The organism is Solirhodobacter sp., from assembly GCF_964715405.1.
The window spans coordinates 1-56,086 of sequence record NZ_CBAICG010000005.1 but is presented as its reverse complement, the minus strand read 5'-3'; the positions used below and the strand labels follow the sequence as shown (position 1 = coordinate 56,086).

56 protein-coding genes (1 of these 56 cut by a window edge) are annotated in these 56,086 nt (G+C 66.3%); 32 read left to right on the top strand and 24 right to left on the bottom strand.

What is annotated here, in order from left to right; genetic code table 11:
* The 6 genes from AC11WY_RS03305 to AC11WY_RS03280 all read right to left on the bottom strand — a co-directional run.
* A protein-coding gene (locus AC11WY_RS03305; protein ID WP_482922499.1) for a class II D-tagatose-bisphosphate aldolase non-catalytic subunit crosses the window boundary here: on the bottom strand, positions 1-1,057 show its 5' portion. Its footprint begins 164 nt before the window's first position; 1,057 of the gene's 1,221 nt are visible here — the first part of the coding sequence; the start codon lies at positions 1,055-1,057; its stop codon lies beyond the left edge, outside the window.
* Positions 1,054-2,004, bottom strand: coding sequence for a carbohydrate kinase family protein (locus tag AC11WY_RS03300; protein WP_482922497.1), 951 nt, complete (start codon positions 2,002-2,004; stop codon positions 1,054-1,056). Before AC11WY_RS03300 ends, AC11WY_RS03305 begins: the two co-directional genes overlap by 4 nt.
* A gap of 9 nt (positions 2,005-2,013) precedes the next feature.
* Complete coding sequence (locus AC11WY_RS03295; RefSeq protein ID WP_482922495.1) at positions 2,014-2,760, bottom strand: ATP-binding cassette domain-containing protein; 747 nt, start codon at positions 2,758-2,760, stop codon at positions 2,014-2,016.
* On the bottom strand, positions 2,753-3,814 hold the full coding sequence (locus AC11WY_RS03290) for an ABC transporter permease subunit (protein WP_482922493.1): 1,062 nt from the start codon (positions 3,812-3,814) through the stop codon (positions 2,753-2,755). The genes AC11WY_RS03295 and AC11WY_RS03290 overlap by 8 nt, the downstream gene beginning before the upstream one ends.
* A 109-nt stretch (positions 3,815-3,923) precedes the next feature.
* Positions 3,924-4,922: an ABC transporter substrate-binding protein gene (locus tag AC11WY_RS03285; RefSeq protein WP_482922491.1), complete on the bottom strand. Its 999-nt coding sequence runs from the start codon at positions 4,920-4,922 to the stop codon at positions 3,924-3,926.
* A 125-nt stretch (positions 4,923-5,047) separates the two neighbouring features.
* Positions 5,048-5,983, bottom strand: a complete 936-nt coding sequence (locus AC11WY_RS03280; protein ID WP_482922489.1) for a sugar-binding transcriptional regulator — start codon at positions 5,981-5,983, stop codon at positions 5,048-5,050.
* Between the two features lie 193 nt (positions 5,984-6,176).
* Here AC11WY_RS03280 and AC11WY_RS03275 point away from each other — a divergent pair, with 193 nt between their 5' ends.
* From AC11WY_RS03275 to AC11WY_RS03245, 7 genes are all read left to right on the top strand, one after another.
* A complete protein-coding gene (locus AC11WY_RS03275; protein ID WP_482922487.1) occupies positions 6,177-7,082 on the top strand; it encodes a tagatose-bisphosphate aldolase in 906 nt (301 codons plus the stop codon).
* A 1-nt stretch (position 7,083) separates the two neighbouring features.
* Entirely contained in the window at positions 7,084-8,499 is a 1,416-nt protein-coding gene (locus tag AC11WY_RS03270; RefSeq protein ID WP_482922485.1) for an ROK family protein, read from the top strand.
* A 72-nt stretch (positions 8,500-8,571) separates the two neighbouring features.
* Positions 8,572-9,405 carry a class I fructose-bisphosphate aldolase gene (locus AC11WY_RS03265; RefSeq protein WP_482922483.1) on the top strand — a complete coding sequence of 278 codons (834 nt, stop codon included), beginning with the start codon at positions 8,572-8,574 and terminating at the stop codon, positions 9,403-9,405.
* Positions 9,405-10,553 (top strand): Gfo/Idh/MocA family protein, encoded by a 1,149-nt coding sequence (locus AC11WY_RS03260; RefSeq protein WP_482922481.1) that lies wholly within the window; start codon positions 9,405-9,407, stop codon positions 10,551-10,553. Before AC11WY_RS03265 ends, AC11WY_RS03260 begins: the two co-directional genes overlap by 1 nt.
* The gene (locus tag AC11WY_RS03255; protein WP_482922479.1) at positions 10,550-11,212 is read left to right on the top strand and encodes a D-lyxose/D-mannose family sugar isomerase; all 663 of its coding nucleotides are present in this window, start codon (positions 10,550-10,552) and stop codon (positions 11,210-11,212) included. Before AC11WY_RS03260 ends, AC11WY_RS03255 begins: the two co-directional genes overlap by 4 nt.
* The gene (locus tag AC11WY_RS03250) at positions 11,209-12,201 is read left to right on the top strand and encodes a carbohydrate kinase family protein (RefSeq protein WP_482922477.1); all 993 of its coding nucleotides are present in this window, start codon (positions 11,209-11,211) and stop codon (positions 12,199-12,201) included. Before AC11WY_RS03255 ends, AC11WY_RS03250 begins: the two co-directional genes overlap by 4 nt.
* Positions 12,198-13,184: an aldose epimerase family protein gene (locus AC11WY_RS03245; protein ID WP_482922475.1), complete on the top strand. Its 987-nt coding sequence runs from the start codon at positions 12,198-12,200 to the stop codon at positions 13,182-13,184. Before AC11WY_RS03250 ends, AC11WY_RS03245 begins: the two co-directional genes overlap by 4 nt.
* Before the next feature lie 27 nt (positions 13,185-13,211).
* Here the strand turns inward: AC11WY_RS03245 and AC11WY_RS03240 are convergent, their stop codons facing one another.
* From AC11WY_RS03240 to AC11WY_RS03210, 7 genes are all read right to left on the bottom strand, one after another.
* Positions 13,212-14,594: an FGGY-family carbohydrate kinase gene (locus AC11WY_RS03240; protein WP_482922473.1), complete on the bottom strand. Its 1,383-nt coding sequence runs from the start codon at positions 14,592-14,594 to the stop codon at positions 13,212-13,214.
* Positions 14,591-14,905, bottom strand: a complete 315-nt coding sequence (locus AC11WY_RS03235) for an L-rhamnose mutarotase (RefSeq protein WP_482922471.1) — start codon at positions 14,903-14,905, stop codon at positions 14,591-14,593. Before AC11WY_RS03235 ends, AC11WY_RS03240 begins: the two co-directional genes overlap by 4 nt.
* Before the next feature lie 2 nt (positions 14,906-14,907).
* Positions 14,908-15,909, bottom strand: a complete 1,002-nt coding sequence (locus AC11WY_RS03230; protein ID WP_482922469.1) for an ABC transporter permease — start codon at positions 15,907-15,909, stop codon at positions 14,908-14,910.
* The gene (locus AC11WY_RS03225; RefSeq protein WP_482922467.1) at positions 15,906-16,880 is read right to left on the bottom strand and encodes an ABC transporter permease; all 975 of its coding nucleotides are present in this window, start codon (positions 16,878-16,880) and stop codon (positions 15,906-15,908) included. Before AC11WY_RS03225 ends, AC11WY_RS03230 begins: the two co-directional genes overlap by 4 nt.
* Positions 16,877-18,409 (bottom strand): sugar ABC transporter ATP-binding protein, encoded by a 1,533-nt coding sequence (locus tag AC11WY_RS03220; protein ID WP_482922465.1) that lies wholly within the window; start codon positions 18,407-18,409, stop codon positions 16,877-16,879. The genes AC11WY_RS03225 and AC11WY_RS03220 overlap by 4 nt, the downstream gene beginning before the upstream one ends.
* Before the next feature lie 79 nt (positions 18,410-18,488).
* Complete coding sequence (rhaS, locus tag AC11WY_RS03215) at positions 18,489-19,481, bottom strand: rhamnose ABC transporter substrate-binding protein (protein WP_482922463.1); 993 nt, start codon at positions 19,479-19,481, stop codon at positions 18,489-18,491.
* 39 nt (positions 19,482-19,520) lie between these two features.
* Positions 19,521-20,330 (bottom strand): DeoR/GlpR family DNA-binding transcription regulator, encoded by an 810-nt coding sequence (locus AC11WY_RS03210; protein WP_482922461.1) that lies wholly within the window; start codon positions 20,328-20,330, stop codon positions 19,521-19,523.
* Between the two features lie 183 nt (positions 20,331-20,513).
* On the opposite strand from AC11WY_RS03210, the gene AC11WY_RS03205 reads away from it, so the two are divergent.
* The 3 genes from AC11WY_RS03205 (at position 20,514) to AC11WY_RS03195 (ending at position 25,407) form a co-directional block, all read left to right on the top strand.
* Positions 20,514-22,616, top strand: coding sequence for a bifunctional rhamnulose-1-phosphate aldolase/short-chain dehydrogenase (locus AC11WY_RS03205; protein ID WP_482922460.1), 2,103 nt, complete (start codon positions 20,514-20,516; stop codon positions 22,614-22,616).
* A 9-nt stretch (positions 22,617-22,625) separates the two neighbouring features.
* On the top strand, positions 22,626-23,900 hold the full coding sequence (gene rhaI, locus AC11WY_RS03200) for an L-rhamnose catabolism isomerase (RefSeq protein ID WP_482922651.1): 1,275 nt from the start codon (positions 22,626-22,628) through the stop codon (positions 23,898-23,900).
* A 478-nt stretch (positions 23,901-24,378) separates the two neighbouring features.
* Positions 24,379-25,407 (top strand): fatty acid desaturase, encoded by a 1,029-nt coding sequence (locus AC11WY_RS03195; RefSeq protein ID WP_482922459.1) that lies wholly within the window; start codon positions 24,379-24,381, stop codon positions 25,405-25,407.
* 83 nt (positions 25,408-25,490) lie between these two features.
* Here AC11WY_RS03195 and AC11WY_RS03190 read toward each other — a convergent pair whose 3' ends face one another.
* Genes AC11WY_RS03190 through AC11WY_RS03180 form a run of 3 tightly spaced genes read right to left on the bottom strand, consistent with a single transcriptional unit; the run spans position 25,491 to position 29,389 of the window.
* Positions 25,491-26,867, bottom strand: a complete 1,377-nt coding sequence (locus AC11WY_RS03190; protein WP_482922458.1) for an FAD-binding oxidoreductase — start codon at positions 26,865-26,867, stop codon at positions 25,491-25,493.
* A complete protein-coding gene (locus AC11WY_RS03185) occupies positions 26,864-27,778 on the bottom strand; it encodes a dimethylarginine dimethylaminohydrolase family protein (RefSeq protein ID WP_482922457.1) in 915 nt (304 codons plus the stop codon). The genes AC11WY_RS03190 and AC11WY_RS03185 overlap by 4 nt, the downstream gene beginning before the upstream one ends.
* A 24-nt stretch (positions 27,779-27,802) precedes the next feature.
* The gene (locus AC11WY_RS03180) at positions 27,803-29,389 is read right to left on the bottom strand and encodes a zinc-binding metallopeptidase family protein (RefSeq protein ID WP_482922456.1); all 1,587 of its coding nucleotides are present in this window, start codon (positions 29,387-29,389) and stop codon (positions 27,803-27,805) included.
* 145 nt (positions 29,390-29,534) lie between these two features.
* On the opposite strand from AC11WY_RS03180, the gene AC11WY_RS03175 reads away from it, so the two are divergent.
* The 5 genes from AC11WY_RS03175 (at position 29,535) to AC11WY_RS03155 (ending at position 34,498) form a co-directional block, all read left to right on the top strand.
* Entirely contained in the window at positions 29,535-30,458 is a 924-nt protein-coding gene (locus AC11WY_RS03175) for a LysR substrate-binding domain-containing protein (RefSeq protein ID WP_482922455.1), read from the top strand.
* A gap of 92 nt (positions 30,459-30,550) precedes the next feature.
* Positions 30,551-31,615, top strand: a complete 1,065-nt coding sequence (locus AC11WY_RS03170; RefSeq protein ID WP_482922454.1) for an ABC transporter ATP-binding protein — start codon at positions 30,551-30,553, stop codon at positions 31,613-31,615.
* 57 nt (positions 31,616-31,672) lie between these two features.
* Positions 31,673-32,788, top strand: coding sequence for an ABC transporter substrate-binding protein (locus AC11WY_RS03165; protein WP_482922453.1), 1,116 nt, complete (start codon positions 31,673-31,675; stop codon positions 32,786-32,788).
* Between the two features lie 58 nt (positions 32,789-32,846).
* Positions 32,847-33,668, top strand: a complete 822-nt coding sequence (locus AC11WY_RS03160; protein ID WP_482922451.1) for an ABC transporter permease — start codon at positions 32,847-32,849, stop codon at positions 33,666-33,668.
* Positions 33,665-34,498 (top strand): ABC transporter permease, encoded by an 834-nt coding sequence (locus AC11WY_RS03155; protein WP_482922449.1) that lies wholly within the window; start codon positions 33,665-33,667, stop codon positions 34,496-34,498. Before AC11WY_RS03160 ends, AC11WY_RS03155 begins: the two co-directional genes overlap by 4 nt.
* A 36-nt stretch (positions 34,499-34,534) precedes the next feature.
* On the opposite strand, the gene AC11WY_RS03150 is transcribed toward AC11WY_RS03155, so the two are convergent.
* From AC11WY_RS03150 to AC11WY_RS03130, 5 genes are all read right to left on the bottom strand, one after another.
* The gene (locus AC11WY_RS03150; RefSeq protein WP_482922448.1) at positions 34,535-36,397 is read right to left on the bottom strand and encodes a sigma-54-dependent Fis family transcriptional regulator; all 1,863 of its coding nucleotides are present in this window, start codon (positions 36,395-36,397) and stop codon (positions 34,535-34,537) included.
* A gap of 225 nt (positions 36,398-36,622) precedes the next feature.
* Complete coding sequence (locus tag AC11WY_RS03145) at positions 36,623-37,099, bottom strand: hypothetical protein (protein WP_482922446.1); 477 nt, start codon at positions 37,097-37,099, stop codon at positions 36,623-36,625.
* A 151-nt stretch (positions 37,100-37,250) separates the two neighbouring features.
* Positions 37,251-37,469, bottom strand: a complete 219-nt coding sequence (locus tag AC11WY_RS03140) for a hypothetical protein (protein WP_482922445.1) — start codon at positions 37,467-37,469, stop codon at positions 37,251-37,253.
* A 21-nt stretch (positions 37,470-37,490) separates the two neighbouring features.
* The gene (locus AC11WY_RS03135; protein ID WP_482922444.1) at positions 37,491-38,597 is read right to left on the bottom strand and encodes a WD40 repeat domain-containing protein; all 1,107 of its coding nucleotides are present in this window, start codon (positions 38,595-38,597) and stop codon (positions 37,491-37,493) included.
* Between the two features lie 26 nt (positions 38,598-38,623).
* Entirely contained in the window at positions 38,624-38,947 is a 324-nt protein-coding gene (locus AC11WY_RS03130; protein WP_482922443.1) for a hypothetical protein, read from the bottom strand.
* Between the two features lie 358 nt (positions 38,948-39,305).
* Between AC11WY_RS03130 and AC11WY_RS03125 the strand changes: the two genes are divergently transcribed.
* From AC11WY_RS03125 to AC11WY_RS03080, 10 genes are all read left to right on the top strand, one after another.
* Complete coding sequence (locus tag AC11WY_RS03125) at positions 39,306-40,973, top strand: aromatic/alkene/methane monooxygenase hydroxylase/oxygenase subunit alpha (RefSeq protein ID WP_482922441.1); 1,668 nt, start codon at positions 39,306-39,308, stop codon at positions 40,971-40,973.
* A 96-nt stretch (positions 40,974-41,069) separates the two neighbouring features.
* Entirely contained in the window at positions 41,070-42,137 is a 1,068-nt protein-coding gene (locus tag AC11WY_RS03120) for a 2Fe-2S iron-sulfur cluster-binding protein (RefSeq protein ID WP_482922439.1), read from the top strand.
* A gap of 39 nt (positions 42,138-42,176) precedes the next feature.
* Positions 42,177-43,235 (top strand): aromatic/alkene monooxygenase hydroxylase subunit beta, encoded by a 1,059-nt coding sequence (locus tag AC11WY_RS03115; RefSeq protein ID WP_482922438.1) that lies wholly within the window; start codon positions 42,177-42,179, stop codon positions 43,233-43,235.
* Between the two features lie 12 nt (positions 43,236-43,247).
* Complete coding sequence (locus AC11WY_RS03110; protein WP_482922436.1) at positions 43,248-43,616, top strand: MmoB/DmpM family protein; 369 nt, start codon at positions 43,248-43,250, stop codon at positions 43,614-43,616.
* Between the two features lie 60 nt (positions 43,617-43,676).
* Complete coding sequence (locus tag AC11WY_RS03105; protein WP_482922434.1) at positions 43,677-44,702, top strand: amidohydrolase family protein; 1,026 nt, start codon at positions 43,677-43,679, stop codon at positions 44,700-44,702.
* The gene (locus AC11WY_RS03100; RefSeq protein ID WP_482922432.1) at positions 44,702-45,526 is read left to right on the top strand and encodes an iron-sulfur cluster assembly protein; all 825 of its coding nucleotides are present in this window, start codon (positions 44,702-44,704) and stop codon (positions 45,524-45,526) included. The genes AC11WY_RS03105 and AC11WY_RS03100 overlap by 1 nt, the downstream gene beginning before the upstream one ends.
* A 48-nt stretch (positions 45,527-45,574) precedes the next feature.
* On the top strand, positions 45,575-47,206 hold the full coding sequence (gene groEL, locus AC11WY_RS03095) for a chaperonin GroEL (RefSeq protein ID WP_482922430.1): 1,632 nt from the start codon (positions 45,575-45,577) through the stop codon (positions 47,204-47,206).
* A gap of 35 nt (positions 47,207-47,241) precedes the next feature.
* Entirely contained in the window at positions 47,242-48,285 is a 1,044-nt protein-coding gene (locus AC11WY_RS03090; protein WP_482922428.1) for an NAD(P)-dependent alcohol dehydrogenase, read from the top strand.
* 241 nt (positions 48,286-48,526) lie between these two features.
* Positions 48,527-49,042, top strand: coding sequence for a DUF1097 domain-containing protein (locus AC11WY_RS03085; protein WP_482922426.1), 516 nt, complete (start codon positions 48,527-48,529; stop codon positions 49,040-49,042).
* Positions 49,043-49,125: 83 nt separating this feature from the next.
* Complete coding sequence (locus AC11WY_RS03080; protein ID WP_482922424.1) at positions 49,126-49,521, top strand: VOC family protein; 396 nt, start codon at positions 49,126-49,128, stop codon at positions 49,519-49,521.
* Positions 49,522-49,571: 50 nt separating this feature from the next.
* On the opposite strand, the gene AC11WY_RS03075 is transcribed toward AC11WY_RS03080, so the two are convergent.
* The 3 genes from AC11WY_RS03075 to AC11WY_RS03065 form a co-directional block, all read right to left on the bottom strand.
* Positions 49,572-49,694: a hypothetical protein gene (locus AC11WY_RS03075; RefSeq protein ID WP_482922422.1), complete on the bottom strand. Its 123-nt coding sequence runs from the start codon at positions 49,692-49,694 to the stop codon at positions 49,572-49,574.
* On the bottom strand, positions 49,694-50,275 hold the full coding sequence (locus AC11WY_RS03070; RefSeq protein WP_482922420.1) for an RBBP9/YdeN family alpha/beta hydrolase: 582 nt from the start codon (positions 50,273-50,275) through the stop codon (positions 49,694-49,696). Before AC11WY_RS03070 ends, AC11WY_RS03075 begins: the two co-directional genes overlap by 1 nt.
* Before the next feature lie 103 nt (positions 50,276-50,378).
* Positions 50,379-50,852 carry an Lrp/AsnC family transcriptional regulator gene (locus tag AC11WY_RS03065; protein WP_482922418.1) on the bottom strand — a complete coding sequence of 158 codons (474 nt, stop codon included), beginning with the start codon at positions 50,850-50,852 and terminating at the stop codon, positions 50,379-50,381.
* Between the two features lie 217 nt (positions 50,853-51,069).
* On the opposite strand from AC11WY_RS03065, the gene AC11WY_RS03060 reads away from it, so the two are divergent.
* The 7 genes from AC11WY_RS03060 to AC11WY_RS03030 all read left to right on the top strand — a co-directional run.
* A complete protein-coding gene (locus AC11WY_RS03060; protein ID WP_482922416.1) occupies positions 51,070-51,537 on the top strand; it encodes an RrF2 family transcriptional regulator in 468 nt (155 codons plus the stop codon).
* Positions 51,538-51,664: 127 nt separating this feature from the next.
* A complete protein-coding gene (locus tag AC11WY_RS03055) occupies positions 51,665-51,952 on the top strand; it encodes a hypothetical protein (protein WP_482922414.1) in 288 nt (95 codons plus the stop codon).
* 95 nt (positions 51,953-52,047) lie between these two features.
* Positions 52,048-53,220 carry a sulfate ABC transporter substrate-binding protein gene (locus AC11WY_RS03050; protein WP_482922412.1) on the top strand — a complete coding sequence of 391 codons (1,173 nt, stop codon included), beginning with the start codon at positions 52,048-52,050 and terminating at the stop codon, positions 53,218-53,220.
* A gap of 3 nt (positions 53,221-53,223) precedes the next feature.
* Positions 53,224-54,057: a sulfate ABC transporter permease subunit CysT gene (gene cysT / locus AC11WY_RS03045; RefSeq protein WP_482922410.1), complete on the top strand. Its 834-nt coding sequence runs from the start codon at positions 53,224-53,226 to the stop codon at positions 54,055-54,057.
* Complete coding sequence (cysW, locus tag AC11WY_RS03040) at positions 54,050-54,919, top strand: sulfate ABC transporter permease subunit CysW (protein WP_482922408.1); 870 nt, start codon at positions 54,050-54,052, stop codon at positions 54,917-54,919. Before cysT ends, cysW begins: the two co-directional genes overlap by 8 nt.
* A gap of 10 nt (positions 54,920-54,929) precedes the next feature.
* Positions 54,930-55,649, top strand: a complete 720-nt coding sequence (locus AC11WY_RS03035; RefSeq protein ID WP_482922406.1) for a sulfate/molybdate ABC transporter ATP-binding protein — start codon at positions 54,930-54,932, stop codon at positions 55,647-55,649.
* A gap of 249 nt (positions 55,650-55,898) precedes the next feature.
* The coding region (locus AC11WY_RS03030; RefSeq protein WP_482922404.1) for a hypothetical protein at positions 55,899-56,086 on the top strand (188 nt) is incomplete at its 3' end.

Here is a 56,086-nt window from a genome sequence, read left to right as displayed (position 1 = left end):
GATCCCACGCCTTCCGCACCGGGGGCACCGGCCAGTAATAGCGCACGCGGTCCGACAGGCCGTAAAGCATCTCCTCGGCCTCGCGCGGCCCCGGCGCGACATGGCCGCGCCATTGGGCCGGGGCGGCGCGCATCGCGGCCTGCAAGGTGGCGGTGAGGCGGGAGGGGTTCGCCACCTCCAGCGCCGCCTCGATCCGTTCGAGCGCGAAGGCGGCCTGACGAAAGGCGAAGGTGAGTTCCGGCCCGACCTTCAGGATGCGGAAATGGCCCGCGACCAGCACCGCCAGCGCCGGGCCGGTCTGGTAGTCGGTCGAATGCGCCTCGAACGTCGGCAGGCCGGGCAGCAGGGCGGAAAGGTCGGCGGCCTTGGCGGGGTCGAAGGCATAGACGTGATCGTTGCCGAAATCGACGCCGGGCTGGGTGACGACGCCGATCACCCGGTCAAAGGCGGCGGAAAGGCCGCGCGCCACGAAGGCCGCGCGGTGCAGGTCGAGCGTGCGGCGCACCGCCGCGGGGCGGGTCACGGCCAGCGTGTCGAGCCGTTCGGTCTCGCCGCCGGGCACCGGCACCTCGGTGCCGATCACATAGGCCAGCGGTCGGCCCGATGCCTCGGCCACCGCGCACAGGTCGGCGGCGCGGGCGGCCATCACCTCCTCGGCCAGCACACCGTCGTCGGCGCAGGCCATCGAGGCGTCGAGGTGGATCTTCTCGAACCCCGCCGCGACATAGGCCGCCACCATCGCGCGCGCCTTTGCCATCGCCTGCGCGGCGGGTTCGGCCTTCCAGGGGTTCGGGCCAAGGTGGTCGCCGCCCAGGATCAGGCGCGCCGGATCGACCTGAGCATCACCCGCCAAGGCCCTGACAAAGGCCACGAAATCGGCCGGGGTCATGCCGGTGTAGCCGCCGGTCTGGTTGACCTGATTGCAGGTCGCCTCGATCAGGATCGGCGCGTCATCGTCGCGGTAGCGGGCAAGGATCGCGGTCAGCGTGTCGGGGTGCGCGGTGCACCAAGACGGCAGGCCGCCCCCCGCCGCCAGATGGTCCACCAACCGACTCATGTCCGCCCCGCGAGGAAGGCGTCGATTTCGGCGCGGGTGCTGTTGCCCTCCATCGGGCCAAGCTTGCCCACGGCCAGCGCCCCCGCCGCGTTGGCGCGCGTCAGTGCGCCCGCAAGATCGTCGCCCAGCAGCAGGCAGGTCACCAGCGTGGCGCAGAAGCAATCGCCCGCGCCGGTCGGATCGACCACGTCAACCGGGTGGCCGGGGCGCGCGTGCTGGCCGACCGCATCGCGTGCGATGGCCCCGTCGGCGCCGCGCTTCAGCCCCACGACACGGGCGCCACGCGACAGCAACCAGGCCGACCAGTCGCCGAATGCCGCGCCCGGAAACAGCAGTGCCGCGTCGGCATCGCTGGGCAGGACGTAGTCGGCAAGGTCCAGCAGGTCGCGCGCCGCCGTCATGTAGCCCGCATCGGTCATCAGTTCGGTGCGGATGTTGGGGTCGAACGACACCGCCACGCCGCCCGCCTTCAGCGCGCGCACGATCGCCATCACCCGGCCCCGCATCCCCGGATCGCCGAGGGTGGAGCCCGAAACGTGGATCACCTGCGCCCCGGCCGCGCGGAACGCCGCCACCGCCGCGGCGCCGTCGGGGAACTGCGCGGCGGCGGACTGCGCGATGTTGAACACGAATTCGCGGCTGCCATCGGCGTTGTAGCTGACATGGGCGGTGCCGGTGGGCAGGTCCGGCACGGTGCGGATCAGCGTCTCCGACACGCCCGCGCCGGTCAGCCGCTGCCGCAGCACGGTGCCGAAGGCATCCTCCCCCACCGCGCCCGCAAACACCCCGCGCGCGCCGAGCCGGGCGGCCTGGTCGATGAAGATGCCGGGCGCACCGCTGGCGAAGGGGCCGACATAGGGCAAGGGGCGCAGGTTGTGGCCACCCGTTTCGGTGCAGATGAATTCCACCAGCAACTCGCCCAGGGAGGCCACGACCGCACCTGACACGATGCCGCCTCAGCCGCCGATCATCATCTTGATGACCTCGTCCTGGCTGGTCTCGCTGATCCGGCGCTGCCCGGCCTCGATCCCGCGCCGCAGCACCACGATGCGATCGGCCACCGCGAAGATGTCCTGCATGTTGTGCGAGATGAAGATCACGCCCCGGCCCTGCGCCTTGAGTTGCTTGATCAGCGCCAGCACCTTGCGCTGTTCGGGCACGCCAAGGGCGGCGGTCGGCTCGTCCATGATCAGGATCTGCGCGTTCCAGAACACCGCCCGGCCGATCGCCACCGCCTGCCGCTGCCCGCCCGAGAAGTTGCTGACCGGCGCCTCCAGCCGGTTGACGTGGAAATCCAGCAGCGCCATCGTTTCCTGCGCGGCCTTTGCCATCCTGGCGCGGTCGAGCACCGGCAGGAAGCCGAACAGCCGCCGCATCGGCTCGCGGCCCAGGAAGATGTTGCCGCCGATCGACAGGTTGTCGGCCAGCGACAGGTCCTGATAGATCGTCTCGATGCCCTGATCGCGGGCATCCTGCGGCGAGGCGAAGCTGACCGGATGCCCGCGCAGGATGATGTCGCCCGACGAGGGTTTGTAGACGCCCGAGATCGCCTTGATCAGCGTGGTCTTGCCCGCGCCGTTGTCACCCGCGAGCGCCACCACCTCGCCGGGGAAGACCTGCATCGACAGATCGCTGAGCGCCTGCACCGGGCCGAAGTTCTTCGACAGGTGCCGCACTTCCAGCAGGGGCCCTTGGTCACTCACTCTGCCGCCCTCCGCTGAAGCGCCGCTGCGCCTGGTCGATCAGGACCGAGATGATGATGACGATGCCGACGCTGATGAACTGCCAGAACGGCTCGACGTTGATGAAGACAAGGCCGTACTGGATCACGGCGATCACGAAGGCCCCCGCGACGGTGCCCAGGATGGTGCCCGAGCCGCCAAAGAGGCTGGCGCCGCCGATCACCACCGCGGCGACCGAGTCGAGCAGCAGGGGTTCGCCCGCCTGCGCCGCCCCGGCGCTGAACCGCGCGGAATAGAGCACACCCGCCAGCCCGGCGCAGGCCGCCGACAGGATGTAAAGCTTCAGCACATGGCCCTTGATGTCGATCCCCGCCCGCCGCGCCGCCTGTTCATTGGCGCCGATGGCGTAGTTGTGCTGGCCAAAGCGGGTCTGGCTGAGCAGGTAGTGCATGATCAGCACGAACACGGCGGTGATCAGCACCACATAGGGAATGCCCCAGATGCGGCCGTTGCCGATGGTGGCGAAGACCTCGTTGCCCACCGGCACCGTGGTGCCGCCCGCCACCAGGAAGGCCGCGCCGCGCGCCACGCCGTACATCCCCAGCGTGCCGATGAACGGCGGCACCCGCAGCCGCGACACCAGCAGGCCGTTCACCATCCCCGGCACCATCGCGATCGCCACCGCCACCAGCGTGCCGAACAGCGCGGCCCAGACCAGCCCCATCGAGCCGCCCGCCCAGTTGGTGACATGCGCCGCGACGACCGCCGCCAGCCCCATGATGAAGCCCATCGACAGGTCGATTCCGCCCGAGATGATGACGAAGGTCTGCCCCGTTGCCAGCAGCAGCGGCGCCACCGCGAAGATCGCGATCGACTGCACGTTGTAGGGGTTGGCGATGAAACTGCCGCCAAAGCTGAGCCGCGACCAGACCTCGAACCCGAGGATCAGCGCCGCGAGGAAGAGCCAGGCACGCAACTCGGCGATGCGCTGGGCGATGCTCAGCGGGCGCTCGGCATGGTCAGCCGGGGGCGCGACGGCGCTGGCCGTGCTGCCGGGGGGCTGGGAAGATGTCATTGAAGGCCCTCGAAACCGGGAATGTCTTGGCCCCTGGGTGCTTGGCAACCGCAGGGTCAGGCGAAACGGCGGCCCCGGCGTTGCGCCGGAGCCGCCGCTGTCACGCGGATCAGTTCGAGTAGATGTACTTCGCCACGTTCGGGTCGGCGACGTTCGCCTTGTCGATCACGGTGAAGCCGGTGCCGATCGCAACCGGGATCGAGTTGCCGGTCAGGTGGGCATAGGCCGAGACCACGCCGTAATAGCCGATTTCGGCCGGGTGCTGGGCGATCGCCACGTCGACGAGGCCCGAGTTGATGTTGTCGACGATCGAGGTCGGCGCGTCGAAGGCGACGACCCGGATCTTGCCGGTCTGCCCGGCCTGCTTGACGCCGTTCGCGGCGCCGAGCGCCGAGAACAGGTTGGCGCCGAACACGCCCTTGAGGTCGGCGTTGCGCGCCAGCACGCCCTGCAACTGCGAGGCGGCCTTGTTGGCGTCGTCGTCGTTGAACTGGGTCTCAAGCACGGTGATCTTCGGGAACTCGTTCTTCATCGCCTCCTTGAAGCCTTCCTCGCGCTGGTCGGTCGTCGAGATGCCGGGCTTCACGTTCGAGACATAGACCTTGCCCTCGCCGCCGATCGCGTTGGCCAGCGCCCGCGCCGCGATCTCGCCGCCCAGCACGTTGTCGGACGCGATGTAGGACAGCGGGAAGTCGGCATCGCCCGCGCCGGTCTGGTAGTGGCCGGTGCCGATGAAGGTATCGACGGTGATCACCGGAATGCCGGCGTCGGCGGCCTTCTTCAGCGGCTGCACCAGTTGGACCTTGTCGGTCGGCGCGATCAGGATCGCGTCGGGATGGCGCGCGATCACGGCATCAAGCACCGGAACCTGCGTCACCGGGTTGAAGTCGGGCGCGCCCTGGAACACCAGCGTGACGCCCAGCGCATCGGCCGCGGCCTGCGCGCCCTTGCGCATGGTGATGTAGAACGCGTCGGTGGTCAGGCCCGGAATCAGGGCGATGGTGAATTTCTTGGCGTCGGCATGGGCGGGGCTGACAATCGGCCCGATGCTCAGAACGCTCGACAGCGCGACGACCGCGGCTGTCCCGAAAAATATGCGGCGCTTCATCCTAAACTCCTCCCGATGAGGCCCCGCCCGCTCGCTTCGGATCGGTACGGCGGCCTCGGTTTACGTGCGACAACTACACGGCGAGACCGTCGTCGCGTCAAGGAAATTCTTTGCTGAAATAGATTTCAGGCTTCGGGTGCAGGCTTCCACCCGGCGGATTGCCCGTCGAGCAGGTCGAGCATGACCTCGGCGGTGCGCACGTCCGTGACCACCGCATTCACCATCCGGGCGCGGGCCGCGCCGATGATCGAGCCCGCCTTCGCCTCGTCCGCAGCCACCCCGATCGACAGGCGCGCCCGGCGCAACTGGTCGGGCGAGACCGCAATCATGCGGTCCTCGCCCTCCCAATGGATAATCCGTCCGGCCGAGTCGAAATAGTGCCGGATCACGTCGCCCTGCGAGGTGAGCAGCGATTGCTCGCTCGCCGTGGCCACGCTGGCCTCGGGGGGGTTGAGCATGTGTGGCAGCCCGATCCCCACCACCGCGACGTCGATCCGGTCCCACAGCGCGACGGTGTCGCGAATCGCCGGGTCGGCCAGGAAGCTCAGCCGCGCGTCGGCGGCGGGCAGGTAGGGCGCGTGCAGGAAATGCGGCGTGCCCTGCATCTGGTCGGCGGCGATGCGCACGAATTCGTTGATCTGGAAGTGCGGCGCCTGTTGCTGCATCCCCCCCGTCGCGGGCACCACGACGACGCCCGGCAAGGGCGGCAACCCGGCCTCGATCACCGCGCGGATGGTGCGACCCCAGCCGATGGCCAGCACCGAGCCCGGCCCCAGCCCCTCGGCCTTCAGCATCGCCGCCAGGGGATTAACCAAAAGCGCCAGCGCCCCGATCGCGGGCGCATCGACCACCGCCACCCGCCGCAGCCCGAGCCGGTGCGCCAACCGCGCGCCAAGCGCATCCGGCGCCACAGGGTCGCGCACCTCGATGCGCACGATCCCCTCGGCCCGCGCGCGCTGCAACAGCCGCGAGATCGTCGCGGTCGACAGGCCAAGCTGGCGCGCGATCTGCACCTGAGGCAGGTCGGCCTCGTAATGCAGCTTGGCGACGGTGTAGAGCATTGCCCGCGTTTCGCCGACAGCCGAGGCGTCTTGATCAGACAGTTGCAATTCCTTTCTGCAACGTGTTACAGCGATCTTCAGGTGAGGTTATCGCGCAATCGTCCAAATCTGACAACTGCGATCTGTCGGACAGCGGGCGGCAAGCCGGGGCCTTTCCGCCCTGCCCGCATCCGGGCACCCCAGGGAGGGTTCGATGACGCGCATGACCACCGCCGAACGGCGCGGCTATCAGCAGATCTGCGGCGATGACGGGGCGATGATGGTGATCGCCTGCGACCAGCGCGGCGGCATGCGGCAGTTGCTGGCCACCACACCCGAGGCGCAGGTCGCGATCTCCAACGACGTGCTGGGCGACACCAAGATCGACATCGCGCGCGATCTGGCCCGCCATGCCTCCTGCGTGCTGATCGACCCGCTTTGCGCGGTGCCGCGGATCATCGACGGCGGCTTCCTGCACCGCACCACGGCGCTGCTGATCGGGCTGGACGCCTCGGGCTGGGATCTGTCGCCCGAGGGCTACCGGCTGTCGAAGCTGGTCCCCGGCATCACCGCGCGCCGGGTGCGCGAGATGGGCGCGACGGGCGGCAAGATCATGGTCTACCTGCGCTCCGACACCCCCGCCGCCAACACCCACAACATCGCGATCCTGCAGGCCTGCCTCGCCGATTTCGCGGCGGAAGACCTGCTGCTGGTGGTCGAGTTCCTGACCTATGCCCTCGATGGCGAGGCGAAGGAGGATTACGCGGCCAAGGTGCCGTCGCTGATCGAGGGCGGCTCGCGGATCTGCCTCGATCTGGGCTCCAAGGTGCTGAAGATCCCGTTTCCCGGCACCGCCGCAGCCTGCGCCAATGTCACCGCGATGGCGGGGGATGTGCCGTGGGCGGTGCTGTCGGCGGGGGTCGATCACGCGACCTTCCTCGGTCAGGTCGAGATCGCGATGGCCAACGGCGCCTCGGGTGTGATCGCCGGGCGGTCGCTGTGGAAAGACTGCATCTCGCTCGACCGGGCGGTGCAGCGGCAACGGCTGCAAAGCATCGCGGTGCCGCGGCTGCGCGAGATTCAGGCGGTGATCGCCCGCCACCGGCCGACTGCGGCCTGAGATGGCCGCCGCGATCGGCATCGACATCGGCGGCACGCATATCCGCGCGGCGCTGGTGTCGGCGGCGGGCGACATCCTGGCCCGGCAGGCGCTGGCCAGTTCGCGCGACCCCGCCGTGGTGCGCGACCGCTGCCTGGCGCTGATCGCCGCGTTGCGCACGCCCGAGGTGACGGCGCTCGGCATCGGCGTGCCCGGTCAGGTGATCGCCGCCGACCGCCGCATCCTGTCGGGCGGCTATGTCGACCTGTCCGGCACCGATTTCCTCGCTGCGATGGAGGCCGCGACCGGCCTGCCGGTGGTGGTGGAGAATGACGCCACCATGGCCCTGCTGGGCGAGGCCGGGCGCGGTGCCGCGACCGGCGCGCGCAACGTGGTGATGCTGACCATCGGCACCGGCATCGGCGGCGCGATCCTGGACGGCGGCCTTGTGCTGCGCGGCCGCGGCACCGCCGGGCAGCTTGGCCACCTGCCGGTGGAGGCGCCGGGGCGGCCTTGCGTCTGCGGGCGGGCGGGCTGCGTCGAAACCGTCAGTTCCGGCACCGCCTTCGGGGTGCATCTGGCCGAGGCGGGGCTGCCCCCCGGCACCAGGGCGCAAGACCTGCTGACCCGCCCGGATGACCCCGTGGCGCGCGCCGTGATCCTCGCCTGGGCCGCACCCTTGCGGCGCGCCATCGACGCGCTGATCGCCACCTGCGCGCCCGATCTGGTGGTGCTGGGCGGTGGCGCCGGGGCGGCGGCGGTCGCCGCGCTGGCCACCGTGCCGCCGCGCGCCTCGTGGTTCGACGCGCCGGTGGTGGCGGCCCGCCTCGGCGATGACGCGGGCATGATCGGCGCCGCGCTGGCCGCCCTGCCCCGGCCGCGGCCCAAGCGCGCGGTGCTGGTGAACGGCGTGCCCGCCAGCGGCAAGAGCACCGTCACCGCCGCGCTCGCCCGCGCCACCGGCTGGCCGGTGCTGACGCTCGACACGATCAAGGACCCGTTTCTGGCCGAACTGCCGCCCGGCGACCGGCTGTTCAACCGCAGCCTCGGCCGCGCGAGCTACGCCGCGATGTTCGATCTGATGCGCGACGCGGCGCCGGGGGCGAGTTTCATCCTCGACGCCTGGTTCGGCTTTCAGCCGCCCGAGGTGCTGGCGGCGGGCCTCGCCCGCGCCGGGATCACCGAGACGCTGGAGCTTTGGTGCACCGCCCCGCCGGAAACCATCGGCGCGCGCTACGCCGCCCGCGTCGATAGCCGCGCGCCGGGGCATCCGGGGCACGACTATGTGCCCGAACTGATCGCGCTGGCCGCCCGTGCGCGCCCCACCGGGCGCGGCCCGGTGCTGGAGATCGACACCACCCACCCGCCCGACGCGGCCCGCGTGATCGGCTGGATCGCCGCGCACTGGCCCGATGCCTTGCTGCGGGCGCAAAATTGACCGCGGCGCGGCGAGGGCTTACGCAGGGCTGAGGCTTACGCAGAGCTGACCGCCCGAACCGCAGGAGTAGCCATGAAGACCGCCCGCCTGAACCGCCTCTTTGCACCGTCGGGCAACTGTTTCGACGTGGCGATCGACCACGGCATGTTCAACGAGGGCGGCTTTCTGGGCGGCATCGAGAACATGCGCGCCGCCATCGCCACCATCGCCGCCGCCGCGCCCGACGCGATCCAGTTGCCGCCCGGCACCGCGCCGATGCTGCAGGCGATCCCCGGCAAGGCGCGCCCCGCGCTGGTGCTTCGCACCGATGTCGCCAACGTCTACGGCACGCCCTTTCCGCGGGCGCTGTTCTCGGAGGTGATCGACCGCCCGGTGGAACAGGGGCTGGTGCTCGATGCCGCCTGCGTGGTGGTGAACCTTCTGCTGCTGCCCGGCCAGCCCGAAATTCACCGCGACTGCATCCGCAACATCAACAAGCTGAAACGCGAGTGTGAAATCTACGGCATGCCGCTGATGGTGGAGCCGCTGGTGATGCAGGACAACGCCAAGGGCGGCTACATGGTGGATGGCAACCTGTCGCTGATCCTGCCGCTGGTGCGGCAGGCGGCGGAACTGGGCGCCGACATCATCAAGGCCGACCCCTGCGACGAGGTGGCCGAATACCACCGCGTGATCGAGATCGCGCAGGGGTTGCCCGTGCTGGTGCGCGGCGGCGGGCGGGTCAGCGACGCCGAAATCCTCGCCCGCACCGCCGCGCTGATGGCGCAGGGGGCGCGCGGCATCGTCTATGGCCGCAACGTGATCCAGCACCCCAACCCGGCGGGGATGACCCGCGCGCTGATGGCCGTGGTGCACGAGGGCGCCAGCCCCGAGGCGGCGCTGGCCCTGCTGACGGGGGCCGCGTGATGCGCGAGATCGGCTTCGGCATCATCGGTTGTGGCCTCATGGGCCGCGAATTCGCCAGCGCCGCCGCGCGCTGGATGCACCTGAACGCGCCGCGCGCGAAGCCGAAGATCGTCGCCGTCTGCGATACCAACCCCGCGCTGATGGACTGGTTCACCGGCCACCTTGGCGATGTTCAGGCGGTGACGGATTACCGTGCGCTGCTGGCCAACCCGGCCGTCGAGGCGGTCTATTGCGCCGTCCCGCATGTGCTGCACGCCGAGATCTATCCGGCCATCCTCGCCGCCGGAAAGCACCTGCTGGGCGAAAAGCCGTTCGGGATGGACCGCGCGCAGAACGCCACCATCAGCGCCGCCATCGCCGCGCATCCCGGCCTGCTGGTGCGCTGTTCGTCGGAAATGCCGTTCTACCCCGGCGCGCAGAAGGTGCTGGCGTTTGTCCGCTCGGGCGCCATTGGCGACATCATCGAGGTGGAGGCGGCGTTTCTGCATTCGTCCGACATCAACCCGGAAAAGCCGCTGAACTGGAAGCGCATGGCTTCCGTCAACGGCGCCTATGGCTGCATGGGCGATCTGGGCATGCATGTGCTGCATGTGCCGCTGCGACTGGGCTGGCGACCGACCTCGGTGCAGGCGAGCCTCGTCAAGCGCGTCACCACGCGGCCAGACGGCAAGGGCGGCTCGGTCCCTTGCGACACCTGGGACAACGCCACCCTCAACGCGACGGCTCCGGCGCCGGGCGGGGCCTTCCCGCTGGTGCTGAAGACCTGGCGCATCGCGCCCGGCGAGGCGAACACCTGGTCGATCCGTGTGCTGGGCATGTCGGGCAGCGCCAGCTTCACCACCAAGTCGCCGCGCCAATGGCAGTTCATGACCTACCGCCCCGGTGGCACCCAGGCCTGGCAGGTGGAAGACCTCGGCTACACCCCGATCTTCCCCACCATTACCGGCGGGATTTTCGAGTTCGGCTTCACCGACGCGATCCAGCAGATGTGGGCGGCCTATGTCGATGAACTGGCGGGCGGCGATGCGCGCGGCTTTCCCTGCGTGACGCCGCAGGAGGCCGCCGACCACCACGCCATCCTGACCGCCGCGCTGACGGCGGGCACCGAAAACCGCATCGTCACCGTCGATTATGAGGCCCGCCCATGAAACGATCCCGCATCAACCGCGCCATCGCCGAGGCGCGGGCGCTGGCCGCCGCCTACCGCTTTGCCCTGCCCGACTGGGCGACGTGGACGCTGGCCGACCACCGCGCCAACGCCGGGCAATCGGCGTTCCTCGCCCACCGCCAGATCGGCTGGGACGTGACCGACTTCGGCGCGGGCCGCTTCGAGTCGCGCGGCCTGACGCTGTTGTGCATCCGCAACGGCCTTCAGGGCGTGGCGGCCGAGCGGCCCTATGCCGAAAAGCTGCTGATCGTCGGCGAGGATCAGGAAACCCCGTTCCACTGCCACAAGGTCAAGCTGGAAGACATCATCGTGCGCGGCGGCGGCAACCTGATGGTGGAGTTCACCCGCGAGGGCAGCCTGATGGACCTTGCGGGCGAGGCGCGGGTGGACGGCCGCCTGGTGGACCCGTTCGGCGGGGCGATCCGGCTGACGGCGGGGCAAAGCATCACCATTCCGCGCGGGCTGCAGCACCGGTTCTGGGGCGAGGCGGGCACCGGCACCGTGTTTGGCGCCGAGGTCAGCCAGTGCAACGACGACCTGCATGACAACTTCTTCCTCGAACCCCTTGGCCGGTTTGCCGAAATCGACGAGGACGAAGACGCTACCCTGCCGCTGTGGAACGAGGTGCCAAGGGGATGAGCGGCGTCGTCTGCGCGGGCAACTGGATCGTGGACATCGTTCACACCATCGACGCCTGGCCGGGCAAGAGCGAGCTGGCAATCATCCGCGACGAGACGACCGGGGTCGGCGGTGGCGCGGCCAACGTGGCGCTCGACCTTGCCGCCTTCGCGACCGGGCTGGCGATCCACCCGGTCGGGCTGCTGGGCACCGATCTGCACGGCCAGACGGTGCGCACGGCCTGCGCGGCGGCGGGGCTGGACACGCGCTGGTTGGCGCAGACCGACGCGGCACCGACTGCCCATACCCATGTGATGAACGTCCCCAGCGACAGCCGCACCTTCTTTTATCATCCGGGCACCAATGACCTGCTGGCCGAAGCTCATGTTCCGCTCGAGGCGCTGGCGGCGACCGGCGCGCGGATCTTCTACCTGGGCTATCTGAACCTGATGGGCGGGCTGGACCGGGTGGACGATGCCAGGGGCACCGGCGCGGCGCGGCTGCTGGCGCGCGCGCGGGCGGCCGGGATGGTGACCTGCGTGGACCTGGTATCCGCCAACACGGCCGCGTTCCGCCAGACGGTGGCGGCAGCGCTGCCGCACATCGACCACCTGTTCCTGAACGAGATCGAGGCCGCGCGCGCCTCGGGCCTGCCCGTTGCCGGCGCCGACGACCGCGCCGGGCTGCTGGCCGCCGCGCAGGCGCTGCGGGCGGGCGGCGCGGGCACGGTGGTGCTGCACACGGCAGGGTTTTCGCTCTGGCTCGGGGCGGATGGGCCGCACTGGGCCGAGGCGACGCCGATCGACCCGGCGCGGTTCGTCAGCGCGCTGGGGGCGGGCGACGCGTTCTGCGCGGGAGTGATCTTCGGGCTGCACCACGGCTGGGGCGTGGCCGATTGCCTGCGTCTGGGCCACCGCGCCGCCGCCGCCTGCCTGACCGGCGCGACGGCGACCGAGGGGCTGCGCCCGCTGGCGGAGCTGATGCCCGATCATCCGCCGCTGCGCCGATGACCGCGCGCACCCTGACATGGGACGGCGGCGCGGCAACGATGGAGCCGCTTGGCGGCATGGTCGCGCCCTTGCGGCTGCGCCTGCCCGATGGGCGGTGGGTGGAGCCGCTGTCGATCGCGCCCTGGGCGGGCGAGGCGCTGCCGCCCGACGCGCCAGGCATCCTGCGCGGTCTGCGCGGTGATTTCCCCTGCGTGCCGTTTGGCACTGGCGATGCGGGGCCGCTGGCGCCGCGCTGGGCCGGGGTTCCCCACGCCCCCGAGGGCCCGCCGCACGGCGCGGCGGCGAATGGCAACTGGCAGGTCACCGCGGCGGCGGATCACCTGTCAGCGCGGTTCGAGGGGCCCGGCGACGGGCCGGTGGCGGCGTTGGAACAGGAACTGCGCCCCGCCGGGCCGGGCCGGGTCGCGTTGGAGCTGACGATCCACCCGCGCCGCGATTGCCGCCTGCCGCTGGCGCTGCACCCGATCTTCCGGCTATCGGCGACCCCCGGCGGCACGCGGCTGGACCCCGGCGCGCCGGGGCCGGTCTGGACCCACCCGACCGAGGCGGGCGAAGACCCCTGCCCGCTGGCGCCCGACTCGGTCGCGCCCGATCTGGCGCACCTGCCCGGCCGGGACGGGGGCACGCTGGACTTCAGCCACCTGCCGCTGTCCCAGCCTGCCGAATCGCGGCTGCTGATCCCGCACGCCTCCGGGCGGTTCACGCTGCACCACGCGCCCGAGGGCTGGTCGGTCACGCTGGAATGGGACCGGGCGATCCTGCCCTCGGTGATGCTCTGGGTGTCGAACCGGGGGCGCACGGCGCCGCCGTGGAACGGTCGCCACCTCGCGCTGGGGGTCGAGCCCTGCGCGGCGGCCTTCGACCTTGGCACCGCCGCCTCGGTTGGGCAAACGCCGCTGTCGCGGGCGGGGGTGGCCACGGCAGTGGCGCTGACGGCGGGCCAGCCGCTGGTGATCCGCCATACGATCGCCGTTGCCGCCTGACCGCAGCGCCCGGCACAGGGTCGCGGTTCAGACCTTCCGCGCCGCGACCGCCGCGCGCCAGGAGCTTGCGTAGGCCCGCATGCCCTCACGCTGCGCGTTTGGCCCGGACGCGGGCTCGGGTTCGGCAACGCCGGTCGGGCCGTCGAACAGCATCGACGCGCCGATGCTGGTTCCGGTGCGCGAGGCGGATGCCGCCACCGGTCGGCCGACGGCAGCCGCCAGCATCCGGAGAAACGCGGGGTTCGCGGCAAAGGGCCCCTCGACCAGGATCGGGCCGTCGGCGCCGGTGATCGACAGGCATTCCGCCGTCATCAGCGCGAGGTAGAAGGACAGCGCGGCGGCGCGAACCGCCTCGCCGATTTCGGTGTCTGGCGTCCAGGCCATGCGGTGGCCACGGAACGGGCCCGAGCCGGGCTCGACGGCGGGCAACAGCATGACGCCGCGCGCCAGCGCCTCGGCCACGCCCGCAGCACCGGGCGGCGCGTCTCGGCCCGCGCGGATGATCTCGTATTCGCGCCCGCCCATGAAGCGGGCCGAGGGCACCGGGTCGCCGAGGGCGTTCACGTTGATCAGCGTGTCGCGGCGTTCGTCAAGCGTGACCGGCAGGCCACCCACGGCCATCGTGACGACCCAGGTGCCGGTCGACACCACGGAAAATGGTGGTCTGCGGCCGAGAAGATGCGGCACCAGCGAGGCATTGGAATCGTGGATGCCGCAGACCACCGGTGTTGCCGGGTCCAGCCCGGTGCGCGCCGCGATCTGCGGCAGGATCGGGCCGAGGATGTCACCCGGTCGCCGCGGCGGCGCGATCCGCCCGGTCAGGCCAAGCCGATCGACGAGGGTCGAAAAGCCCCCGGCGGCCGGGTTCCACAGATCGGTGTGGCACCCCAGCGAAGTGACATCGGTCGCGGCGACGCCGGTCAGCCGGTGGCCCCAGTATTGCGGCCAAGTGACCACCGCCGCCACCCGGTCGCGCAGGCCCGGATCGACGGCGAACTGCCAGTGCAGTTGCGCGCCGAGGTTCAGCCCCAGCGCCAGCCGCGGCGAGCCGGTTTCCGCGAAAGCCGGGCGGATCGCGTCGTAGGCGGCGCGGGTCTCATCGGGCCCCGGATGTTCGTAATCCAGCACCGGCGCGGCCAGCGTCCCGTCGGCGGCCAGCAGCGCCGCGCAGGCGCCGTGGGTGGTGATGGAAATGGCATCCACCCGGTGCCGGGCGTGAAACTCAGCCAGCGCGCCCAGCAGGAACGCCCAGATCGCCTCGGTGTCGAACTGCGGCCAGGGCGGGCCGGGCAGCACCCGGTTCGGCTGCGTCACCACGGCAATCTCGCGCAAGCTCGCGCGATCCACCAGCGCGAGCTTGGCGTTGGTCTTGCCGATGTCGATGACGGCGATGTGGTGCGGCGCGGTCATGGCATGTGGAACATCGGGATCAGCGGCACCGCCACCGGTTCAGTGTCGGGCTTCACCTCCATCAGGTCGGCCATCTGCGCCCACCAGCGGCGCATCACCGGATGCGCGGGCAGCGTGTCCATGCCGTGATCCGCCCGCCGCCAGAGCACGCCGAACAGCAGGTTCGTCTCGCGGTCCAGATGGATCGAGTAATCGCTGACCCCCGCCGCTTGCAGCAGCGCGACCAGTTCGGGCCAGATCGCATCGTGGCGGCGGCGATACTCATCCTCCATCCCCGGATTCAAACGCATCCGGAAGGCGTATTTCTCCATCGTCATCTCCGCGGCCTGAGCTTGGCCCAAAGCCGGGGCAGCGCGATCACCCCGATCAGCAAGAGCCCGATGAAGATCGACATCACGATCCCCGGCACGTTCAAGAGGCCGAAACCGAAGGTGACCAGCCCCATCACCAGCGCCGCCAGCACCACCCCCGGAATGGTGCCTGATCCGCCCAGAATGTTGATGCCGCCCAGCACGACCATCGTCACCACCTCCAGTTCCGTGCCCAATCCGATCGAGGGGCGGGTGGAGCCCAGCCGCGAGGTCAGGCAGATCGCGGCGATGCCCGACATCACGCCGGTCAGCAGGAACAGGATGAACTTCACCCGCCCGACCCGGATGCCGGAAAACATCGCCGCCACCGGGTTGTTGCCGATCGCATAGATCGCGCGGCCGAAGTTGGTGCGGTGCAGAAGGATGCCAAAGCCCAGCGCCGCCACCGCGAACAGCGCCAGTTCGAACGAGAACACCCACCAGACATAGCCCTGCCCGAAGAAGGCAAAGCTGGCCGGGTAGCCGTTATAGGCCTTGTCGCCCAGCACGATGTAGCTGATGCCGCGAAACAGGCTCATCGTGCCGATCGTCACCACGATCGAGGGCAGCCCCATCCCCGCCACCAGCATGCCGTTGAACGCGCCGCAGGCGAGCCCGACGACGATGCCGATCGCCACCAGTTCCGGCGTTCCGGCGCCCAGCGTCACCGCGAAGCCCATCGCCGTCGAGGCGAGCGCCATGATCGAGGCGACCGACAGGTCGATCTCGCCCGCGATGATCAGCAGGGCCATCGCGAAGGCGATCATCGCCTTTTCGGTGAAGTTGTAGGTGGCGTCGCTCAAGCTCCAGGGATCGAGGAAATAGGGCGAGGCGAAGCTGTTGACGGCGAAAATCGCCGCCGCGACCAGAAACAGCAGCACCTCCCAGCGTTTCAGCGCGCGCGACAGCGGGCTGGTCAGGCGGTCCGGGATGTGTCGGCCGTGCGGGGTTTCGGACAGGCTCATGCCACATGCTCCGCCGATTTGAGGATGACGCGGCCCTTGGTGCGGCCCTGACTGGCATTGACCGCGATCGCCAGGATGATCGCCGTGCCCGAAATGGCCATCTGCCAGAACGGCGAGATGCCGATCACCGGCAGCGCGTTCTTGATGACGCCCAGGAACAGCGCCCCCAGCACCGCGCCGCCTACCGACCCGGCGCCGCCCGCGATCGAGATGCCGCCGATCACGCAGGCGGCCACCACGTCCAGTTCGAACCCGCCCGCGATATCGACATAGGCCACCGCATAGCGCGCGACCCAGAGATAGCCCGTCAGCCCGGCCAGCGCGCCCGAGATCACGAAGGCCAGGAACCTCGTGCGCCCGACGTTGATGCCGGTGTAGACGGCGGCATGCGGGTTGCCGCCCACCGCAAAGAAGCTGCGCCCCAGTGGCGTGCGCCCGATCAGCACGGCAAAGACCGCCACCACCACGATCGCAATCCACGACAGCACCGGCAGACCGAGGACATCGGCGCGCGGGAAGGATTTGAACGCCGCGCTCATTTCCTGATCGTTGATCCATTTGCCGCCGGAAATCAGGAAGATGACGCCGCGATAGATCGTCATCGTGCCCAGCGTCACCACGATCGGCGGAATGTCGAGCCTCCAGACCAGCAGGCCGTTCACCGCGCCCAGCCCGGCGCCGAGCAGGATCACCAGCGGGATGATCGCCGCCAGCGGCACCCCGGCGACATTCAGCATCGCCGCCACCATGCCACAGAGCGCGAGCGTGGCGGCGATTGACAGGTCGATGCACTTGGTCAGGATCACCGCCATCTGCGCCAGTGCGAGGATGATCAGCGCCGAGGTGTCGTTGAACACATTGGCCAGATTGGCGGACGCCACGAAGGCCGGAAACCGCACCGCGATCAGCGCGATCATCACGAGGATCGCCAGCGCCAGTTGCGCCTCGCGCGAGGTCGTCAGGCGGCTCATGCGGCCACCCCGGTGGCGTCGGCAAGCCCGGCCGCGGCGCGCACCAGCCGTTCGGGCGTCATGCGGTCCTTGCCGAACTCGGCCACCATCCGCCCTTCGCGCATCACGATCACCCGGTCCGACATGCCCAGCACCTCGGGGATCTCCGAACTGACCATGATCACCGCCAGCCCCTGTGCCGCCAGTTCCGCCATGAACACATGCACCGCCGCTTTTGACCCGATGTCGATCCCCTTGGTCGGCTCGTCGAGGATGATCACGCGCGGCTTCATCGCCAGCCATTTCGCGATCACCACCTTCTGCTGGTTGCCGCCCGACAGCAGCGCCACATCCTGATCGAGCGACGCGGCGCGCAGGTCCAGCCGTTCAGTGTACTCGCGAGTCAGTGCAAACTCCCGCGCCAGCCGCAGGAAGCCGTGGCGCGAGGTGCGGCGCAGCGAGGGCAGCGTCACGTTCTGATAGATCGGCAGGCCCTTGACCGCGCCCTGCCGCCCGCGATCCTCGGGAACATAGACGATGCCCTGCGCGATCGCCTCGGCGGTGGAGCGGATCACCACGACCCGGTCGCCCAGACGGCAGGCGCCCTTCGACGGTCGGGTGATGCCGAACAGGGCTTGCATGAACTCCGACCGCCCCGCGCCGACCAGACCGTAAAAGCCAAGGATTTCGCCTTGGTGCAGGGTGAAGTTGATGTCCTCGAACTCGGTCGGATGGCTATAGCCCGCGACCGTCAGCACCGGCGCGCCAAGGCTGTGATGGCGCTTGGGGAAGATCTGATCGACCGGGCGGCCGACCATCATCTGCACCAGCTGGCCCTCGGTCACATCGCGCATGTGCCCCGCGCCCACCAGTTCGCCATCGCGGAACACCGTCCAGCGGTCGGCGATGCGGAAGATTTCGTTGAACTTGTGGCTGATGAACAGGATCGCCTTGCCCTCGGCCTTCAGCCGGGCGACCAGATCGTAAAGCTCCTCGATCTCCTTGTAGGACAGCGCGGCGGTGGGCTCGTCCATGATCACCACGCGGGCGTCGATCGACAGCGCGCGGGCGATGGCGACGAGGTGCTTGTTGGCGATGCCCAGATCGCGCAGCCGGATCGCCGGGTCCAGATCGGCGCCGATCCGCGCCAGCAGTGCGCGCGCCTCGCGCACCATCGCCGCACGGTCGATCAGGCCGAACCGGGTGCGCGGCGCATGGCCCAGAAAAATGTTCTCGGCCACCGTCAACTCGTCAAACAGCACGGTTTCCTGATGGATCGCGGTCACCCCGGCCTCCGCCGCGGCCGAAGCCGTCGGAAACCGCGTCTCGACGCCATCGACAGCGATCGTGCCGGCGTCGGGCTGATAGATGCCGGTCAGGATCTTCACCATCGTCGATTTCCCGGCCCCGTTCTCGCCCACCAGCGCCGTCACCTCGCCGGCGTGAAGCTCCAGCGACACGCCGGACAGGGCGCGCACACCGGGGAAGGATTTGGAAATGCCCGATAGCCGAAGCACCGGCGGTTCCGGGTGAAGGGAAGGCGCTTGCATGGGGTTGATCCAGCGGGTCAGGGGGGAAGAAGGCGGCCCGGCGCAGCAGAGGTGCGCCGGGCCGGTGGAATGCGCCCGATCAGAAGATCTTGGCGAAATCGTCCACGTTCTTGGCATCATAGAAGAACGGATCGGCCATCGCGCCCTCGGTGTTGGCGTCCAGCGTCACCTTGCCCATGCGGCCCATGTCGAGCACGGCGCCCGGCTTGGCTTCGGCTTTCTTGGTCATCAGGTTGTCGGCGATCATCGTCGCGGCATAGCCGAGGTCGATCGGGTTCCAGATCGCGAAGCCTTTCGAGGCGCCGCTGTGGACGTGGCCCGCCATTTCCGAGGGCAGCCCCAGACCGGTCACGTTGATCTGACCGACCTTCTTGGCGTCTTCGACCGCTTGCGCCGCGGCCTGAATGCCCACCGTCGTGGGCGCGATGATCGCCTTCAGGTTCGGGTATTTCTGCATCAGGGCCTGCGCTTCGCGATAGGACTTGTCGGCCATGTCGTCGCCATAGGCGACTTCGTCCAGCTTGATGTTCGGATAGGCCGACATCGCCGCCTTCATCGCGTCGATCCAGGCGTTCTGGTTGGTGGCCGTGGCCGAGGCCGACAGCACCGCAACTTCACCGCCGTCCGGCATCTGGTCCGCCGCCATCTTGATCAGCATCTTGCCGATCAGTTCGGTCGACGAGGCGTTCAACTGCATCTCGCGCCCGGCGGGGGCGACGCCCGAGTCGAACGAGATCACGGTGATGCCGCGATCCATCGCCTTCTTCAGCACCGGAACCAGCGCATCCTTGTCGTTCGAGGAAATCGCGATCGCATCGACCTTTTGCGCGATCAGCGCGTTGATCACGTCGATCTGGCCCTCGGCCGTGGTCTTGGTCGGCCCGGTGTAGATGATCTGCACGTCGCCAAGCTGCTTGGCGGCCTCTTCCGCGCCTTTGTCGACGGCGTCGAAGAAGCCGATCCCCAGCGCCTTGACCACGACCGCGATCCGCTTGGTATCGGCATGGGCGACGTTGGCAAACAAGGCGGTCGCGATGGCGGCCGAGGTCAGAAGTGTCTTCCAGTTGCTCATTTGGTCCTCCCTTGAGCGTTTCTTGCCGCGCGGGTTTCCTTATCCCTCCTGCGCGGCGCCTTTCCTGTCGGCGGCGCCCACCGGCACCACGATCAGTCGTATCTCCGCCGCCTCCAGCATCTGGGCGTCGCGGTCGGTGATCCCGTCATCGGTGATGACAACGTGGATGCGCGACAGCGGGCACAGGATCAGGCTGGAGCGGTTGCGGAATTTCGAACTGTCGACCAGCACCACCAGTTCGTCGGCCTGGCCGATCAGCTTCTGTTCGGCCTGGATCAGCAGCGGGTCAGCCTCCATCAGCCCGAGCGGGCCAAGGCCCTGCGCCCCCATGAACATCCGCCGCGCATAGAAGTTGCGCGTCACGTCATTCTCGAAGGGCGACAGGATGATGTTCTGCTCGCGGTAGATCGCACCGCCCGACAGCAGGATGGTGTTCTTGGAATGCTTCAGCAGATGCTCGGCGATCGGGAACGAGTTGGTGAACACCTGCATCCGGCGCGCCGACAGCGGGTGAACCATCTGGAACGTGGTCGTGCCGCCGTTGATGATGATCGGCTCGCCGTCCGCGCAGAGTTCGACCGCCGCGCGGGCGATGGCCCGTTTGGCGGCGATGGCGATGGTTTCGTTGACCGAAAACGGACGCCCGGCCAGCCCGACGAATTGCGGCGGCGTGATCGATTCCGCCCCGCCCCGCACCCGGCGCAGACGTTTCTGGACATGCAGCGTGGCGATGTCGCGGCGGATCGTCGCCTCGGACGCGCCGGTCAGCGACACGAGGTCAAGCACGGTCGCGACGGGCCGTTCCTGCACGGCAGACAGAATGATCCGGTGGCGTTCGGTTTCGTGCATCGCGTCCTCCCTGCCCTGAAGCTTCCATTGATTCCGATCAGTGTCAATCATTTTCCATCATATTTGCGTTTCTGCACCTGCACAATGATTGGATATGATTGTTTGTGATTGACATTCCGTCGCAGGCTGGCACATTCGGCGGGAATTCAGCGCGGCCCAAACGTCGCGCACAGGGAGGACAGGATGCCGATCACCGCCACCGCAAACCGGCTTGCAAACCTTTGGGATGACAGCAAAGCCCAGGCCATGACCGAGCCGGAAAAGCTGCTCTACCGGTCCAACCTGCTCGGCTCCGACAAGCGAATCACCAATTACGGCGGCGGCAATACCTCGGCCAAGGTGATGCAGCCCGACCCGCTGACCGGCGGAACGGTCGAGGTGCTGTGGGTCAAGGGCTCGGGCGGCGATGTCGGCTCGATCAAGATGGACGGCTTCGCCACGCTCTACATGGACAAGCTGCGGGCGCTGAAGGGCCTCTATCGCGGCCTCGCCTTCGAGGACGAGATGGTGGGCACCCTGCCCCATTGCACCTTCAACCTGAACAGCCGCGCCGCCAGCATCGACACGCCGCTGCACGCCTATGTGCCGCGCAGGCACGTCGATCACATGCACCCCGACGCGATCATCGCGATCGCGGCGTCGCAGAATTCGCGCGAGTTGACGCAGCGGATTTTCGGCGACGAGATCGGCTGGCTACCGTGGAAGCGGCCGGGGTTCGAACTGGGGCTCTGGCTGGGCAAATATTGCGAAGAGCATCCCGAGGCGAAGGGCGTCGTGCTGGAATCGCACGGGCTGTTCACCTGGGATGACGACGCCAAGCTGTGCTACGAAACCACGTTGCGCATCATCAACCGCGCGATGGACTGGTTCGAGACGGAAACCGCGGGCAAGACGATCTTTGGCGGCGCGAAACATGCAAGCCTTGCTGCGGCCGACCGGCGCGCGGTGGCGGCGGCGCTGATGCCGGCGATCCGCGGCATGATCTCGCGCGATCACCACATGGTCGGGCATTTCGACGACCAGCCTGCGGTGCTGGAGTTCGTGAACGCCGCGGGGATGGCGCCGCTGGCGGCGCTTGGCACCTCGTGCCCCGACCACTTCCTGCGCACCAAGATCCGCCCGCTGGTGGTCGCCTTCGATCCCGCCAAGCCCGATGTTGCCGCAACCCTCGCCGGTCTGACCGACGCGGTCGCGGCCTATCGCGCCGACTACAGCGCCTATTATGCCCGCTGCAAACACGCCGACTCGCCTGCCCTGCGCGACCCCAACGCGGTGGTCTATCTGGTGCCGGGCGTCGGCATGATCACCTTCGCGAAGGACAAGGCCACCGCGCGCATCTCGGCCGAGTTCTATGTCAACGCGATCAATGTGATGCGCGGCGCCTCTACCGTGTCGGAGTATTGCGGCCTGCCCGAACAGGAAGCCTTCGACATCGAATACTGGCTGCTGGAGGAGGCGAAGCTGCAACGGATGCCGAAGCCGAAATCGCTCGCGGGCCATATCGGTTTCGTCACCGGCGGGGCGGGCGGCATCGGGTCGGCCACGGCGGAACGGTTCCTGCGCGAAGGCGCCTGCGTGATGCTGGCCGACATCGACGAGGCGGCACTGGCGGCAACCGCGGCGAACCTGTCGTCGCGCTATGGCCGCGACGTGGTGCGCACGGTGAAGATGGACGTGACCGACGAGGCCGCCGTGATCGCGGCCTATGCCGAGACGGCGGTTGAATTCGGCGGGCTGGACCTGCTGGTCTCGAACGCGGGCATCGCCTCGTCCGCGCCGATCGAGGACACCACGCTCGCGCTGTGGAACAAGAACATGGACATCCTGTCCACCGGCTATTTCCTGGTCAGCCGCGAGGCGTTCAAGGTGCTGAAGACGCAGGGCCTCGGTGGCTCGGTCGTCTTCATCGCCTCGAAGAACGGCCTTGCCGCCAGCCCCAACGCCGCCGCCTATTGCACCGCCAAGGCCGCCGAGATTCACCTTGCCCGCTGTCTGGCGCTGGAAGGCGCGGGCGCGGGCATCCGGGTGAACGTGGTGAACCCCGACGCGGTGCTGCGCGGGTCCAAGATCTGGTCGGGCGACTGGCTGAAGGAACGCGCCGCCGCCTATGGCAAGGATACCGCCGATCTGGAGGAACACTATCGTCAGCGATCCATGCTGAAACTGTCGGTGCTGCCCGAGGATATTGCCGAGGCGACCTATTTCTTCGCCTCCGACCTGTCGGCGAAATCGACCGGCAATATCCTCAACGTCGATGCGGGCAATGTTCAAGCGTTCACGAGGTAAGCCATGACCATGATCGACACCGCCCTTGTTGACGCCGAAAACGCCGCCCGCGCGAAGGCGCTCAAGACCGATTACGACACGCTTGGCGACCGCCTTGCCCGGCGCGGGATCGAGATCGACGCGATAAAGGCCAAGGTGGCGGCCTACCATGTCGCCATCCCGTCCTGGGGCGTGGGCACCGGCGGCACCCGCTTTGCCCGCTTTCCGGGGCCGGGCGAGCCGCGCCACATCTTCGACAAGCTGGAGGATTGCGCCGTCATCCAGCAACTGACGCGGGCCACGCCGACCGTCAGCCTGCACATCCCGTGGGACAAGGCCCCCGCCGCCGACCTGCTGGCCAAGGCGCGGGCGCTGGGCCTTGGCTTCGACGCGATGAACTCCAACACCTTTCAGGACCAGCCGGGACAGGCGCGCAGCTACAAATACGGCTCGCTGAGCCATACCGACGCCGCCACCCGCGCGCAGGCGGTGGAGCATAATCTGGAGTGCATCGAGATCGGCCGCGCGCTCGGCGCGAAGGCGCTGACGGTCTGGGTCGGCGACGGCTCGAACTTCCCCGGCCAGACCGACTTCACCCGCCAGTTCGAGCGGTATCTGGACGCGATGGCGCGCATCTACGCCGCCCTGCCCGACGACTGGCGGGTGTTCAGCGAACACAAGATGTATGAACCCGCGTTCTATTCCACCGTGGTGCAGGATTGGGGCACCAACCTGATGATCGCGCAGACACTGGGGCCGAAGGCCTTCTGTCTGGTGGACCTCGGCCACCACGCGCCCAACGTGAACATCGAGATGATCGTGGCGCGGCTGATCCAGGCGGGCAAGCTCGGCGGCTTTCACTTCAACGACTCGAAATATGGCGACGACGATCTGGATACCGGCTCGGTCGCGCCCTACCGGCTGTTTCTGGTCTTCAACGAACTGGTGGCGGCCGAGGGGAAATCGGGCTTCGCCCCCGCGCACATGCTGGACCAGAGCCACAACGTCACCGACCCGATCGAAAGCCTGATGGCCTCGGCGATGGAAGTGCAGCGGGCCTATGCCGCCGCCCTTCTGGTGGACCGGGCGGCGCTGGACGGACATCAGCAGGGCAATGACGCGCTGATGGCGACAGCGACGCTGAAGGCCGCCTTCCGCACCGACGTAGAGCCGATCCTTGCCATGGCGCGGGCCGAGGCGGGCGGTGCGATCGACCCGGTGGCCGCCTACCGCGCCGCCGGATACCGCGAACGGGTGGCGGCGGTCCGCCCCGCGGTGCAGGGCGCGAGCGGGGGCATCGTCTGACTGCGGCGACCCGACCGGCGGGTGGGGTCAGGCGCCGAGGACGGATCCGGCCCGGCCCGGCAATCGGCACGTCATGCCGGTGCCCGGAGGGGTTGATGGCGACCGGGCCCGAGGCATCCGGACCCTGATCGATCCGGGTCATGACCGGTTTCCCCGGCATCGGGCCTATTGGCGTCAGCGGCGCGCGCCCGACGACCAGAGCCCATGTCGAGGGCTGCAGCGGCGGCCTGCGGACCTGATCTTTCGACGAGGGCAGCTTCGACGGCCGCGCCGACGCGCGCGGAACGCGGGCCCGTGGGCGTGACGACGGCACCCCGTCCGACCACGTTCATCGTTTGGCAATCCGCCTTCGGCAGACTCGCGCCGGACGCAAGAGCAAGCCGAGGGCTTCGGGCGGGGCAGCTGAAGGTCAAACGAAACCGTCATGTCATTCGTCGGCAAAAGGGGTTAAGGGGGCACAAAGAAGGATGCCATCAAGATGACCATGCCTGAAGCGCAACCGTCAGCGCTGGACACCGAGAGTGGACGGTACTGGGTTCGCATCCTTGCCCACTATCGCGAGCCGTCACATGCGCGAAGCATCTTGGAGCTGCTGATGTCGGTGGGGCCGTTCGCCTGCCTGATGGCGCTGTCGTGGTGGTCGCTGTCGGTCAGCACCGCGCTGGCGGCCGCAATCTCGGCCTTGAACGGGGCGTTCCTTGTGCGGATCTTCCTGATCCAGCACGACTGCGGGCACAGCTCGTTCTTCCGGAACAAACTCGCCAATGACTGGATCGGTCGGGCCCTCGGCGTACTGACCCTGACGCCCTACGACGTCTGGCGCCGGACCCATTCGATCCACCATTCCGCCGTCGGCGACCTTGGCAAACGCGGCGTCGGGGATGTGTCCACCCTGACCGTGCGCGAATTTCGCAGCCGGACCGATCTCGGGCGGCTGCTCTACCGGGTCTATCGTCATCCGCTGTTTCTGTTCGGCCTGGCGCCGGCCTACCTGTTCTTCCTGCAAAACCGCCTTCCGGTCGGGCTGATGCGGTCGGGCTGGACATACTGGATCAGCGCCATGGGAACCAATGCCGCCCTCGCGCTGCTGCTGGGGGCCGGGCTCTGGTTCGGCGGCCTCCTTTCGGTCCTGTTGACCGTGCTGCCGACGACGTTGGTCAGCGCTTCGATCGGCGTCTGGCTTTTCTATGTGCAGCACCAGTTCGAGAATACCCACTGGGAACGGGCGCCCGACTGGAATCTTCACGATGCGGCGCTGCGCGGCAGTTCGCACTATGTGCTGCCGCCCGTGCTGCGTTGGTTTACCGCCAACATCGGCGTGCACCACGTTCATCACCTCTACAGCCGGGTTCCGTTCTATCGCCTGTCCGAGGTGCTCAGGGACCATCCCGCACTGGCGGACGCCCAGCGTCTGACCCTGCGGCAAAGCCTGGACTGCGCGCGCCGCCATCTGTGGGACGAGGAGCGCCGCAAGCTGCTGTCCTTCGCCGAGGCCCGCGCGGCGTAGCTTTTCACGTTCCGCCGGACGTGAGGGACGCGGCTGCCCCGCGCCGGCGGCCCGGTGGCCACCGTGGCGCGGTTCACCGCCGCTCAGGCCGGGGGCAGAACCTTGCCGGGGTTCAGGATGCCTGCCGGGTCGAGCGCCCGCTTCAGTCGGCGCATCGTGGCGATCTCGTCCGCGCTGCGCGAATGCCCGAGCCAGGCGCGTTTGAGGGTGCCGATCCCGTGTTCGGCGGAAATCGAGCCGCCGAAGCTGCGCAGGATGTCGTAGGCGATGGCCTCGATCACGTGGGCGTCGCGCCCGTCCGGCGTGGGGGGGCAGATCGACAGATGCAGGTTGCCGTCGCCGACATGGCCGAAGGCATCGACCCGTGCGGTGGCAAAGCGCGACGTGATGGCCTCGGACGCGGCGGTGGCATAGTCGCCCATCCGCCCGATCGAAAGGCTGACGTCGAGGTTCAGCAGGCCGGGCAGCAGCCGGTGCATCTGATGCCCCTCGCGCACCGCCCAGAAGGCCCCCGCCTCTTTCCCCGATTGCGCGATCAACGCGTCGGTGATGTCGCCCGCCTCGAGCGCCGAGGCCAGAACGGCCTCAAAACGGGCCTGCATTGCGGGGTCGGCCTCGGTCTCGACCTCAAGGATCACCGCAAAGGGCGGCGGTTCGGCGAACAGGCGCAGCCCTTCGGCCTCGCTGTTGAGCGCGAAATAGCTGCGCCACATCGCCTCGAAGGCGGAAAGGCCGGACAGATCGCGGCGCGCGAGCGCGAGCAGGCGCAGCACGTCGGCAAAGCTGGTCAGCGCGCAGAGCGCCGTTAGGCGCGCAGCAGGCTCCGGCTGAAGCCGCAGCACGGCGCGGGTGATCACGGCCAGGGTGCCTTCCGACCCGGCGATGAGCTGGCCGAGGGCGTAGCCGGTGTTGTCTTTCCGCACCTTGCCCAGATGCGACAGGATCGTGCCATCGGCCAGCACGGCCTCGAGCCCCAGCAGGTTGTCGCGCATCATGCCGTGCCGGATCACCCTTACGCCGCCCGCGTTGGTGGCGATCATGCCGCCGATGGTGGCGCTGCCGCGCGCGCCCAGATCGACCGGAAACTGCAACCCGGCCCGTGCGGCAGCCTCCTGCGCGGTTTGCAGCACGCAGCCCGCGCCCAGCGTGATCGTGCAGGCCTCGGCGTCGATCTCGTCGATCGCGGCAAGGCGGTCGAGCGAAAGCGCTACATCCTCGGCACGGGGACAGGCGCCACCGGCAAGGCCGCTTCGGCCGCCCTGCGGGACAACGCTCTGGCCGTAGCGCGTGCAGATCGCCAGCGCCGCCGAAACCTCGGCGGTGGAGGCCGGGCGCAAGAGCGCGCGCGGAAGGGCAGTTCCGGTGTCGCTGGCGTCGCTGCGCGCGGCGGCGGGCACCTCAGCGCCGGTCAGCACGGCGCCGGGCGACAGCGCCGCGCGCAGATCGTCGAACAGGCTCACGCGGCCTCGCGTTTCAACGCCTGCGCCATGCAGTGGATGCCGCCGCCGGTCTTGGAGATTTCGCTCATGTCCACCGCCGCCACCTCGAAGCCGCGTGCCTTCAGTTGCGCGATCAGGGTCGTGGAGGAGGTCGGCGCGATCACCCGGTCACGCCCCAGCGACATGAAGTTGCATCCCAGCGCCATCGTATCCTGAAACGGCACGTCGATGATCTCGTGGCCCTTGGCACGCAGCCAGTCGACGATGCCGGGTTCGGTGCAGGCGAGACAAACGGCGGTCAGCTTCGGCGCGATCGGCACCACCATCAGGTCGATGTGCACATAGTATTCGTCGATGAAGGCGATGCGGGTTTCCCAGCCCTCGGCCTCGAACCAGCCCTGCACCTGGCGCGCGCCCTCTTCCTGCGTGCGCGCGCCGCCGCAGCCGATCAGCACGCAGCCCTCCTCGATCACGTTGAAGTCGCCGCCCTCGAAGGTTCCGGCCGTGACCATGTCGTAGATCGGGATGCCCAACTGTTCATAGGTCCGGATCGCGGCGTAATTCTCGCCCCGCCGCCACCAGTTCGCCATCGCGGTGATGATCGCGCCATAGGGCGTCATCACGCTGGAGTCGCGGGCATAGACCTGCATCGGCAGTTCCGGCTGCGGCTTGTGCATGTGCACCTTCACGCCAAAATGCTCGTAGGCCTGCACCAGTTCGGCGTGCTGCGCCTGCGCGATCTGGATGTTGCTGGGCGCCTCGCGCAGGTGCTTGCGCGACAGCGACGAGGTCGAGAGGTGGCGCAGATGCGCGGGCGAGCCGAGCAGCACGTCGGTCAGCGGGTCGGTCTCGTTGCGGAAGCCCCAGGCTTGCAGCGGCGCGGTGCCACCCTTGAGGTTGCGGCGTTGCAGGGAAAAGCGGTCGGCGGTCATGGCACTCTCCGGTTCGGGTTGGGGTCAGGCGCCGGGCATGGCGGAGGGGATCCACCAACCGCGCCCGCGTGGGGTGGTGACGTATTCGGGCCAGCGGAAATGGATCGGCGGGTCGTAATCGCACAGCGGCGCGGTCCAGTCGGTGCCGCCCACACCGCCGCCGGTGCGGGTGCGGAACTCGGCCATCGCGGCGTCGCGCGCGCCCGGATCCTCCAGCAGGCGCAGGGCCGACAGCGCCAGCACCTTGGCCGCCGTCTGCACCATCGGGTCGATGGTGGCCGGAATGCCGCCAAGCGCGTTCATCACCCAGGCGGGATAGGCCCCGCCGCCCGGTTGCGCCTTCAGCGCGGGCCGCGCGATGTAGAACCGCGCGGTTGGCGTGTGCCAGGTCATGTCGGTGTAGTCGTCCGAGGTGGAGTTCAGCTGCGACGGCGGCAGGTCGTGGCGCAGGATCGCCTCGGCCGCCTCCGGCGCAATCAGCCGGGTGCACTCGTCAAGGAATGGCTCGGCCATCGGCGCAAGGCCAAGGTTCGCCTGAATCTCGCGCGCCACCGCTTTGGCAGCCTCATCCCAGACCGGCGCGCCGACCGATTGCAGCGCCTCCCACACGGTGCGGGCGATGGCGTGGTTGGCCAGACCGGGGCGCGATTTGCAGACCCAGTGGCGTTCCCAGCGGCAGCCGGTCATCGCGGCGGCGGCGGCGGCGTTGCGGTCGAGGACGGCGGTGACCTGATCGGCCATCGCCACCGTCGGCACCCGGATCATGTATTGCACCTCGGCCAGCCCGGCGGGCAGGTTGTCGGCGGTCGCCTGGCCCGCGGTCAGGATTGCCTCGGAAATCGACCAGCCGCCCTGATGCGGCAGCATCGCCTCGCGCAGCGCCTTCGACGCCTGATACATCAGCATCAGCGCATCGTTCGCGCCGGGCGCGCGCACGGCGGAATGCGACTGCGGGATCGGGGCGCCATCGGGAATGCCCCAGCTTTCCGGCGTGTCGCACAGGAACCGGTAGACCATCGCATAGGCCGCGCCGCAGTGGGTGTTCCAGCGCACCGTGTTGCACATCGGCAGCATGTAGAACGGATGGAACGACAGCATCCCGGCGAGGCCGTCATAGTAACCCTTGGCGGCATGGATCGGCTTTGAGCCGCGCACCTTCTCGGCGGGCTCGCCGGTGAAGCGCAACCCGCCCTTGATGCCGTGCCGCTGCATCGCGGCCTTGGTCGCCAAGAGCGCGCCAAGCCCCGCCATGCCAAGGCCGGAATGAGGGTCGGTGTGGCCGCCGGCGGCATATCCCAGCCCCGCGCGCGGGGCGCGATGGGTCACCGCCGCCTGACAATTTCCCGGAACCGCGTCATATTCGGCATACATGCCGATCACCGGCCCGGCGCCGTTCGCCCATTCGGCGCAAAAGGCGGTGGGCATCCCGCCTGAGCCTTCCTCGACCGTGAAGCCGTTGCGGCGCAGGGTCTCGACATACCATCCCGCAGAACGGTACTCGCGCCACGCCGTTTCGCCGTGATCGAAGATCCGCGCCGTCCAGTCGGAAAGCTCGGTCGCCATCGCGGCGACATGGGCCACGGCGTCGGTCTGGGCTGCGGATCGGGACATGCGGCACCTCCTGCGGCCAAGGCTAGTCGCGTCGGCGCGGCGCCAGAAAGTGAAACCTTTTCCCGGCTTTGGAAAACCGTTTTCACCATGCCTGTGGAACCGCCGCGCGTTTCCTGCAAGACTGCCGTCAACGCATGGAGAAGCGATGTCGCGCATTCCCTCGACCCAGGCCTTGCGTGCGCTGGAAAGTTTCGCCCGCCTCGGGACCGTCTGGCAGGCCGCCGAAGAGATGAACCTGACGCGCAGCGCGGTCAGCCATCAGTTGCGCCTGCTGGAACAGGATCTGGCGTTTCGCCTGCTCAACCGTGTCGGCACCCGGGTCGAGCTGACGGCGCAGGGCCGTGCCTATGCGCAGGACGTGCGTCAGGCGCTGCTGGCAATCTCGGGTTCCGCCTTGCGCAATGCCGACCGCGGCGTGGCGGGAGACCTGACCATCAGTTGCGCGCCGGGCTTCGCCTCAAGCTGGCTGTGCAACAAGATCGGCCGCTTCACCTCGGCCTATCCGGACGTCCGGCTGTCGATCATCACGCCGCGGCGGCTGGGCGAGATCAACAACCCCGAGGTTGATATCTTCATCACTTACGGCTCGGGCGAGCTGCCCGACATGGCGGTGGAACTGCTGCAGGAGGTGGTGTCCTCACCGATGTGCAGCCCGGCGCTTGCCAATCGGCTGGGCGGGATGCAGAGCCATGCCGACGTGCTGCGCAGCGGGCTGCTGCACCTGTCGGACCACGAGGATTGGCAGTGCTGGTTCCGGCAGGTCGGGCTGGACGAGCGCCGGATCACCGGCGTCGTCTTCTCCGACATGCACCTTGTCTACGCGGCGGCGCAGGCCGGACAAGGGATCGCGATGGGCGACGTCGCGCTGAGCGAGGACGCGCTGAACGAAGGCCGTCTGGTGCGGCCGTTCGAGGAAACCGTCCGCTCGACCCGCGCCTATTACCTTGTGGTGCCGCCGACGCGGCTGGCAAGCTCGGCGGTGGGCGCCTTCCGCGGCTGGATCGCCGCCGAGCGGCGGCAAAGCCTCGGTCCGGGCACCGGCCATCCCTCGGCGCGGTCGCTGCCCTGAGACGACAAATCCTGTTTGCCGTCGGCGCGAAAACATTTCGGTTGTGAAGGCGGGCGCACCGCCCCTAGGCTCGACCTGTCGCGGAGGACTGCATGGCGAAACGGAGCAAGGCCGCCGAGATCGGCGCCGAAGGCATCGGCAAGACGTTCGGGCGCTTCAAGGCGCTGGACGATGTGAGCCTGACCGTCGGTCGGGGCGAATTCCTGACGCTGCTCGGGCCCTCGGGGTCCGGCAAGACGACATTCCTGATGATCCTCGCGGGGTTCGAGCCTGCCACCAGCGGCACCCTGACGCTTGATGGCCGCGACGTCACCCGGATGCCCGCGGAAGAACGCGCGTTCGGCATGGTGTTTCAGGGTTATGCGTTGTTCCCGCACATGACGGTGGAACAGAACATCGCCTTTCCGCTGAAGGTCCAGCGCCGCAGCCCGGCCGAGGTGCGCCGCCGGGTGGCCGAGATGGTCGAAATGGTGGGTCTGGGCGGGCACGGCCACAAACGCCCCTCGGGCCTGTCGGGCGGGCAACAGCAGCGCGTGGCGCTGGCCCGCGCGCTGGCCTACGAGCCGCCGGTGCTGCTGCTGGACGAGCCGTTCTCGGCGCTGGACAAGAACCTGCGCGGCCAGATGCAGGACGAGGTGCGCCGCCTCCACCGCGAGACCGGCACGACCTTCGTTTTCGTCACCCACGACCAGTCCGAGGCGCTGGCCCTGTCCAGCCGCGTTGCGATCTTCGAGCATGGCAGGTTGCAGCAACTTGCTGCCCCGCGCGTCGTCTACGAACGCCCCGCGAACCGGTTCGTCGCTGAATTTCTTGGCGATATCAATATTCTGCCGCTCGATCTTGATCCAGTCGGCGGGGTCGCCCGGTTCGAGGGCCGTGCCATCCGCACCACAGCCGCTGCCGGACCGCCGACCCGCCTGCTGGCCGTGCGCCCGGAATACATGAGGCTGCACAGCGCCGAACCGGCGGGTGAAAATGCGATCCGCGCCCGCATCGCCGACCTGACCTATCTCGGCGCCGACACGCGGATGGCGCTGCGCAGCGCGGGCGAGGTGGCGTTGATCCTGTCGGTGCCGACCGCCAGCCTGCCGACGGGCCTGCAAGCCGGCACCGAGGTCTGGGCCGGTTGGCCCGAGCACCAAGGATTTTTCCTGTGACCCCGGCACTCTGGCCGGCAACAAACTGAACCGAAACTCACAATGGGGAGACTGACCATGAACGAACGTTTTGAAGAAGACTGCCTCGACATCCTTGCGACCCGGGCCCGGCGCGGCGAGATCACGCGCCGACGGTTCACCCAGCTTGCCACCATGCTGCTGGGCACCAGCGCGCTCGGGCTGCGCGGCACGCCGGTGCTGGCCGACTCGGGTGAGCTGGTCTTCGTCAACTGGGGCGGCGACGCCGGTCCCGCCTACGACAAGGCCTACGGCCAGGCCTTCCAGGCCGCGACCGGAATCACCGTCAAGCAGGACGGATCCGGCCCGACCGAGGGCGGCATCGCGGCCCAATTCAAGAGCGGCAAGCCGAGCTGGGATATCGTCGACGCCGACCCGTTCTCGGCCGAGTCGCTGGGCAAGCAGGGCATGATCGAACCGATCGACTATGCCGTGGTGGACAAGGCCAAGATGCGCCCCGGCTTTGGCTGGAAGTTTTCGGCCTCCAGCTATTTCTACAGCTACATCATCGCCTACGACGCCAAGAAGTTCGGCGCCAACCCGCCCAAGGGCATGGCCGACTTCTTCGACATCGCCAAATTCCCCGGCAAGCGCGCGATGTACAAATGGGGCACCGGCATGTGGGAGGCGCTGCTGCTGGCCGACGGCGTTCCGGCCGACAAGCTTTACCCGCTCGACATCAAGCGGGCGCATGCCAAGCTTGCCGACTTCAAGAAGAACGTCGTGGCCTTCTGGGGCGGCGGCGCCGACAGCCAGTCGCTGCTGATGAACGGCGACGCCTCGATGGCGCTGATCTGGTCGACCCGCGCCAAGCTGATCGAAACCGACTCGAAGGGCGACGTGAAGTTCATCTGGGATCAGGGTCTGATCGCGCCGGGCGCGATGGCGGTGATCAAGGGCAACCCCGGCGGTGCCGCGAACGCGATGAAGTTCATCGCCTCGGCGCAGGACCCGGCCAAGCAGGTCGTGATGTTCGAGATGCTGGCGCAAGGCCCGGCCAACCCGGCCGCCGACGCGCTGATCCCGGCCGCCGAGGCGCGCTTCAACCCGGTCGATCCGGCTAACTTCGCCAAGCAGATCCCGCTCGACATGGGCTGGTACGAGACGAACTACGGCCCGGCGCTGGATCAATACCTCAAGATCATCTCGGCCTGACATCGCCGCCGCCCCCGACCCTGCGCCGGGGGCGGCGCTGCCTGCCTGAAAGACCGTCATGCCGAAGCTCGCCCGTTCCGCCCTGCTGCTCGGACCGCTCCTGATTTTTCTCGGGCTGACCTACCTTGTCCCGTTCCTTGGCGTGATGCAGTGGAGCGTGACGCTGCCGCAACCCGGCCTCGGCCAGTATCAGACCGCGCTCAGCGACCCGCTGATCCTGTCGGTGCTGCTGCGCACCCTGCGCATCTGCGCGCTGGTGACGGTCTGCTCGGTCGGCTGCGCCTATCTGGTGACGCTGCTGTGGGTGCGCGGCAGCCCGGCCCAGCGGCTGGCGGTCGAGCTGTGCATCCTGATCCCGTTCTGGATTTCGGTGCTGACCCGGGCGTTCGGCTGGCTTGCGCTGCTGTCCGGCCGGGGCATCCTGAACGACTGGCTGATCTCGCTCGGCATCCTCACCGAGCCCTTGACGATGGTGCGCAACGAGTTCGGCGTGGTGCTGGGGATGACGCATTACCTGATCCCTTTCGCGGTCTTCCCGCTCGCCTCGGCGATGCGCAACCTGGACGAGCGCGTGCTGATGGCCGCGCGCGGCATGGGCGCGGGCCGGGCCGCGGTGTTCTGGCGCGTCTTCGTGCCGATGACCGGAGCCGGCATCCTTGGCGCGGTGCTGGTGGTCTTTGTCTTCGCGCTTGGCTTTTTCGTGACCCCGGCGATCCTTGGCGGCGGGCGCAGCGTGATGGTCGCGGAACTGATCTACCTCAACATCTTCCAGATTCCGAACTGGGGCCTTGCCGCCGCGATCAGCGTGATCCTGATGCTGGGCGTCGGCGTGCTGCTGGCGCTTCTGATGCGCGTCGTGCGGCCCGGAGGCGCGCGATGACCGCGACCCGTCCCGGCCGACTGGCCATCACCCTCGCCGGGCTTGTCGCCGTGTTCCTGCTGATGCCGCTGATCGCGGTGATCCCGGTGTCGTTCACGCCGAATCGCTATCTGTCGCTGCCGCATGGGGCGTGGTCGCTGCGCCATTATCAGACGCTGATCGACAACCCGGCCTGGGGTCAGGCGGTGTGGCTGTCGATTCGCATCGGGCTGCTGAGTTCCATGGTTGCAACGACACTCGCGCTGCTGTTCAGCCTCGGCATCTGGATGCTGAAGCCGCGATTTGCGGGCCTTCTGATGGGCCTCGCGCTGTTGCCGATGGTGGCGCCGCCGGTGGTGTCGGCGCTGACGCTCTACTTCTTCCTGGTCACGCTGAGCCGGGTCAACGACGTTGTGGCCTATGACACCTGGCCCGGCGTGGCACTGGCCCATGCCGTGATGATCGCGCCCTTCGCGGTGGTGCTGATCACGGTGGCGCTGGCCCAGTTGGACCGCCGCATCGACCTTGCCGCCCGCGCGATGGGGGCCGGGCTTGGCACGCGGATCCTGAAGGTAATCCTGCCCAACATCCGGTTCGGTGTGCTGGCGGCGCTGTTCCTGACCTTCGTGCTGTCCTGGGAGGAGATCGGCGTGACCATCTTCATCACCTCGGTCAACGTGATCACCCTGCCCCGCCTGATGTGGATGGGCCTGCGCGACAACATCGACCCCGCCATCGCGGCGATCTCGGTGGTGCTGATCGCGATCGTGGTCGCGGTGATCCTCGGCAAGACAGCGGTGCAGGCACTCCTGCGGCGCCGTGGCGTCGACCGGCCGGAGGCTCCGCGCTAGTCGATGCCGTCAGACCCCAGCGGGTCAAAGCCGGGTCTACGAGGTCTTGAGGCCATAGGTCTGAATCTTGCGATACAGCGTCGGGCGCGAAATCCCGAGTGCGATGGCCGCCTTGCTCATGTTGCCCTGGTGATGCAGCAGGGCGTTCGCGATCAGCATCACTTCGCCATCCTTGAGCGAGGCCGCAGGGGCCAGACGCTGATCCGACGACGTTCCGGCGTCCGGCAGGCCACTTTTCGGCGCGGATGGGGTGATGATTTCCAGCGGCAGGTCGGCCAGCGCCACCGTGCGCGATTTAGCGAGACAATGCAGCGCCGACATCAGATTGCGCAGCTCGCGGACATTGCCGGGCCAGGTGTGCGCCATCAGGACTTCCTGCACCTGTGACCCGATGATCAGCGGATCGCGGCCGGACTCGATGCTGATCTTGCGGTTGTAATACTCGGCAATCAGCAGAACATCCTCGCCGCGCGCGCAGAGCGGGGGAATCGTCAGGATGACCGAACTCAGCCGGTAGAACAGATCACGGCGGAAGCGCCCGGCCTCGACCTCATCCAGCAGCACCCGATTGGTAAGGGACACCAGCCGCAGAGAGAATTCGCCCTCATGCGGGTCCTGAAGGCGGGTCATGTGTTCTTCGAGGATACGCAGCAGAAAAAGCTGGGTGTCGGCGGTCGTTTCACCGATTTCATCAAGGCAGATCGGGGCCGTCTCTCCGGTTTCGCCCCGCCGCAGCAGACTGTCGCCAAACATCTGCGGCACCATTGCTCCGCAATTGATGGCATGGAACCGGTGGGCGCCTTCCGGGTCCATGTGGGAGTGGATGAGCCGCGCAAACAATTCCTTGCCGACGCCGGTCTGGCCCTCGATCAGAGTGGGGGCATTGACCGAGGCGATGCGATGGGCGGTATCCAGCGCCTCGAGGATGGCATCGCTTTTTCCGACAATCTTCAGCCCGGTCTTGCCGATCTCGATGCCCGGCAAGGGAGGGACCGCGGGCCGGGACATTGCGGTGACGGGGCGCAGGAACCCCTTGGGCTTGAAAACCAGGGCTGCACCTTTGACCGACCCGTCGATTTCGATCAGCCGGATTTCCTCGCAGATGTTCTCGCGGGGCAAGGCGGCGCGTATCCTTTCCTCGGATACTCCGTCCGGCAGTTCCAGAAAGCGCGCCCCGAGGCCCAGATCGCGATCCGAGCGGCCGACGTCAACACCGCTGTTGCGGCTGAAGATCAGCCTGCCGAACCGGTCCACGATCGCAAGGTTTTCGGGCTGGCCCTGCCCGCCCATCGGAAACTTGCCGATGATCGCTTCCATCAGTCGGATGTTGAGCAGCGATTGTTCCTGTTCCAGCACAAGCTCGATGTCGCGCGCGGCGGTGGCGGCAAAGGCGGCGTTGTGCTTCTGGAAGATCCCGGTCAGGCCGGACAGATTGATGACGCCGATGATGCTGTGGTCAATCGGATCACGGATCGGCGCGGCGGCACAGCTCCATGATTTCATGCCTTCGCAGAAGTGTTCCTCGCCATGGACATAAACCGGAAGGCCAGTCCACAGCGCGGTGCCGATGCCATTGGTGCCGGAGGCATGTTCACTCCACACGCCACCGACGGTGAGGTTGATCTTGTTGGCCTTGGACAGGGTGGATTTGTCCCCAACCGTTTCCAGGATGACGCCGTCGCGGTCGGTCAGCAGCAGCATCGCCTCTGCCCCTGACAGCAGGTCGCCGATGCGGCTCATCGTGGCCTGCGTCGCCCTGCGCAGTTCGGCCTGGTCATAGGTGGATTTGGCCAGCGGGGCGCTGCGTTCCAGCGATGGAGCGGCGAACTGGTCTGGCTTGATGCCGGTCGTGTTCGACCTGACCCAGGATTGATAGATGACCGTGCGCACCCCGGTCATCGGCAGGCTCGGGGCGTTTCGGTTCGACAGGAATCTGTTCCACGCCTTCGACGTCTCGCGTGGGTCGACATCCGCGAAATCGAACCCCTGGCGCGGAGTTCTGAGCGCCGTGTGCTGGTCTGAATTCATCATTAAGTCCCCTCCCGTGGACTTAACTTCCGGCGCCGGGCCATGCTGGCAAGATGTGTCCCTGCGCCCACCGAAGTCCGCATTGGCAGAGTAGAATCACGCGATCTGCAGCCGCGTCTTGATGTCTTCTGCAAGGTCGTCTTCAGAGTAGGTCCGGTTGATGGTCCGGTTTGCAAGATCGGCAATCTTGTCGCACAGCTCCGGTTCGAGCGGTGCGATGAAGCCGTTTTCCGTGGTGGCGATCACAAAACACCTGTCACCGTTCACACGCTTGATCTGGCCCAGAAAATGCAGTTGGAGGCCCGAGGTGGTGTCGGCCAGCACCACCCGCCCGTTGATGCTGATCCGCAGATAAGCGACCGGCACATCGGGCAGACGGGGCCGCGCCTGATCAATGATGATCAAGCCCTGAGCCTGCGGCGGTGGGGCGGCCTTCTTTGCCTTGTCGGCAGAATACTTGCCGCCGCTCAGCGTATCGGCCAGCTTTTCGATGGTGCCCCAATTGCGCCGCAGGTGGTCCTTGGCCTGCTTGTCTTCTGCCCTCGGACCGCTGTGTCTTGAGTGGATATCCAAGTGACGTTCTCCTGGTTTCGGCTGCCGTGTCACTTTGTCGCGGAAGACTCGGAGGATTATCACAGCTTGCCGATTCTGATGCATCCGAACTTGGCGGCCCCGACGACGGGAAAAAGTTGTAACGTAGCGTTACACAAGGGCCGGTGCCGGTTCAACTGGGGCGCTGGGTTGCCAGCGGGTCCGCCTTGGGTTTCACCTTCGCGCCCATGCGGCCTTCGCTGATCCAGCGGGCGGCCAGAACGAAGGCGCCGGTGGCAAATTCACGGCCGTGGGCCGCAATCATCTCTTCCCCGATCAGGGCAATGCGTTGAAAGAACGCATCTTTGCTTTTTTCCTCGTCGGTCAGGTCGGCGGTCTGTTGCGCGGTCATGATGGGCCTTTCTGTGAGCGTTCAGGATTTGAACATGGCTTCGGGGAATTCGACCAGGGCAGCGGTGCCGTCGGTTCCGGACAGCGCCAGATAGCTGCCGTTTGACGACCACGCCATCGCCGCGATCCCTGCGCCGGTATCCTCGCGCAGCAGAATCTCGGACGGCTGGCCGATTTCCGCCAGGCTCAGCAACCCGTTGGCATAGCCGACCGCCACCAGATTGCGGTTCGGGCTCGCGGCCACGGCGTTGACCGGCACCAGTCCGGCGCGGCCGGTCATCACGTCCCGCGCATCCTGCAAGGACCATGCCGCCACCCGGAACGCGCCGGACGCCACGACGGTGTTGGTGGACCGGCCGAAGACTGCGTAGCGCACCGGGGTGGGGAAATTGCCGCGAACGGTCGCGCGGTTCTGCGCGACGTCGATCAGGCTGAAGCCGCCAACCGCCATGCAACCCGTCAGCCAGGCGCCATCGGGGTGCCAGACGAGGCTGACAGCCGTGCCCTCCAGCACGGTCTCGATCGGCGGATTGTCCAGGGCTTGCACCGCAAAGCGCCAGACGCCGCCGGGACAGGCCACGGCGAGGGTCGATCCATCGGCCGAAAACGCCATCGCGGTGACCGGGCCGGTCACCGGAAGAACGCGCGGCGTGTCAGCGCCCGCGGGCGAGACACAGGCCTGTGCCGCGCTGGCAAAGGCAACGGTCTTGCCGTCCGGCGAGGCCGCCAGCACGGTGATCTTCGCCGAGGCCCTGGCGGGAATATGCGAGGCGATGCCGCCGGGCGTCAGTGCGTTGATCCTCCCGGTGTCTTTGGCAAACGCAAAGCCGGTCGGCCCAAAGGGAACCACATCGGAACTGCGCCCGGCCGCGAAATCGGCCTGCTTCAGCGGCTGGAAGGGTTTGTCGCGCGGGGCGATGGTCAGACGTCCGGTATCCAGCGCGCGGCGGGTGCGGATGGTGGGCGATGCCTTGTCGGCCGTCGCCGCAAGATGGACAGAGCCATCCATGCTGGCAAAGGCAACCGCGCTGTCGTCGGCGTTGAAGGTGATCTGCTGCACCGGCGAGGGCACATGCCAATCACGCGCAATCAGGTCGAAAAGCTGCAGATGTGCGCGTTCGTCTCTCATGATGTTCCCCATTGCGATCGGCCTGATTACGATTGGCAGAGTGTGGAAATATCGGCGTCGATCTTTCTCATCAAAGCCTCCATCCGCTGGATTTCCTGCTCGGTTTCGCTCAAAGCCTGCCGCGTGGCGACGTCTTCAAGATAGAGCGCGTCCAAAGCCTTCTGACGGCCCTCAACATCCGCACCCTCTTCCAGATCGCGCTCCGCACACATCACTTCGATCTCTTTGCCCGCGACGCGCTGCCGACGGCTGAGCAGCTTCGAGTTCTCCTGGCTGAGCAGAATCACCAGGGCAATCCGCAGTTTCTGCAACTCGCCCATTCTGCCAGAAAACGCTGCTGCATCAGGCACTTGATCGCTCCGTAGTCACCGAGGATTTCATCCAGTAGCGCAACGGTATCTGCGCTGGGCGAGAATGCGACAGAAACCGAAAACGTAAATTTCCGTTACATATTGTCGCAGTTCGTTACGGAAAAATATCCGTTTGGCCGGGCCGAATTTCCCGCCCTACAGTCCCTCATCGAACAAAAAGAAGGCCGCCGGGGCAAACCGATGGTGGCTCAAGAACGAAGGAAGGGAGGCCTGCGTTGCGAATGAAATTCACGTCCCGTGAAACTGATCCGACGTATTGGATGGCTGCGCAACGCAGTTCTCTGACCTTTGCCGACGGTCGTGCCCACATCAACCTTAACCAAAAAGGTGAGCAACAATGTCGACTTTGACACTCAACAAGATCACGGCGCAAAAGGGCATCTCGGTGGCCGATGCGACGAAGAAATGCGCCGATCTGGGGTGGAATCCTTCCTATGTCCAGGAAGCGATGACCTACCCCAGCGACTACAAGATCACCAAGGCGCCGCGCGATCCGATGAAGCAGGTGCTGCGGTCCTACTTCTCGATGCAGGAAGAAAAGGACAACCGGGTTTACGGTGCCCTCGATGCCGCCCTGCGCGGCGACATGTTCCGCAACGTCGAGCCGCGCTGGGTCGAATGGATGAAGCTGTTCCTGGCGATCATCCCCTTCCCGGAAATCTCTGCGGCCCGTTCGATGGCGATGGTCAGCCGACTGGCACCGGGCGAGGAACTGCGCACCGGCTTCACCATGCAGATGGTCGATGAATTCCGCCACTCCACCATTCAGATGAACCTGAAGAAGTGGTACATGGAAAACTACATCGACCCGGCGGGCTTCGACATTACCGAAGAAGCGTTCGGTAAATGCTATGCCACCACCATCGGGCGTCAGTTCGGCGAAGGCTTCCTGACCGGCGACGCGATGACGGCGGCCTGCATGTATCTGACCGTCGTGGCCGAAACCGCGTTCACCAACACGCTGTTCGTTGCCATGCCGTCGGAAGCTGCCCGCAACGGCGACTATGCCTTGCCGACCGTCTTCCTGTCGGTGCAGTCGGACGAAAGCCGCCACATCGGCAACGGCCACTCGCTGATGATGGCCGCGCTGAAAGAGCCGGAAAACCACCTGCTGATCGAACGCGACATGAAATATGCCTTCTGGCAGAACCATGCCATCGTCGACGCGGCGATCGGGACGTTCATCGAATACGGCACCACCGACCGCGACAAGTCGAAGGAAAGCTATGCCGAGATGTGGCATCGCTGGGTCTACGAAGACTACTACCGGACCTACATGCTGCCGATGGAAAAATACGGCATCAAGATCCACCATGATGACGTGACGGCGGCCTGGGAGCGGATCACCAAGAAGAATTACGTCCACAAGGTCGGGCAGTTCTTCGCCGTCGGCTGGCCGGTGAACTTCTGGCGGATCGAGGCGCAGACCGAAAAAGACTTCGAATGGTTCGAACACAAGTATCCCGGCTGGTACGCCGAGTTCGGCGACTTCTGGAAGTGGTATGCCAAACTGTCCAAGCCCGGCCAGAAGGTGATCACCTTCAACGAGGAAGTCGGCTACGTCTACCCGCATCGCTGCTGGTCCTGCCTGGTGCCCTGCCTGATCCGCGAGGACATGGTGACGGACGAAATCGACGGCCAGATCCACACCTTTGCGCATGAAATCGACCGCTGGACCGCGGTTGAGGCCTTCGCCGACGAATACCAGGGCCGTCCGACGCCTGCCATGGGCCGCTTCTCCGGCAAGCGCGAATGGGAGACGCTGTATCACGGCGTTGACCTGGCGGATGCGATCGTGGATCTGAACTTCGTCCGTTCCGACGGCAAGACCCTGATCCCGCAGCCGCACCTGCGCTTTGACGACAAGGACATGTGGACGCTGGATCACGTGCGCGGCCATACGCTCGGCTCGCCCCTGATCACGCTGCGCGGCATGGACGAGGCAGCCCGCAAGGCGCACCTCGCCGACTACGCCAAGGGCTTCACGATCAACCCCTGCAATTAACCCGCCAAGCGTGGGCCGGACATTCCGGCCCACGACCCCAAAGCCGGCCCCATCGGGCGCCGGGTTGAAAGCCATCCCTTGAAAAGGTGCTCGCAGATGTCAGAAACCTTTACCGTTCGATTGGAACCCGTCGGGGTCGAATTCGAAGTGGAAACCGGCGAAACGGTGCTGAATGCCGCTTTCCGCCAAGGCATCTCGCTGCCGCATGGCTGCAAGGAGGGCCAGTGTTCGGCCTGCAAATGCAACCTGGTCGAGGGGGATGTCGAGCTCCTGAAATACTCGACCTTTGCGCTGTCGGATGGCGAGCGAGAGAATGGCGGCATCCTGCTGTGCCGGTCGCTGGCGACAGAAGATCTGGTGATCGAGCTGTTGAATTTCGACGAGGAACTGCTGTCGAAGTCGATCGCCGTCAAGGACTTCAAGGGTCGGATCGTCGCCAAGGACAATCTGACCCACGACATCCGCGCGATCGAGATCAAACTGGAAACGCCGATCAAATTCTGGGCCGGGCAATATGTCGACATCACCGTCAGGACCAAAGATGGGGAGGAGATTAAGCGCTCGTTCTCCATGGCAAATACGCCGGACCAAGCCCAAAACCTCCGCTTCATCATCAAGAAATACCCCGACGGAAAGTTCAGCAACGAACTTGACGCGGGAGGAATCGAAGTCGGCGCCGCCGTCACCGTCCGTGGACCCTACGGCAGCTGCTTCCGGCGCGAAGGACGGACCGGACCGATAGTGCTGGTGGCAGCGGGCTCGGGCATGTCGCCGATCTGGTCGATCCTGCATGATCATCTTGCCAGCGGCGAACGTCGGGCGGTGCACTTCTTCTATGGTGCCCGCACCCAGGCCGATCTGTTCTATCTGCCCGAACTCGCCGCCATCACCGCCGCCCATCCCGAGGTCACCTTTACCCCGGTGCTGTCGCATGCGGGCAGCGATCCGACATGGCACGGCGCGCAGGGGTTTGTGCACCAGGTCGTGGGGACGGAACTGAAGCGCCTTGGGATCGAAGGCGGCGGCGATGCCTATGCCTGCGGGCCGCCGCCGATGATCGACGCGCTCAGCCCGGTCCTGTTCATGCTCGACTTCGACACAGAGCGCACTTTCTACGACAAGTTCACGCCGTCCACCGCGCCGGCGCCGATCCAAGCGCACTGATACCAAGGGGTTAGCCCCAATCACCACAGGGAGAGAGACATGGTTGCCACATCAAGCTCGGTTGGCTCAGGCGCCGCAGGGGCCGCGATCTTCGCCGACAGCGAAAGCCGCAAGTACCGCTACTTTGAACCCCGCGCAAAACGCGCCACCCACTACGAAGACGTCACCGTCGACGTGCAGCCCGATCCGGAGCGTTACCTGATCCAGAACTGGATCATCAGCTTCCCGGACGGCAAGGGCGCCTACGAAAAGGACAGCACGCACGCCAAAAGCTCCAACTGGCACGCCTTCCGTGCGCCGGATCAGGAGTGGGAGCGCACCCACTATCAACGCCAGTCGCGCATCGAGGTGATGGTTCAGGCCGTCATCGCCAACGGCCGCAAATCCGGCGCGCAGCATGCCTTTGATGCGGCCTGGGCCAAGACCCTGCAAAAGCATCTCGGCGCCTGGAAACATGCCGAGTTCGGCCTTGGCACCAGCCTGATGCAGGCGCAGCGCTACGGCTACACCCAGATGATCAACAACGCCACGCTGACCAATTCGTCCTACAAGCTGCGGCTGGCGCAGGACATCACCCTTTATCTGGCCGAGATCGGCATGGATATTCCGGGTTGGGACGACGAAATCGGCAAGTCCGCCTGGCTGGACGACGACATGTGGCAGGGCACCCGTGAAGCGGTGGAAACCATCATGGGCTGCACCGACTATCTGGAGCAGTATTTCGCCATCAACCTGGTGTTCGAACCGCTGGTGGGCGAGCTGTTCCGCTCGGGCTTCCTGATGCAGTTCGGGGCGGCCAACAACGACTTCATGACCCCCTCGGTCATCGCCGCGGCGGAAGGCGACTATGAACGCAACCTCGCCAACACCATCGACCTGATCTGGCTTCTGGCCAATGACGAGGTGTTCGGGCCGCAAAACCGCGCCCTGTTCCAGGGCTGGGTGATAAAGCACGCCGCCCTTGCCGACCGGGCCGCCAAGCTGTTGCAGCCGATCTGGTCCAAGCCGCATTCGAAACCCGTCAGCTTTGAGGAGGCCCGCGCGGTGTCCGAAGAGCGGTTTGCCAAGATCCTTGGCGAACTCAACCTGTCGCGCTGAAAGGGAACCCCCATGTCAAATATCGCTCGCGATAACTCTCACGACAACATCTTCAAGGCGATGAAAGATATCACCTTCGAGAAAACCGTTTCGCATCAATGCGGTGTGACGATGTCGGATTCGGTCGAGGCCCGCGCCATCGCCGAATTCATGGACCAGAAACCGGGCGTGACGGTGACCTACAACCCCGCCCTGATCCGCATCGACGGCAACGGCAAGCTGATCTTCAAGATGGACGAGATCAGCGAATACCTGGGCCGCGAGATGACGGCGGAACTGTTCGAGGTGAACTCCTCGACCCACTACGGCCGGATGGTGCGTACCGATGACAACACGGTGATCCTGTTCGGCGACATGAACGAGATGCTCGAATACATCTGACCAATCGGCGCGGGGGCAACCCCGCGCCACTTTCCCAACCCATTCCAAAAGGCAGCGAAGATGTACGTAACCCCCGAAGGCAAAGAGATTTTCGTGCTGGATGGCCACACCCATTTCTGGGATGGCAGCCCCGAAAACCAGAGGAACATCCACGGCAAGCAGTTCATCGACTGCTTTTACGCCTACCACACCAACCTTTCGCCCAAGGAAGAGTTGTGGGAAAAGTCGAAGTTCGAGAAATACTCCGCCGACGACCTCTATAACGACCTGTTCATCGACGGGCCGGACGATATGGCGATCCTGAATTCGACCTATCTGTCGGATTTCTACAAGACCGGCTTCAACAACATCGAACGCAACATGTCGGTGGCCAAGAAGTTCCCCAACCGCTTCATCGTGAACGGCGCGTTTGATCCGCGCGACGGCGAAAAAGCGTTGGAATACATCCACTTCATGAAGGAAACCTATGACATCAAGGGGGTGAAGATGTACACCGCCGAGTGGAATGGCTCCTCCAAGGGCTGGCGGTTGAACGACCCCGACGCCTACAAGTGCTTCGAGTTGTGCGACAAGCTGGGCATCAAGAACATCCACGTCCACAAGGGCCCGACGATCATCCCGCTGAACAAGGATGCGTTCGATGTGCATGACGTGGACTATGCCGCGACCGATTTCCAGAACCTGAACTGGATCGTGGAACATTGCGGCCTGCCGCGTCTCGACGATTTCTGCTGGATCGCGACGCAGGAAACCAACGTGTTCGCGGGCCTCGCGGTGGCGCTGCCGTTCATCCATTCCCGCCCGCGCTATTTCGGGGAAATCATCGCCGAACTCTTGTTCTGGATCGGGCCGGAGAAGATCCTGTTTGGCTCGGACTACGCGATCTGGACGCCGAAATGGCTGGTCGAAAAGCTTTGGGCCTTCCAGATCCCCGAGGATATTTCGGCCGAGCGGAGTGGTGTGCAGCTGACCGATGAGATCAAGGAAAAGATCCTCGGCCTCAACGCGGCGCGGCTTTACAACATCGACGTGGCCGCGCGCAAAGCTGAATTCTCCGCCCACCCGATGTCGATCGCGGCGGAGTGATGCAGATGACCGCGCCCATCCAATTGGACGACGCCCAGTTGAACCAGGCCCCGTTGAATCAGGTTTGGGCGCGGCTTGATCTGGTGATGGACCCCGAACTCGATGAACCCGTGACCGACATGGGTTTCATCGAGGCGGTGTCCATCACCTGGTCAACGCCTGGTCAGAACAGCGGCACGGTTCATGTCAGCTTCCGGCTGCCGACCTACTGGTGTTCGCCCAACTTCGCCTTTCTGATGGCCGAAGGCATCAAGCGTCAGATCGAGGTTCTGCCCTGGGTCGGTCAGACGGTGGTCACCCTGCAAGACCACATGGCCGCCGAGGAAATGAACGCAGCGATCAATGCGGGGGCGGCCTTCGGGACTGTCTTCCCGGATCTGCACCCCGGCGAAGACCTCGGCGCGCTGCGCGAGAAGTTCGACCTCAAGGCCTTTCAGCGGCGCCAGGAAGTGGTGATCAAAGCCCTGATTGCCATGGGCTTTTTGCCAGCCGACGTCATGGCCATGCCGCGCGGGCTGCTGGATGCGACGGCCTTGGAAGGGCCTGAAGACGCCCGCCAGAAATCCCGCTACCTTGCCTTGCTGGATGAAAAGCAGCTTGCGCCAACCCCCGGCGATCTGGCGTTTCCGACCTATCAGGGCCGCCCGATCGACGACTACGCCCTTTACATGGGCCTGTTGCGGTCGGTGCGGATCAACATGGAGTTCTCCGGCTCGCTTTGCCGGGGGCTCAAGCGCAGCCGCTATCAACAGGCTGATCTGTCGGGCGACGTGCCCATTCTGGTTGACTACGCGGCCCCCATCCCCAGTCACGCCTGCCGCTGACAGGCGATCCACAAAAACACAAAACCGGCTTTGGCCGAAGGAGGAACTATGCCCAAGATCATGATCCACGGCAACGATGCCCGCCGCGCTTTGGCCCATGGCGTGCAGAGACTGTCTGCAGCGGTTGAATCGACGCTCGGCCCGATGGGCATGAATGCGATGATCGACCGACCGATGGGCACGCCTCTGATCAGCCGGGACGGGGTATCGATCGCCTCGGAGATTGAACTCTTCGACCGGTTTGAAAACATGGGCGCGCAAGTGGTGCGCGAAGTGTCGATGCAGACCAACGAGGTCGCGGGCGATGGCACCACCACCTCCATCGTGCTGGCCAACGGGATGATCCAGTCGGGCGTCGTGCTGATCGACAAGGGCGCCAAGCCGGTTGAACTCTGCCGCGGGATTTCCATGGCGGTCGAGGCGACCATCCGCGCCCTGCGCGCGGCGGCCAAGCCGGTCAAGGACCATGCCGTGCTGTCGGCGGTGGCAAGGATCTCCGCCTCCAACGCCGATCTGGGCGAGTTGGTCGCCGAGGCGTTTCGTCGGGTCGGCGCGCAGGGCGTCATCTCGACCGACTATGGCACGGGCAATACATCCACGCTGCAAGTGGTGGATGGCATGGCCTTCGACCGTGGCTACATCTCGCATCACATGGTCACCGATCTGGATGCGATGCGCGCCGTGGTGCTGAACCCCTATATCGTGCTGACCGACATCAAGATGAAGACGGCGAGCCAGTTGGATGCCGCCAAGGCGATTGCCGCCGAAGATGGCCGCCCCCTGGTGATCATCTCGGAAGAAACCTCGCCCGAGGTGCTGCTGACGCTGCTGGGCAAAGATGGGCCGGGCAAGTTCCTGGTGGTTCACCCGCCGGAATTCGGCCACTGGCGCCGCAACATGATGGAGGATCTGGCGATCCTGACCGGCGGCAAGGTCCTGGCGCGTGATCTGGGCGACAGTCTGGAGAACATCACCCGGCTGGACATGGGCAGCGCCGAACGCGTCGAGGCGAGCAATTCCGATACCATGATCATCCGCGGCAACGGCGATCCGCAGGCGATCGCCGCCCGGCGTGCCCAGGTGCAACGGTTGTACGAGGTGGCTCCGCCCAACATCGACAAGGACAAGTTGCAGGAACGGCTCGCCAAACTCTGCGGCGGCACCGCGACCATTCTGGCCGGCGGGGTGACGCCGGTCGAACAGAAGCGCACCATCCAACTGATCGAGGACTCGCTGAACGCCGTCCGCGCCGCCTCGGAAGAAGGGGTGCTGGTCGGCGGCGGTGTGGCGCTTGCGCGGGTGGCCCCGGCCTTGGCCGACCTGGCGAAATCGGTGGCGGGCGATGTCCGCAAGGGCGTCGAACTGGTGCAATCCGTGCTGACCCTGCCCCTCGCCCGCATCGCCTTCAACGCCGGTGCCGAACCCAATGAGGTGGTGCGCAAGGTCTGCGCGCTGCATGGCGACCACGGCTACAACGCGGCGACCGGGCGATATGAGGATCTGATGGCGTCCGGCGTCATCGACCCGGTTCGCGTCACCTGCTCGGCGCTGATGAACGCGGGTTCGGTGGCGACGCTGATCCTGACCACCGAAACCCTGATCGCCGATCTGGCCGAGGACGAAGACCCGACCCTTGGCGGCGCCCTGGGTGGCGGTGCCGAGAAGCTGGGCCGCAAGTGAACTGCTGAACGTGGAAATTAGGAAAGGGCTCTGACATGAAAGCCGCAAGACTCTACGAATACGACCCCACGATGAACGTTCAGTTGAAGATCGAAACCGTCAAGGCGCCCACCATCATGGGGCCGAATGACGTGATCGTCAAAGTCGGCGCTGCGGGCCTGTGCCGCACCGATCTGCACATCATCGAGGGCGTCTGGAAAGACATCATGGATCAGGGCGGCAACCTGCTGCCCTATATCATGGGCCACGAGAACGCCGGTTGGGTCGAGGATGTCGGGTCCAACGTCACCTCGGTCAAGCATGGCGACACCGTGATCTGTCACCCGCACCGGACCTGCGGCATTTGTCTCTCGTGCCGCTATGGCGACGACATGCACTGCGAACACAGCCTGTTTCCGGGGCTGGGGCTGGATGGCGGGTTTGCCGAGTATTTCCTGACCTCGGAACGCAGCCTGATCAAGCTGAACCCGAACATCACGCCGCTGGACGTCGCACCGATGGCGGATGCCGGGATCACCGCCTACCGCGCCGCGAAGAAGGCCGCCAAGTCCTTGCGACCCGGCGCCTATTGCGTGATCGTCGGCGTCGGCGGGCTTGGTCACATCGCCCTGCAATGCCTGCATGAAATCTCGGGCTGCCGGATCATCGCGGTGGACCGCGAACCGGCCGCGCGGGCCCTGTGCAAGGAGCTTGGCGCCGATTTCGTGCTGGATGGCGGGCCGAACATCGTCGAGGAGATCAAGCAGATCACCGGCGGTGGCGCGCAGGTCGTGATGGATTTCGTCGGCGAACTGGGTGTCGAGAACCTGTGCTGGAAGATGGTCCGCCCCGGCGGCGAGCTGATCATGATCGGCTACGGCGGCAAGATCGAAGTGCCGACCGCGCATCTGGTGATCAACGAGATCAACATCGGCGGGTCTCTGGTCGGCAACTACACCGAACTGGTGGAGCTGATGGAGCTGAACGCGGATGGCAAGGTGAAGATGCATTATGCGCAATACAGCCTCGATGACATCAACGTCGCGCTGGATGACTTCAAGCATCGGCGGTTCGCCGGGCGCGGCGTGATCGTGCCGTAAAGCACGGCGGCAAAGCAGGAAAAGCCAGACACCGACAGGGCAAGACCGGAAGGCACCCCGCGCGCTCGTGGGGGTGCCTTTGGAACGGCGCATCACGCGCGAATTCCGGATCGCCTGAACAGCGGCCGGTTTGATCGACGGGGGAAAGGGCAATCCTGCTCTGCGCTGGCTTTCGCCCGGATTCCTGCACCATCCAGCGTTTGCCAAGACAAGCCAGAAATCTGGCGTGAGGGAGAGTAAAGTGGATACCATAACAGCTTTGGCGGTTTCTATCGGCCTGCTTGGGGCGGTTGCGACCTACCTGTTCCTGACCATCGGCGTCATCCAGATCTGGGTCGGCTTCATCGGCTGGGCCAGCTTTTATCACTGTGGCGGTGGCGTTGACGGCCTGCGGAAATCGGTTCTCGCCAACCTCTGGGGCGTGGTGATGGCATATATCGCGCTGCTGCTGATCACGCAGGTCAACACCGGCCTGCCCGGTCCGTTATGGCCGTCGCTGGTGGTTGGGGTCACGGCCGGCATCCTGGTGATGGGGGCCAAGATCGAGGCGCTGAGCGTCATCCCGGCAACCGTCTACGGCTATGCCTCCACCGCAGGCTACGGGTTGTTGTCGGGCGCATCGCTGACCGCGCTGACGGCAGCCAACCCGCTGATCTGTGTGGCGGTTTCGCTGGTGATCGGTGGGCTGTTCGGTCTGGTGTCGGAACGGTTTGCGGGCGTTCTGAAACGGTCGGCCCCTCGGCCGTCAAAGGCTTGACCTGAAAGACGGTGCGGGCAAGGTGGTGCGACCTTCTTGCCCGGCCACCCCGGAATCCATTCGCCTGTCTGGAGGAATTCACCATGTCAAAAGCAATCCATTCGATGATCCGGGTGCTGGATGAAGCGCGATCCGTCGCCTTCTATGACCTGGCGTTCGGGTTGCATGTGGCGGACCGGTTGGCCTTCGACAGCTTCACGCTGGTTTACCTGCGCAATGCCGAGTCTGATTTCGAGCTGGAACTGACGATCAACGCCGGGCGGACGGAGCCTTACAGCATGGGCGACGGCTATGGCCATCTGGCCGTCTCCGTGCCGGATGTTGGCGCCGAACATGCCCGCCTGGCCCTCGCGGGGCTCGCCCCGCGCAAGCTGGTGGAGTTTGCCCCGGGCGGCACCGTCATCGCAAAATTCTTCTTCGTCGCCGACCCGGACGGCTATCAGATCGAAGTGCTGCAACGCGGTGGCCGCTATCTTTGAGCCGGGCCGCGTTCGCCTGTGCGCCCATCCAGCGGAATCGGGGGCGGCACCTACGGCCCGAGGAAATACCCGTGCGGCGCCAGCATGATGGCAAACATCCCGGCATAGACCGTCAGGAAAACCGCATAGGCGATCACGCGGGCCGTGCGGTCGCTCTCGATGATCCTGCGCATCAGAAACTCCATCCACGTTGGCGATAAGGCGGCGCGGGCCGTGGCACGGCCGACCGTGTGACGGTCGCCAGCAACTCGTCCCGCAGGGCAATCCCCAGCGGCCAGGGTCCGAAGCCGCTCGCCATGTTGATATGCCCCGCGAAGCCCAGATCCAGCAGTTCGGCGCCCCAGGCCCGCGCGAGCGATGCTGCCCGGGCAAAGCTCATCCAGGGGTCGTTGTGGCTGGCAACCACTGTTGTGGGAACATGCAGCGGTCGTTCCGGGATCGGCGCAAAGCGCGCCAGACGCTTGCTGTTGCGCGGCTCCGCCGGGGCAACCAGCAGCGCCCCCGCCACCCGCAGTTGCGGCCATTTCGTCAGCAGGCGCGCGATCACCACCGCGCCCAGACTGTGACCGACCAGAATGGAATCGGGATGCGTCAGGATCGCCCCGGCGACCTCCGCCTCCCAGGCCTCGGGCTGCGGCAGCGACCAGTCGGCCTGGTCGATCATCAATGCGGAGGGATCCTTGTGCGCCCACCAGTGCTGCCAGTGCGGCTTCGGCGATCCGTCAATTCCGGGAATGATAAGGGTCTTGGTCATCGCTTCCTCCGTGCCTCTTCTGCCCTAACTCTACCAACTTTATCGTGATAAAAGTTTCCAAATTCTTCCCACGGCAGAGAAGGCTGTTCTCCGGCACCGCGGTTCAGCGCGTCCGGGTATCCACCGGGTAGGCCGTCGTTGCCTTGATCCGCTCCATCGCGAAATGCGAGGTGACGTTCTTGATCGGCACCGAGTCGGTCAGACGGCGATAGAGATCGTCGAAGGCCGCCATGTCGGGCACCGCAACGCGCAGCAGATAGTCCATCTCGCCCGCCATCCGAAAGACCTCCATCACCTCGGGGAAAAGCGCCACGGCCTCGGTGAAGGCAATGCGCCACTCGGCAGAGTGATCGGGCGCCTCGATGCCGACGAAGACGGTCAGCGCGAATCCGATCCGTGTCGGATCGACCAGAGCCACACGCCGCGTGATGATCCCGGCAGCCTCCAGTTTCTGGATGCGCTTCCAGCAGGGGGTCTGCGACAGGCCGACCCGGTCGGCGATCTGGGCGACGGGCAGTGTCGCATCCCGCATGAGTTCGGCCAGGATCTTGCGGTCGATGAGGTCAAGGTCGTCCATCGGCTTCCCCGTGGGCCGTGCGCCCGGCTGCTGAGTCCGGCGACGCGACCGGACCGCTTGAACTATGGCATGATACTATTAAATGTCTACAGTCGTAGTCGTGTTAAACGCTGCGGCCCGTTTTCCTCGCAAATTCCGGGGTTTCCGTGGAAAGCCGGTCAGGATAGCGCAATATCCCGATGTTGAAAGTCGAGCTTCTGACCGTTAGGAGTCAGGGATGATCACGCAGAAGACAAAATACGCGCTCAAGGCCCTGATCGCCCTCGCCGAGGAATCGGCGGGGGACGGACAGGCCCTGACGATCGAGGAGATCGCCCGGCGTTCCGGGGCGCCCAAGCGGTTTCTGGAACATATCCTGCTGGAACTGCGCAACGTCGGCTACATCGGGTCAAAGCGAGGCCGCGCGGGCGGCTATCTCCTGATCAAGGAACCGCAATCCGTCTCGCTGGGCGAGATCCTGCGCCAGGTCGACGGGCCGATCGCGCCGCTGCCTTGTCTTTCGCGCCGCGCCTATCAGCGCTGCGAGGATTGCACCAACGAGGAGACCTGCCAGATCCGCAGGGTCTTCGGAGAAGTCTTCTGGGCATATCTGCTGCTGATCGAATCCCTCACCTTGGCAGACCTGCTGCAAAAAACGGACGTGCTGGAGCGTCTCACCGCGCCAAGCGGGCCTGCGGGAGAATAATATTCCATAATCACGCCCGACTTTGGCGTGAATTTTCCGTTGCAATACTCGACTATCTCTGTCGTCATTAGCGTATCAGCACAAGCCGTCCCGGCGCGTCGCTGTCAGCAGGATGCAGGAGGTTTCAATGCAGGTCGCAGCCAACACGACGAAAGCATCTTCAACGGTCAGCTCTGCGATCATGCGGTCGGCACCGCAGCGCACCAGCGCGCCCGACCCCGGCAAAGCGGCGACCACTTGCGCGGTTCACCTTGTCGACCGTCGGACCGGGCTGCCACAGCGCATCAATGGCTCGCTTCTTGCCGTTTTCACCAAGACCCCGCGCGAAACGGTCGCCGAGATCCTGCGCAACCGTGACGCCTCCCGATGGGAAGCGCGGGTGGACCCCCTCACCACGCAGGAGGCGCAGCGATGATCCGGCACACCGCACCTAGCCTAGTTGCGGCCTTTCCGTTTGGCCGATCCGCCAAGCCGTCCCAAGCGGCACGGACCCCTGAGGAGACCGACCCGATGCTGACCACCATCACCATTTCCGGCGGCGTGACTGCGCAAGGCGTCTTCCTGCGGGAGTTGGGCGACGGCCGCGTCGTGATCTCGACCGACCGCGAGGAATTGATCGGCTATCCGGTTCCGCGTCAGACGGCAGCGCGCCGCAATCGCGTCGGCAAGGCCGGCTGGCGACTGACGCTGGCAAGCCTTGCCACCCTGGCGATGGCGGCGCTCGCGACCCCGCAGCCGGTCGCGGCCCTGAGCTTGCTGAACGTGTCCTATGATCCGACGCGCGAGCTTTACAAGGATTACAACACGGCGTTCGAGGCCCACTGGAAGGCGCTTGGCCACATCGACGACCTTCAGATCAACGATTCTCATGGCGGGTCGGGCGCTCAGGCGCGGTCGGTGATCGACGGGCTGGATGCGCAGGTGGTGACGCTGGCCCTGTCGGCCGACATCGACGCGATCGTCGGCAAGTCCGGGAAAATCCCGGCGGACTGGCAGTCAAAGCTGCCGCACAACGCCTCACCCTATACCTCCACCATCGTGTTCCTGGTCCGCAAGGGCAACCCGAAGGGGATCAAGGACTGGGGCGATCTGGTGCAGGACGGGATCAAGGTCATCACGCCGAACCCCAAGACCAGCGGCGGCGCGCGCTGGAACTTCCTCGCCGCCTGGGCCTGGGCCGAAGCCCAGCCGGGCGGCAGCGAGGACAAGGCCAGGGCCTTCGTGAAGGATCTTTACGCCCACGTCCCGGTGCTTGATTCCGGCGCGCGCGGGTCCACGACGACCTTCACCCAACGGGGCATTGGCGACGTCCTGCTGACCTGGGAGAATGAGGCCTACCTCTCGCTCGACGAACTCGGTGCCGACAAGTTCGAGATCGTGGTGCCCTCGGTCTCGATGCTGGCGGAACCGCCGGTGGCTTTGGTCGACGGCAACATCCATACCCCCGAGCAGCGCGCGGCGGCCGAGGAATACCTGACCTACCTCTACAGCCCCGAAGGGCAGGCGATCGCCTGGAAACACTACTATCGCGCCTGGGATACCTCCAAAGCCGATCCGAAGGACGTCGCGCGGTTGCCGAAACTCGACCTTGTGACCATTAGCCACTTCGGCGGCTGGCCCAAGGCGCAGCCCGCGTTCTTCGGCGACGGCGGCGTGTTCGACCAGATCTACGCGGCGAACTAGCAGATGCGTCCGCTCGTTCACCGCTCCCCCATGCCGGGTCTCGGCCTGAGCATGGGGATCCTGATCACGATGCTTTCGCTTGTCGTGATCCTGCCGATCGGCGCCCTGCTGCTGCGCGGCGTCGCCTTCGGTCCGCTGGAGGTCTGGCAAGTCATCAGCACGCCCCGGGTCTGCGCGGCCCTCCTTCTCTCCTTCCGTCTCGCGTTCCTCGCCGCCACCTTCAACCTCGTCTTCGGTCTGGCGCTCGCCTGGGTTCTGGTGCGCTACCGCTTTCCCGGGCGCAGCCTGATTGACGCCGCGGTCGACCTGCCGTTTGCGCTGCCTACGGCGGTGGCGGGAATCGCGCTGACCACGCTCTACGCCCCGAACGGCGCCTTTGGCGCCCTGGCGGCCCGGCTCGGCGTTCAGATCGCCTACACCGAATTCGGCATCCTGATCGCGCTGATCTTCGTCGGCCTTCCCTTCGTGGTGCGCACCGTGCAGCCGGTGATCGCCGAGATCGAGCGCGAGGTCGAGGAAGCCTCGGCCACACTCGGCGCAAGCCGTGCCCGCACCTTGCGCCGCGTCGTGTTGCCGATGGTGATGCCCGCCCTGCTGACCGGCTTTGCGCTCGCGCTGGCGCGGGCGGTGGGTGAATATGGCTCGGTCATCTTCATCGCCGGCAACATCCCTCTGCACACCGAAATCGCGCCCCTGTTGATCGTGATCCGGTTGCAGGAGTTCAACGACGGCGCCGCCGCCGCCATCGGCATCGCGATGCTGGCGATTTCCTTCGCGATGCTGCTGGTCATCAACCTCGTCCATATCTGGAGCCGTCGGAGGATCGGACATGTCTGACACACCCAATGCCCAAGTCCGCTTTCGCGTGCCGACCACCGAAGCCCCCGTCTTCCGCATCGCGCTGACGCTCGGGGTCACGGCCTTGCTTGTCCTGCTTCTGTTGGCGCCGTTGGTCGTGGTCTTTGCCGAGGCTCTCGCGAACGGCGCTGTCGAGGCCGTCGCGTCGCTTGGCAACCGCGAGGCCTGGCCTGCCATCCGGCTGACGTTGACGGTGGCCGCGCTGGCGGTGCCGCTGAACGCGGTTTTCGGCGTTGCCGCGGCATGGGCGATCACCAAGTTCGATTTCCGCGGCAAGGCAGTGCTGATCACGCTGATCGACCTGCCCTTCTCGGTCTCGCCGGTTGTGGCGGGCCTCTCGCTGGTGCTGCTCTTCGGTGCCAACAGCCTGGTCGGAGGCTGGCTCGTCGCCCACGGCGTGCCGGTCATCTTCGCGCTGCCCGGCGTCGTGCTGGCCACGATGTTCGTGACCTTCCCCTTCGTGGCGCGCGAGCTGATCCCGATCATGATCGAACAGGGCCGCGCCGAGGAGGAAGCCGCGCTGACCCTCGGCGCATCCGGCTGGCGGGTGTTCTTCACCGTGACGCTGCCCAATATCCGCTGGGCGCTGCTCTACGGCGTGCTTCTTTGCAACGCCCGCGCGATGGGCGAATTCGGCGCCGTCGCCGTGGTTTCCGGCAAGATCAGCGGCGTCACCGTCACCATGCCGCTCGCGATCGAACAGCTTTACAACGAGTATTCGTCGATTGCCGCCTTCTCGCTTGCGGGCCTGCTCGCCTTGCTTGCCCTCGTCACCCTTGCCCTGAAATCACTGCTCGAGTGGCGCTACGCAGACGAGCTTGCCGCCACCAACCGGCACTGAAAGGACCGCCATGCATATCGAGATCGATGAGATTGCCAAGGAGTTCGGCGCCACGACCGCGCTGCATCCCGTCAGCCTGTCCATCCCGTCCGGGGCGCTCGTGGCCCTGCTCGGCCCGTCGGGGTCAGGAAAGACAACGCTTCTGCGCGTCCTGGGCGGGCTCGAATACCCGACCTCGGGTCGCGTCCTGTTCAACGGCGTCGATGCGACGGGCCTTACCGTCCAGGAAAGGCGGGCGGGTTTCGTGTTCCAGAGCTATGCGCTTTTCCACCACATGACGGTGTTCGAGAACATCGCCTACGGGCTGCGCGCACGGCCGCGCAAACAGCGCCTCACCGGGCCCGAGATCAACCGTCGGGTATCGAAGCTGCTTGACCTGATCCAGCTTCCCGACATCGGCGCGCGCTATCCCACGCAGCTTTCCGGTGGCCAGCGGCAACGCGTCGCCCTCGCCCGCGCGCTTGCCATCGAACCCCGGATGCTGCTGCTTGATGAACCCTTCGGTGCGCTCGATGCACGCGTGCGAAAGGAACTCCGCGCCGGGTTGCGCGACATCCACGACGAGACCGGCCTGACCAGCGTCTTCGTCACCCATGATCAGGACGAGGCGATGGAGCTTGCCGATCTCGTCGTGGTCATGTCGATGGGGCGGATTGAGCAGGTGGGCAAACCCGCCGATATCCGGGCCCGCCCGGCCACCAGGTTCGTGCGCGAGTTCATCATGCCATAAGGCTGCGGGCTCCCCTTCGCCGACGACGGCCGTGGGCCCGAATGAACTCCCAAAGGCGAACGTGCCCGACCACGCCCCCAACCTGAAGCCTACCGTCATCGCCTGATCGGTGATCGCGGCAATGTCATCGGTCCGGCCTGATCCAGATTAGCGCGGCACCGAGCCAACCTTTCCTAGGGTGCGCCCAAGGCCTTTTCCCCGGGATATCCGCAGGTTGGCCATGCCGTTGCCGTGATGAAGGTGGTGCCGATGTCCGTTCCCTACAACGCCTTGTTTCATGTCCTGACTTACAGCACCGTCCTGCGCGATGCCCCTGAAGGCAACGAGGCGCGGCTCTTGCGCCGCCTGCACGACGCGATCCTCGCGCTCGGCTATGCCACCGATGTGGTGCCGACGCTCGCCGGGGCGAAGGTTGCCGCGGAAAGCGACATGTCGAT

Coding starts and splice junctions, on each gene's coding strand:
- AC11WY_RS03210 (WP_482922461.1), bottom strand. CDS start 20,330: ATGCACGAAACCGAACGCCACCGGATCATTCTGTCTGCCGTGCAGGAA.
- AC11WY_RS03050 (WP_482922412.1), top strand. CDS start 52,048: ATGCTGACCACCATCACCATTTCCGGCGGCGTGACTGCGCAAGGCGTC.
- rhaI (WP_482922651.1), top strand. CDS start 22,626: ATGATCGACACCGCCCTTGTTGACGCCGAAAACGCCGCCCGCGCGAAG.
- AC11WY_RS03235 (WP_482922471.1), bottom strand. CDS start 14,905: ATGGAGAAATACGCCTTCCGGATGCGTTTGAATCCGGGGATGGAGGAT.
- AC11WY_RS03090 (WP_482922428.1), top strand. CDS start 47,242: ATGAAAGCCGCAAGACTCTACGAATACGACCCCACGATGAACGTTCAG.
- cysT (WP_482922410.1), top strand. CDS start 53,224: ATGCGTCCGCTCGTTCACCGCTCCCCCATGCCGGGTCTCGGCCTGAGC.
- AC11WY_RS03060 (WP_482922416.1), top strand. CDS start 51,070: ATGATCACGCAGAAGACAAAATACGCGCTCAAGGCCCTGATCGCCCTC.
- AC11WY_RS03165 (WP_482922453.1), top strand. CDS start 31,673: ATGAACGAACGTTTTGAAGAAGACTGCCTCGACATCCTTGCGACCCGG.
- AC11WY_RS03125 (WP_482922441.1), top strand. CDS start 39,306: ATGTCGACTTTGACACTCAACAAGATCACGGCGCAAAAGGGCATCTCG.
- AC11WY_RS03245 (WP_482922475.1), top strand. CDS start 12,198: ATGACCGCGCGCACCCTGACATGGGACGGCGGCGCGGCAACGATGGAG.
- AC11WY_RS03275 (WP_482922487.1), top strand. CDS start 6,177: ATGACGCGCATGACCACCGCCGAACGGCGCGGCTATCAGCAGATCTGC.
- AC11WY_RS03075 (WP_482922422.1), bottom strand. CDS start 49,694: ATGCGCAGGATCATCGAGAGCGACCGCACGGCCCGCGTGATCGCCTAT.
- AC11WY_RS03260 (WP_482922481.1), top strand. CDS start 9,405: ATGCGCGAGATCGGCTTCGGCATCATCGGTTGTGGCCTCATGGGCCGC.
- AC11WY_RS03230 (WP_482922469.1), bottom strand. CDS start 15,909: ATGAGCCTGTCCGAAACCCCGCACGGCCGACACATCCCGGACCGCCTG.
- AC11WY_RS03240 (WP_482922473.1), bottom strand. CDS start 14,594: ATGACCGCGCCGCACCACATCGCCGTCATCGACATCGGCAAGACCAAC.
- rhaS (WP_482922463.1), bottom strand. CDS start 19,481: ATGAGCAACTGGAAGACACTTCTGACCTCGGCCGCCATCGCGACCGCC.
- AC11WY_RS03280 (WP_482922489.1), bottom strand. CDS start 5,983: ATGCTCTACACCGTCGCCAAGCTGCATTACGAGGCCGACCTGCCTCAG.
- AC11WY_RS03120 (WP_482922439.1), top strand. CDS start 41,070: ATGTCAGAAACCTTTACCGTTCGATTGGAACCCGTCGGGGTCGAATTC.
- AC11WY_RS03220 (WP_482922465.1), bottom strand. CDS start 18,409: ATGCAAGCGCCTTCCCTTCACCCGGAACCGCCGGTGCTTCGGCTATCG.
- AC11WY_RS03100 (WP_482922432.1), top strand. CDS start 44,702: ATGCAGATGACCGCGCCCATCCAATTGGACGACGCCCAGTTGAACCAG.
- AC11WY_RS03225 (WP_482922467.1), bottom strand. CDS start 16,880: ATGAGCCGCCTGACGACCTCGCGCGAGGCGCAACTGGCGCTGGCGATC.
- AC11WY_RS03180 (WP_482922456.1), bottom strand. CDS start 29,389: ATGTCCCGATCCGCAGCCCAGACCGACGCCGTGGCCCATGTCGCCGCG.
- groEL (WP_482922430.1), top strand. CDS start 45,575: ATGCCCAAGATCATGATCCACGGCAACGATGCCCGCCGCGCTTTGGCC.
- AC11WY_RS03285 (WP_482922491.1), bottom strand. CDS start 4,922: ATGAAGCGCCGCATATTTTTCGGGACAGCCGCGGTCGTCGCGCTGTCG.
- AC11WY_RS03150 (WP_482922448.1), bottom strand. CDS start 36,397: ATGACCGGGGTGCGCACGGTCATCTATCAATCCTGGGTCAGGTCGAAC.
- AC11WY_RS03115 (WP_482922438.1), top strand. CDS start 42,177: ATGGTTGCCACATCAAGCTCGGTTGGCTCAGGCGCCGCAGGGGCCGCG.
- AC11WY_RS03135 (WP_482922444.1), bottom strand. CDS start 38,597: ATGAGAGACGAACGCGCACATCTGCAGCTTTTCGACCTGATTGCGCGT.
- AC11WY_RS03070 (WP_482922420.1), bottom strand. CDS start 50,275: ATGACCAAGACCCTTATCATTCCCGGAATTGACGGATCGCCGAAGCCG.
- AC11WY_RS03290 (WP_482922493.1), bottom strand. CDS start 3,814: ATGACATCTTCCCAGCCCCCCGGCAGCACGGCCAGCGCCGTCGCGCCC.
- AC11WY_RS03170 (WP_482922454.1), top strand. CDS start 30,551: ATGGCGAAACGGAGCAAGGCCGCCGAGATCGGCGCCGAAGGCATCGGC.
- AC11WY_RS03205 (WP_482922460.1), top strand. CDS start 20,514: ATGCCGATCACCGCCACCGCAAACCGGCTTGCAAACCTTTGGGATGAC.
- AC11WY_RS03155 (WP_482922449.1), top strand. CDS start 33,665: ATGACCGCGACCCGTCCCGGCCGACTGGCCATCACCCTCGCCGGGCTT.
- AC11WY_RS03035 (WP_482922406.1), top strand. CDS start 54,930: ATGCATATCGAGATCGATGAGATTGCCAAGGAGTTCGGCGCCACGACC.
- AC11WY_RS03065 (WP_482922418.1), bottom strand. CDS start 50,852: ATGGACGACCTTGACCTCATCGACCGCAAGATCCTGGCCGAACTCATG.
- AC11WY_RS03055 (WP_482922414.1), top strand. CDS start 51,665: ATGCAGGTCGCAGCCAACACGACGAAAGCATCTTCAACGGTCAGCTCT.
- AC11WY_RS03175 (WP_482922455.1), top strand. CDS start 29,535: ATGTCGCGCATTCCCTCGACCCAGGCCTTGCGTGCGCTGGAAAGTTTC.
- AC11WY_RS03270 (WP_482922485.1), top strand. CDS start 7,084: ATGGCCGCCGCGATCGGCATCGACATCGGCGGCACGCATATCCGCGCG.
- cysW (WP_482922408.1), top strand. CDS start 54,050: ATGTCTGACACACCCAATGCCCAAGTCCGCTTTCGCGTGCCGACCACC.
- AC11WY_RS03185 (WP_482922457.1), bottom strand. CDS start 27,778: ATGACCGCCGACCGCTTTTCCCTGCAACGCCGCAACCTCAAGGGTGGC.
- AC11WY_RS03255 (WP_482922479.1), top strand. CDS start 10,550: ATGAAACGATCCCGCATCAACCGCGCCATCGCCGAGGCGCGGGCGCTG.
- AC11WY_RS03110 (WP_482922436.1), top strand. CDS start 43,248: ATGTCAAATATCGCTCGCGATAACTCTCACGACAACATCTTCAAGGCG.
- AC11WY_RS03080 (WP_482922424.1), top strand. CDS start 49,126: ATGTCAAAAGCAATCCATTCGATGATCCGGGTGCTGGATGAAGCGCGA.
- AC11WY_RS03195 (WP_482922459.1), top strand. CDS start 24,379: ATGACCATGCCTGAAGCGCAACCGTCAGCGCTGGACACCGAGAGTGGA.
- AC11WY_RS03265 (WP_482922483.1), top strand. CDS start 8,572: ATGAAGACCGCCCGCCTGAACCGCCTCTTTGCACCGTCGGGCAACTGT.
- AC11WY_RS03140 (WP_482922445.1), bottom strand. CDS start 37,469: ATGACCGCGCAACAGACCGCCGACCTGACCGACGAGGAAAAAAGCAAA.
- AC11WY_RS03105 (WP_482922434.1), top strand. CDS start 43,677: ATGTACGTAACCCCCGAAGGCAAAGAGATTTTCGTGCTGGATGGCCAC.
- AC11WY_RS03250 (WP_482922477.1), top strand. CDS start 11,209: ATGAGCGGCGTCGTCTGCGCGGGCAACTGGATCGTGGACATCGTTCAC.
- AC11WY_RS03160 (WP_482922451.1), top strand. CDS start 32,847: ATGCCGAAGCTCGCCCGTTCCGCCCTGCTGCTCGGACCGCTCCTGATT.